Origin of the sequence: Herbaspirillum sp. alder98, assembly GCF_020179755.1 — a bacterium.
Classification (GTDB): domain Bacteria; phylum Pseudomonadota; class Gammaproteobacteria; order Burkholderiales; family Burkholderiaceae_D; genus Herbaspirillum.
This window is the reverse complement of record NZ_JAIUCY010000005.1, coordinates 401,314-458,630: the sequence shown is the minus strand read 5'-3', so window position 1 is coordinate 458,630 and position 57,317 is coordinate 401,314. Positions and strand designations below refer to the sequence as shown.

52 protein-coding genes (2 of these 52 only partly in view) are annotated in these 57,317 nt (G+C 60.8%); 22 read left to right on the top strand and 30 right to left on the bottom strand.

Going from position 1 to position 57,317, the window contains the following annotated elements; translation table 11 throughout:
- On the bottom strand, positions 1–137 hold the 5' portion of the coding sequence (locus tag LBW87_RS14815; RefSeq protein ID WP_225202254.1) for a hypothetical protein. The gene continues 31 nt to the left of window position 1, outside the view; only the first 137 of its 168 coding nucleotides appear in the window; it begins with the start codon at positions 135–137; its stop codon lies off the left edge, out of view.
- A gap of 109 nt (positions 138–246) precedes the next feature.
- Entirely contained in the window at positions 247–1,218 is a 972-nt protein-coding gene (locus LBW87_RS14810; RefSeq protein ID WP_225202253.1) for an AraC family transcriptional regulator, read from the bottom strand.
- Positions 1,219–1,310: 92 nt separating this feature from the next.
- On the opposite strand from LBW87_RS14810, the gene LBW87_RS14805 reads away from it, so the two are divergent.
- Positions 1,311–2,144, top strand: coding sequence for an oxidoreductase (locus LBW87_RS14805; protein WP_225202252.1), 834 nt, complete (start codon positions 1,311–1,313; stop codon positions 2,142–2,144).
- Between the two features lie 54 nt (positions 2,145–2,198).
- On the opposite strand, the gene LBW87_RS14800 is transcribed toward LBW87_RS14805, so the two are convergent.
- The gene (locus LBW87_RS14800; RefSeq protein ID WP_225202251.1) at positions 2,199–3,035 is read right to left on the bottom strand and encodes a transporter substrate-binding domain-containing protein; all 837 of its coding nucleotides are present in this window, start codon (positions 3,033–3,035) and stop codon (positions 2,199–2,201) included.
- Positions 3,036–3,143: 108 nt separating this feature from the next.
- Complete coding sequence (locus LBW87_RS14795) at positions 3,144–3,737, bottom strand: TetR/AcrR family transcriptional regulator (RefSeq protein ID WP_225202250.1); 594 nt, start codon at positions 3,735–3,737, stop codon at positions 3,144–3,146.
- 191 nt (positions 3,738–3,928) lie between these two features.
- Between LBW87_RS14795 and LBW87_RS14790 the strand changes: the two genes are divergently transcribed.
- The 6 genes from LBW87_RS14790 (at position 3,929) to LBW87_RS14765 (ending at position 9,460) form a co-directional block, all read left to right on the top strand.
- Positions 3,929–4,324 carry a RidA family protein gene (locus LBW87_RS14790; RefSeq protein ID WP_225202249.1) on the top strand — a complete coding sequence of 132 codons (396 nt, stop codon included), beginning with the start codon at positions 3,929–3,931 and terminating at the stop codon, positions 4,322–4,324.
- A 188-nt stretch (positions 4,325–4,512) separates the two neighbouring features.
- On the top strand, positions 4,513–5,121 hold the full coding sequence (locus LBW87_RS14785; protein ID WP_225202248.1) for a TetR/AcrR family transcriptional regulator: 609 nt from the start codon (positions 4,513–4,515) through the stop codon (positions 5,119–5,121).
- A 106-nt stretch (positions 5,122–5,227) separates the two neighbouring features.
- A complete protein-coding gene (locus LBW87_RS14780; RefSeq protein WP_225202247.1) occupies positions 5,228–5,908 on the top strand; it encodes a type 1 glutamine amidotransferase domain-containing protein in 681 nt (226 codons plus the stop codon).
- Positions 5,909–6,011: 103 nt separating this feature from the next.
- Entirely contained in the window at positions 6,012–7,469 is a 1,458-nt protein-coding gene (locus LBW87_RS14775) for an NAD-dependent succinate-semialdehyde dehydrogenase (protein WP_225202246.1), read from the top strand.
- 12 nt (positions 7,470–7,481) lie between these two features.
- On the top strand, positions 7,482–8,639 hold the full coding sequence (locus LBW87_RS14770; protein ID WP_225202279.1) for an alkene reductase: 1,158 nt from the start codon (positions 7,482–7,484) through the stop codon (positions 8,637–8,639).
- 59 nt (positions 8,640–8,698) lie between these two features.
- Positions 8,699–9,460 (top strand): alpha/beta fold hydrolase, encoded by a 762-nt coding sequence (locus LBW87_RS14765; protein WP_225202245.1) that lies wholly within the window; start codon positions 8,699–8,701, stop codon positions 9,458–9,460.
- A gap of 98 nt (positions 9,461–9,558) precedes the next feature.
- Here the strand turns inward: LBW87_RS14765 and LBW87_RS14760 are convergent, their stop codons facing one another.
- Complete coding sequence (locus tag LBW87_RS14760; RefSeq protein WP_225202244.1) at positions 9,559–9,984, bottom strand: VOC family protein; 426 nt, start codon at positions 9,982–9,984, stop codon at positions 9,559–9,561.
- Positions 9,985–10,068: 84 nt separating this feature from the next.
- Here LBW87_RS14760 and LBW87_RS14755 point away from each other — a divergent pair, with 84 nt between their 5' ends.
- Positions 10,069–10,806, top strand: a complete 738-nt coding sequence (locus LBW87_RS14755) for a helix-turn-helix transcriptional regulator (RefSeq protein WP_225202243.1) — start codon at positions 10,069–10,071, stop codon at positions 10,804–10,806.
- A 50-nt stretch (positions 10,807–10,856) separates the two neighbouring features.
- Here the strand turns inward: LBW87_RS14755 and LBW87_RS14750 are convergent, their stop codons facing one another.
- Positions 10,857–11,855, bottom strand: a complete 999-nt coding sequence (locus LBW87_RS14750; RefSeq protein ID WP_225202242.1) for an alpha/beta hydrolase — start codon at positions 11,853–11,855, stop codon at positions 10,857–10,859.
- A 246-nt stretch (positions 11,856–12,101) separates the two neighbouring features.
- On the opposite strand from LBW87_RS14750, the gene nhaA reads away from it, so the two are divergent.
- On the top strand, positions 12,102–13,451 hold the full coding sequence (gene nhaA / locus LBW87_RS14745; RefSeq protein ID WP_225202241.1) for a Na+/H+ antiporter NhaA: 1,350 nt from the start codon (positions 12,102–12,104) through the stop codon (positions 13,449–13,451).
- Positions 13,452–13,687: 236 nt separating this feature from the next.
- Here the strand turns inward: nhaA and LBW87_RS14740 are convergent, their stop codons facing one another.
- Together LBW87_RS14740 and LBW87_RS14735 are read right to left on the bottom strand one after the other, a co-directional pair.
- Complete coding sequence (locus LBW87_RS14740) at positions 13,688–14,767, bottom strand: ATP-binding protein (RefSeq protein WP_225202240.1); 1,080 nt, start codon at positions 14,765–14,767, stop codon at positions 13,688–13,690.
- Between the two features lie 10 nt (positions 14,768–14,777).
- The gene (locus LBW87_RS14735; protein ID WP_225202278.1) at positions 14,778–15,533 is read right to left on the bottom strand and encodes a response regulator; all 756 of its coding nucleotides are present in this window, start codon (positions 15,531–15,533) and stop codon (positions 14,778–14,780) included.
- Positions 15,534–15,699: 166 nt separating this feature from the next.
- Here LBW87_RS14735 and LBW87_RS14730 point away from each other — a divergent pair, with 166 nt between their 5' ends.
- The 6 genes from LBW87_RS14730 (at position 15,700) to LBW87_RS14705 (ending at position 24,172) form a co-directional block, all read left to right on the top strand.
- Positions 15,700–18,807 carry an efflux RND transporter permease subunit gene (locus tag LBW87_RS14730; RefSeq protein ID WP_225202239.1) on the top strand — a complete coding sequence of 1,036 codons (3,108 nt, stop codon included), beginning with the start codon at positions 15,700–15,702 and terminating at the stop codon, positions 18,805–18,807.
- Between the two features lie 215 nt (positions 18,808–19,022).
- Positions 19,023–20,006: a DUF1852 domain-containing protein gene (locus tag LBW87_RS14725; protein ID WP_225202238.1), complete on the top strand. Its 984-nt coding sequence runs from the start codon at positions 19,023–19,025 to the stop codon at positions 20,004–20,006.
- Positions 20,007–20,033: 27 nt separating this feature from the next.
- Positions 20,034–21,068 (top strand): methionine synthase, encoded by a 1,035-nt coding sequence (locus LBW87_RS14720; RefSeq protein ID WP_225202237.1) that lies wholly within the window; start codon positions 20,034–20,036, stop codon positions 21,066–21,068.
- Positions 21,069–21,323: 255 nt separating this feature from the next.
- The gene (gene gcvA, locus LBW87_RS14715) at positions 21,324–22,226 is read left to right on the top strand and encodes a transcriptional regulator GcvA (RefSeq protein WP_225202236.1); all 903 of its coding nucleotides are present in this window, start codon (positions 21,324–21,326) and stop codon (positions 22,224–22,226) included.
- A 293-nt stretch (positions 22,227–22,519) separates the two neighbouring features.
- The gene (locus LBW87_RS14710; protein WP_225202235.1) at positions 22,520–23,347 is read left to right on the top strand and encodes an EamA family transporter; all 828 of its coding nucleotides are present in this window, start codon (positions 22,520–22,522) and stop codon (positions 23,345–23,347) included.
- 63 nt (positions 23,348–23,410) lie between these two features.
- Entirely contained in the window at positions 23,411–24,172 is a 762-nt protein-coding gene (locus LBW87_RS14705; protein ID WP_225202234.1) for an SDR family oxidoreductase, read from the top strand.
- Positions 24,173–24,229: 57 nt separating this feature from the next.
- Here the strand turns inward: LBW87_RS14705 and LBW87_RS14700 are convergent, their stop codons facing one another.
- A complete protein-coding gene (locus tag LBW87_RS14700; RefSeq protein WP_225202233.1) occupies positions 24,230–24,973 on the bottom strand; it encodes an IclR family transcriptional regulator in 744 nt (247 codons plus the stop codon).
- Between LBW87_RS14700 and LBW87_RS14695 the strand changes: the two genes are divergently transcribed.
- Entirely contained in the window at positions 24,963–26,261 is a 1,299-nt protein-coding gene (locus LBW87_RS14695; protein ID WP_225202232.1) for a multidrug effflux MFS transporter, read from the top strand. The two genes, LBW87_RS14700 and LBW87_RS14695, sit on opposite strands and share 11 nt — an antisense overlap.
- A 57-nt stretch (positions 26,262–26,318) precedes the next feature.
- Here LBW87_RS14695 and LBW87_RS14690 read toward each other — a convergent pair whose 3' ends face one another.
- Positions 26,319–27,236 carry an oxidoreductase gene (locus tag LBW87_RS14690; protein WP_225202231.1) on the bottom strand — a complete coding sequence of 306 codons (918 nt, stop codon included), beginning with the start codon at positions 27,234–27,236 and terminating at the stop codon, positions 26,319–26,321.
- Between the two features lie 317 nt (positions 27,237–27,553).
- Here LBW87_RS14690 and LBW87_RS14685 point away from each other — a divergent pair, with 317 nt between their 5' ends.
- Complete coding sequence (locus LBW87_RS14685; protein WP_225202230.1) at positions 27,554–27,790, top strand: SDR family oxidoreductase; 237 nt, start codon at positions 27,554–27,556, stop codon at positions 27,788–27,790.
- Between the two features lie 66 nt (positions 27,791–27,856).
- Here LBW87_RS14685 and LBW87_RS14680 read toward each other — a convergent pair whose 3' ends face one another.
- The 3 genes from LBW87_RS14680 to LBW87_RS14670 form a co-directional block, all read right to left on the bottom strand.
- On the bottom strand, positions 27,857–29,830 hold the full coding sequence (locus LBW87_RS14680; protein WP_225202229.1) for an alpha/beta hydrolase domain-containing protein: 1,974 nt from the start codon (positions 29,828–29,830) through the stop codon (positions 27,857–27,859).
- A gap of 113 nt (positions 29,831–29,943) precedes the next feature.
- Positions 29,944–30,900, bottom strand: coding sequence for a 2-dehydropantoate 2-reductase (locus LBW87_RS14675; RefSeq protein ID WP_225202228.1), 957 nt, complete (start codon positions 30,898–30,900; stop codon positions 29,944–29,946).
- Between the two features lie 31 nt (positions 30,901–30,931).
- Positions 30,932–31,693, bottom strand: coding sequence for a class II aldolase/adducin family protein (locus tag LBW87_RS14670; protein ID WP_225202227.1), 762 nt, complete (start codon positions 31,691–31,693; stop codon positions 30,932–30,934).
- Positions 31,694–32,185: 492 nt separating this feature from the next.
- Between LBW87_RS14670 and LBW87_RS14665 the strand changes: the two genes are divergently transcribed.
- From LBW87_RS14665 to LBW87_RS14650, 4 genes are all read left to right on the top strand, one after another.
- Complete coding sequence (locus LBW87_RS14665) at positions 32,186–33,205, top strand: ABC transporter permease (protein WP_225202226.1); 1,020 nt, start codon at positions 32,186–32,188, stop codon at positions 33,203–33,205.
- 33 nt (positions 33,206–33,238) lie between these two features.
- Positions 33,239–34,168 (top strand): ABC transporter permease, encoded by a 930-nt coding sequence (locus tag LBW87_RS14660; protein WP_225202225.1) that lies wholly within the window; start codon positions 33,239–33,241, stop codon positions 34,166–34,168.
- A 1-nt stretch (position 34,169) separates the two neighbouring features.
- On the top strand, positions 34,170–36,053 hold the full coding sequence (locus LBW87_RS14655) for a dipeptide ABC transporter ATP-binding protein (protein ID WP_225202224.1): 1,884 nt from the start codon (positions 34,170–34,172) through the stop codon (positions 36,051–36,053).
- Between the two features lie 106 nt (positions 36,054–36,159).
- Positions 36,160–36,852: a GntR family transcriptional regulator gene (locus LBW87_RS14650; RefSeq protein WP_225202223.1), complete on the top strand. Its 693-nt coding sequence runs from the start codon at positions 36,160–36,162 to the stop codon at positions 36,850–36,852.
- Between the two features lie 74 nt (positions 36,853–36,926).
- Here the strand turns inward: LBW87_RS14650 and LBW87_RS14645 are convergent, their stop codons facing one another.
- The 6 genes from LBW87_RS14645 to LBW87_RS14620 all read right to left on the bottom strand — a co-directional run bounded on the left by LBW87_RS14645 (position 36,927) and on the right by LBW87_RS14620 (position 45,550).
- Positions 36,927–38,471, bottom strand: coding sequence for an ABC transporter substrate-binding protein (locus LBW87_RS14645; RefSeq protein WP_225202222.1), 1,545 nt, complete (start codon positions 38,469–38,471; stop codon positions 36,927–36,929).
- A 27-nt stretch (positions 38,472–38,498) separates the two neighbouring features.
- Positions 38,499–39,671 carry a porin gene (locus LBW87_RS14640; protein ID WP_225202221.1) on the bottom strand — a complete coding sequence of 391 codons (1,173 nt, stop codon included), beginning with the start codon at positions 39,669–39,671 and terminating at the stop codon, positions 38,499–38,501.
- An 877-nt stretch (positions 39,672–40,548) separates the two neighbouring features.
- Positions 40,549–41,298: a siderophore-interacting protein gene (locus LBW87_RS14635; RefSeq protein WP_225202220.1), complete on the bottom strand. Its 750-nt coding sequence runs from the start codon at positions 41,296–41,298 to the stop codon at positions 40,549–40,551.
- Between the two features lie 46 nt (positions 41,299–41,344).
- Positions 41,345–43,372: a TonB-dependent receptor domain-containing protein gene (locus tag LBW87_RS14630; protein WP_225202219.1), complete on the bottom strand. Its 2,028-nt coding sequence runs from the start codon at positions 43,370–43,372 to the stop codon at positions 41,345–41,347.
- 278 nt (positions 43,373–43,650) lie between these two features.
- Positions 43,651–44,490, bottom strand: coding sequence for an AraC family transcriptional regulator (locus LBW87_RS14625; protein WP_225202218.1), 840 nt, complete (start codon positions 44,488–44,490; stop codon positions 43,651–43,653).
- A 295-nt stretch (positions 44,491–44,785) separates the two neighbouring features.
- Positions 44,786–45,550: an alpha/beta fold hydrolase gene (locus tag LBW87_RS14620; RefSeq protein WP_225202217.1), complete on the bottom strand. Its 765-nt coding sequence runs from the start codon at positions 45,548–45,550 to the stop codon at positions 44,786–44,788.
- Positions 45,551–45,695: 145 nt separating this feature from the next.
- Here LBW87_RS14620 and LBW87_RS14615 point away from each other — a divergent pair, with 145 nt between their 5' ends.
- Positions 45,696–46,499, top strand: a complete 804-nt coding sequence (locus tag LBW87_RS14615; protein WP_225202216.1) for an AraC family transcriptional regulator — start codon at positions 45,696–45,698, stop codon at positions 46,497–46,499.
- Between the two features lie 329 nt (positions 46,500–46,828).
- On the opposite strand, the gene LBW87_RS14610 is transcribed toward LBW87_RS14615, so the two are convergent.
- The 11 genes from LBW87_RS14610 to LBW87_RS14560 all read right to left on the bottom strand — a co-directional run.
- Positions 46,829–48,031 (bottom strand): ammonium transporter, encoded by a 1,203-nt coding sequence (locus LBW87_RS14610; protein WP_225202215.1) that lies wholly within the window; start codon positions 48,029–48,031, stop codon positions 46,829–46,831.
- A 220-nt stretch (positions 48,032–48,251) separates the two neighbouring features.
- The gene (locus tag LBW87_RS14605; RefSeq protein ID WP_225202214.1) at positions 48,252–48,860 is read right to left on the bottom strand and encodes a hypothetical protein; all 609 of its coding nucleotides are present in this window, start codon (positions 48,858–48,860) and stop codon (positions 48,252–48,254) included.
- A 119-nt stretch (positions 48,861–48,979) separates the two neighbouring features.
- Complete coding sequence (locus tag LBW87_RS14600) at positions 48,980–49,777, bottom strand: IclR family transcriptional regulator (RefSeq protein ID WP_225202213.1); 798 nt, start codon at positions 49,775–49,777, stop codon at positions 48,980–48,982.
- Between the two features lie 205 nt (positions 49,778–49,982).
- Positions 49,983–50,711 (bottom strand): SDR family NAD(P)-dependent oxidoreductase, encoded by a 729-nt coding sequence (locus LBW87_RS14595; protein ID WP_225202212.1) that lies wholly within the window; start codon positions 50,709–50,711, stop codon positions 49,983–49,985.
- A gap of 111 nt (positions 50,712–50,822) precedes the next feature.
- The gene (locus LBW87_RS14590) at positions 50,823–52,109 is read right to left on the bottom strand and encodes an MFS transporter (RefSeq protein WP_225202211.1); all 1,287 of its coding nucleotides are present in this window, start codon (positions 52,107–52,109) and stop codon (positions 50,823–50,825) included.
- A gap of 242 nt (positions 52,110–52,351) precedes the next feature.
- Positions 52,352–53,086 carry an SDR family NAD(P)-dependent oxidoreductase gene (locus LBW87_RS14585; RefSeq protein ID WP_225202210.1) on the bottom strand — a complete coding sequence of 245 codons (735 nt, stop codon included), beginning with the start codon at positions 53,084–53,086 and terminating at the stop codon, positions 52,352–52,354.
- Between the two features lie 16 nt (positions 53,087–53,102).
- Positions 53,103–53,630, bottom strand: a complete 528-nt coding sequence (locus tag LBW87_RS14580; RefSeq protein ID WP_225202209.1) for a 2,4'-dihydroxyacetophenone dioxygenase family protein — start codon at positions 53,628–53,630, stop codon at positions 53,103–53,105.
- Positions 53,631–54,011: 381 nt separating this feature from the next.
- Entirely contained in the window at positions 54,012–54,911 is a 900-nt protein-coding gene (locus tag LBW87_RS14575; RefSeq protein ID WP_225202208.1) for a LysR family transcriptional regulator, read from the bottom strand.
- Positions 54,912–54,970: 59 nt separating this feature from the next.
- A complete protein-coding gene (locus LBW87_RS14570) occupies positions 54,971–55,798 on the bottom strand; it encodes a dioxygenase (RefSeq protein ID WP_225202207.1) in 828 nt (275 codons plus the stop codon).
- A gap of 150 nt (positions 55,799–55,948) precedes the next feature.
- Positions 55,949–57,202 carry a THUMP domain-containing class I SAM-dependent RNA methyltransferase gene (locus LBW87_RS14565; protein WP_225202206.1) on the bottom strand — a complete coding sequence of 418 codons (1,254 nt, stop codon included), beginning with the start codon at positions 57,200–57,202 and terminating at the stop codon, positions 55,949–55,951.
- A 59-nt stretch (positions 57,203–57,261) separates the two neighbouring features.
- Positions 57,262–57,317, bottom strand: partial view of a 2-hydroxychromene-2-carboxylate isomerase gene (locus LBW87_RS14560; RefSeq protein ID WP_225202205.1) — the 3' portion only. 550 nt of this gene lie beyond the right edge of the window; only the last 56 of its 606 coding nucleotides appear in the window; the start codon falls outside the window, past its right edge; it ends in the stop codon at positions 57,262–57,264.

Sequence of the window (57,317 nt, the reverse complement as noted above, 5' to 3'; positions counted from 1 at the left end):
TCTTCCCTTGCATCTTCCATTAAACGGCGGGTATCGACTTTGCCACGCAGAAGGGCCGCGTGGACTTCGGGGTTGATAGGAGCGACGGTCATCAGCTCCTTCAGGTTTGCCGTACTTTCGTTGTATCGCTGATGCATATAGCTACTCCAGATCGAAAGGGATACAGCTTTGTACCACGGATGAGCAACTTCCACTGGTATACAAGCGCGGACAACGCCGGATAACAGCGTCAGCGGATATCTCATTTTAGTGCGACGAAACATAGACGGCGTCGGCAAATGGCTCGGGAAGGGCGAAGCTATCGCGCATTCGCCGGGCTTCGGCCGCGGGCGTCAGGCCAAACAATCGCCTGAATTCCCTGCTGAACTGCGACGTGCTGGTATAGCCCACCGCGAGGCTTGCCGCCTGGGCCGTCAGGCTCTGGCGAACCATCAGCAGGCGCGCCTGATGCAGGCGGGTCGACTTCACATATTGCATGGGTGACATCTGTGTGATCGCCTTGAAGTTGCTGTAGAAACTCGGTTCACTCATGCCCGCTTCGCCAGCCAGACGCGACACGTCGAGCGCTTGCGTGTAGCCGGCATGAATCAGGCGCAAGGATCGGGCAATCTTGCCGAACTGGCCGCGCATCGCCAGCGCTTTACGCAAGGGCGCGCCTTGTTCACCTGTCAACACGCGAAAATAGATCTCTCGCAACAAGCCTCGCCCTAACACTGCGGCTTCGAGCGGGCGTTGCATTGCCTCCAGAAAGCGTAATACCGATGCTTGCATCGTTTCATCCATGCGGGTCGCCATCATGCTTCGCGGGGCGCTGACCTGGTCGGGCATGGCTTGCTGGTCTATCTGTTCGGAGAGCTCCGCGGCCAGCGTGAAATCGAGATGCAGGTACAAAGCAAGCAATGGTCGCTCGGCCGACGCTTCTGTTTCCATGCTGAAGGGAACCGGCACCGATACGGCCAGGTAGTGATGCTCGTCATAGACATAGAGCTCGTCGCCAAAGAAGCCGCGTTTGCGTCCCTGGCACACGATCACGACACCCGGATCGTACAGGACCGGCGTGCGCGACAGTGCCCGATCCGAACGCAGAATGCGAACGCTGGGGATGGCCGTCAAGTTATAGCCTTCCTCAGGCGCCAGCGTGCGTAACAGTGCCTGGATGCGCTTTTGGGTGGGATCGGATAATGAGGGCGGTGAATCCGAAGCGGATCTTTCTTGCATAGTTTTAGGCAATGATCAGAGGCTAACTGAGCTTATTTATTATATTGTGGCTGATTATTATGCATCTCCAGACTTAATTCAGGAGAGACAGCATGGCGGCCAGCAAGATTCTTTTCATTACCGGAGTCAGCAGCGGTTTTGGCCGCGCCCTCGCGCAGGAGGCATTGGCGGCCGGACATACGGTGGTCGGCACCGTCAGGGCTGAGCAGGCAAGACAAGACTTCGAGGCGTTGTCTGCCGATGCCGCCTATTGTCGCGTACTCGATGTGACCGATTTCGATGGCATCGACGGTGTCGTGGCTGAAGTCGAAGCCACGGTGGGGCCGATCGATGTGCTGGTCAACAATGCCGGATATGGTCATGAGGGTGTGCTGGAAGAATCCCCATTGGCAGAGCTGCGGCAGCAGTTCGATGTGAATGTCTTTGGCGCCGTTGCCGTCACCCGGGCAGTGTTGCCCTTCATGCGCAGCCGCCGTTGCGGCCACGTCATCAATATCACATCCATGGGTGGGCACACAACGATGCCCGGGATTGCCTACTACTGCGGCAGCAAATTCGCCCTGGAGGGTATTTCAGAAGCACTGGGCAAGGAACTCAAGCCCTTGGGCATCGCCGTCACCGCTGTAGCGCCCGGGTCGTTCCGTACCGACTGGGCCGGCCGATCGATGGTGCGAACACCCCGGTCGATCCCTGACTACGATGCAGTATTTGATTCGGTGCGTGCCGCGCGGATGGCCAAAAGCGGCAAGCAGCTGGGAGACCCGCTGAAGGCTGCGCGTGCGATCCTGGCGTTGATTGCCGCGCCATCTCCACCAGCGCATCTGTTGCTGGGGAGCGATGCGTTGAGGTTGGTTCGACAGAAGTTGGCGGAATTCGAGGATGAGATGCAAGCCTGGGAAGCGGTGACGATCTCGACCGATGGGTGAGCCAAATCGGGTCTGCTTTGGTGGTTGGCGGCTTTGATTAGTTTCGCGATGGAGTTATGGCGTCTTGAGAAACACCGTGTCGTAGATCTTGCGAATCTCGGCCACAGAGGCAGGGTCATGCCACTTTTCCACGATGCTTCTGTAATAGGGTTTGTCGCGATTTTCGTTCAGCACGATGTTGACCTGCGCTATCACTTTTCGGCCCCACTCGTTCTTTGGACACATCACCCGATTGAAGACGACTTCATCGGCTTCCTGGGTGGGGATGGCAACCAGCTCTCCGGGGTGGCCCATGAGGCGGGCCTGGTCAGATGCCAGCAGCGGTAATTCGATCATGTAATCCAGGCGTCCGGCCAATAACATGCTGATGGCTTCGGCCTGCTCCGAATAGAATTCTTTCGGCGGGTAGGCGGCTAGCAGCCTGTCCACCGTCGGACTATAGGATCGGTTGCGCATCACTGAAGTGACAAGCTGGCGGTTCCTTAACAGCGCCTGCAGCGATTGCGGCCCCTGGAATTGGGCCACGCGGTCGCGGCGCACGATGATGCGCAGCGGAAGAAAAATCGAAGTGGGTAACGAGAAATAACCATCGCCTTCGCGTTCCGGTGTCTTCAAGGTGCCGATATAGCACCAATGACTTCCTCGCTTGATTTCGCTGATCACGCGCGGGAACGGCGCGGCCAGTTCCATGTGTTCGTACTGGGGAAGATGATCCTTGAGAACATTGAGAGTCAGGTCGAAAATGCCTTGATTCGCCAGCGCGCCCTCCCGGATCATGTAGGGCGGCACGTGGTGTTTTCCCCAGATGATCTGGTCGGCGGCAAGAGCGGCCTGACTTAGTAAGCTGACGAGTAACAGTGGCAGAAAGTAATGCAGAACTCTGAACAGCATCGCCTACTCTCTTCAATAAGACGGGAGGGGAAATTGCGCTACCAAGTGCTGGCTGCGGCTGTCGATTCTTGCACAATAGCCGCCATCCTGCTGGCGAGAGGGCCGCTTTCAGGTCGGTGTCTGCAACAGGCCATTTGCCAGGTGCCTGAATGCCTCGACTGCCTTGCCGTACACCACTTTGGGATCGTCCGACGACGCGATCCACATCGCCGCGTTGAGCGCCGCGCCGTTGAGCAGGCGGGCGGTAGCCTCGGTATCCACCGGTTTGATGACACCGGCCTCGATCAGGCTATGCAGCCCCTCCATGGTTCTTCCCAGGCAAACGTTCTGGCTCGGCCATTGTGATGGATCGCCCAGAACGGCAGGACCGTCGCGCAGCATGATGCGCTGTATCTCTGGCTCCAGCGCCATTTCGATATAGGCAATGGCTTCGGCCAGCAGCCGCTTCCACATATTCTTTTCCTTGGCGCTGAGGGCGTGCGCCTTGTCTGCCATCTCGGTGTCGATCTGATCGACGACGGCCTGCAACAGCCCTTTCTTGTCGCCAAAATGATGATAGAGCGCGCCACGGGTCAATCCCGCTTCGGCCGTGAGCTCGTCCATCGACGCATTGGCATACCCGTGAATCGCGAACGACCTGCGTGCCGCCTGGATCAGCTTGGATCGGGTTTCTTCAACCATCTCTGAGCGGCTCTTCACCACGGGGTTCTCCTGAATTAAACATACGCGGCGTATTTTAATTGACATACGTAGCGTATGTTTGTTTAAATTGGCATACGCATCGTATGTAAAATACTAACGACGTGTGGCGTGTAAATCCCCCGCCGATACGGCAGCCCGGAAGTTGCCGTGCAGCTATCCATGCCGATTCAATACTATTCAGGAGCCACTTCATGTCCAAACGAGACGCCGTTTTTCCCGCGGGCCGCCAAGCCCTTTATGAAATCAACCGTTATTCGGCAGCGATCCGCTCCGGCGACCTGCTGTTCGTATCGGGGCAGGTGGGCAGTCGTGAAGACGGCAGCCCCGAACCCGTCTTCGAGAAACAGGTCCAGCTTGCGTTCGATAACTTGAAGGCGGTGCTGAAGGCGGCTGGATGCAGCCTGGACGATGTCATCGACGTCACCACCTTTCATACCGACCCGCAAGCCCAATGGGAAACGCTCAATGCGATTCGCCTCAAAGAGATCGGCCAGGCGCCTTATCCCAACTGGACCGCCGTCGGCGTGAACTGGTTGGCCGGTTTCGACTTTGAGATCAAGGTGATCGCACGTATTCCGGGCGCTTGAGCAGAGCGTTAAAAACTGCTTCCGCCGTTCTGACGATAATCAGTACGGCGGCGTGCAGGGAAAGGGGGCAGGACCTGGCCTTAGTCGGGCCGACGCAGGTATGGTGAAAAGCTTCCCACCGGTGAGGGCGCAAAAAATATTTTCAAAACTAACTAGACGACCGGTCTATTCATCGTTATAGTTCGTCCATGAACACAGCACACACATCTGCCAGCAATGATGTCCGAGACAATATCCTGTCCACCGGGCAACGCCTGATGGCGGGTAAAGGCTTCTCGGCCGTGGGGCTGAGCGAGATTCTGGCGGAGGCTGGCGTTCCCAAGGGCTCCTTCTATCATTATTTCGGTTCGAAGGATGCGTTTGGCGAGGCGCTTCTCGAAAGCTATTTTGAAGACTATCTGGCCGAGCTGGACAATACCCTGGCCCAACCAGGCTTCACCATGGCGCAGCGTTTGATGAATTATTGGCAGGTCTGGCAAGACACCCAGTCGTTCCTCGATTGCCAGGGCAAATGCCTGGCGGTCAAACTGGCAGCTGAGGTCGCAGACCTGTCGGAAGCGATGCGGCTGTCGATCAGGCGTGGCACCAACGGCATCGTTTCGCGGCTGGCAAAGGCCATCGAGGCCGGCGTGGCCGAAGGGTCCCTGGTCATCGATGGTGATGCCGAGGGTGTTGCCCAAAGCCTCTATCAGCTGTGGCTGGGCGCCAGCGTCATGGTCAAGATCGGCAGAAATACCGAGCCGTTCGACACCGCCATGACGACAACGCGACAAATTCTTCATCTGACCTCTCATTGAGGTGCGATGGACCGGCATTTCCAGTGAAATGCTTTTTTTTGCCATGTTTATAGACGACCGGTCTATTAGTGGTGTTGATTTTATAACTTTATCCAGGAGCAACAAAATGAAAAAGGTTCTGATCGTTCTTACTTCGCACAGCGTACTTGGCAATACCGGCCGCAAGACCGGTTTCTGGCTGGAAGAGCTGGCCGCCCCTTACTACGCGTTCAAGGATGCCGGCGTGCAGATGGTGCTGGCCTCGCCGCTCGGTGGGCAGCCTCCACTGGACCCCAAGAGCAACGAGCCATCCTTTCAAACCGAGCTGACCCGCCGTTTCGAAGCCGATCCAGAAGCGACCGCGCAATTGGCCAGCACCGTGCGTCTGGACTCCGTCAATCAGGCCGATTTCGACACCGTCTTCTATCCCGGTGGCCATGGTCCGCTGTGGGATCTGGCAGAAGACCCGCACTCGATCGCACTGATCGAATCCTTCATTGCGGCCAACAAGCCGGTCGCGCTGGTGTGCCACGCCCCGGGTGTGCTGCGTCACGTCAAGAATGCCGCTGGCCGACCGCTGGTCGAGGGCAAGAAGGTGACCGGTTTCACTAACACCGAAGAGGAAGGCGTCGGCCTGACCAATGTCGTGCCGTTCCTGGTGGAAGACGAGCTCAAGGCCAAGGGCGGTCTGTACTTCAAGGGCGAGGACTGGGCTTCGTACGTCATCAGCGACGGCCTGCTGATCACCGGTCAGAACCCGGCGTCGTCAGCGGCTGCCGCCGTCGAACTCCTGCAGCGCATTGCCTGAGCCTGCGGCTGACACAACAGCTGCGTCAATAGCGCGCTCGCCGGCTCGGCAATGCCGACCCGGCGAGCGCTGATAAACGATCTAATTCAAAAAGGTAAGTGCCATGCTGGAACGTATCAAGGCCACGGGTTGGCTGCAGGAGCGCAACTTCATCAACGGCGTATGGGAAGCTGCCGACGACCTTCGCACCCACGGCGTGGACGATCCCGCTACGGGCACACCGATCGGATCGATCGCTTGGTCCGCCGCCGCCGAGACCCGCCGCGCAATTGTCGCGGCGCAAGCCGCCTTTAACGACTGGTCGATGACCACCGCCGCAACCCGGGCAGACTTTCTGCTGAAGATGGCGGCCGTGGTGCGCGACAACCTGGAAGACCTGGCCAGCATGCTCACGCTGGAACAGGGAAAACCGCTGGCCGAAGCCCGCGCAGAAATGAAACTGGGCGCCGATTACATCCAGTGGTTTGCCGAAGAAGCCCGGCGCATCAACGGCGAAATCATTCCTTCGCCATGGAAGGGTCGGCAGATCCTGGTGTCGCGTGAGCCGGTCGGCGTCGTCGCCGCGATTTCACCGTGGAATTTCCCTTTCTCCATGCTGGCGCGCAAGATTGCGCCGGCTTTGGCCGCCGGTTGCACGGTGGTCGCCAAGCCATCCGAATTCACGCCGTATTGCGGCCTGATCTGGGGCGTACTGGCGGAGAAGACGGGTTTGCCTGCCGGGGTGATCAACATCGTCACGGGCGATGCCGTCGCCATCGGCGGCGAGCTGGTGGCGGATTCCCGCGTGCGCAAGCTGACCTTCACCGGTTCCACCCGCGTCGGCAAGCTGCTGTATGAACAATCCGCAGCGACGATGAAGAAGCTCTCGCTGGAACTGGGCGGCAATGCGCCATTCATCGTGTTCGATGATGCCGATATCGAGCAGGCAGTGGAGGGCGCCGTGGCTGCAAAATTCCGTAACAGCGGACAAACCTGCATCTGCGCCAATCGCTTCTATGTGCAGGAAGGCATCTACGACGAATTCGCCCGTCGCCTGGCCGAGCGCGTCTCGACGCTCAAGGTCGGTAACGGTTTCGAAACCGACGTCCAGCAGGGGCCGTTGATCAATGCCGCGGCCGTGGACAAGGTCGAGGCGCATGTGGTCGATGCACAGGCCAAGGGCGGCCGGATCCTGTCTGGCGGCCAACGCCACGCACTGGGCGGCACCTTCTTCGAGCCCACCGTCATCGCTGACGCCACATCCGACATGCTGATCGCACATGAAGAAACCTTCGGTCCGGTCGCCGCGCTGTTCCGCTTCAAGCATGAACAGGAAGCCATCGATGCCGCCAACGCAGAACCATTCGGCCTCGCCGCCTACTTCTACAGCCGCGATCTGGCCCGCGCGTTTCGCGTTTCACGGGCATTGCAGAGTGGCATGGTCGGCATCAATGAAGGGCTCGTGACGACCGAAGTCGCTCCATTCGGTGGCGTCAAGGACAGCGGCATCGGTCGTGAAGGATCGACCCATGGCATCGATGAATATCTCAGCCTCAAATACATGAGCCTGGGGGGCCTGTAAGGCATGACACGCATGAAAAACTCATCACTTTTTACACCGGTGGCGCTGGGGCGTCACACGCTGAATAACCGCATCGTTCTGCCGCCGCTCACCCGTCAGCGGGCCGCGCAACCGGGAGATGTTCCCACCGAGTTGATGGCCCTGTATTACCGCCAGCGCGCCACGGCAGGTTTCATGATCAGCGAAGGTGCGCAGATCGAACCACGCGGCCAGGGGTATGCATGGACGCCCGGCATCTACAGCGCGGCGCAGATCGACGGCTGGCGCAAGGTCACCGAGGCGGTGCATGCCGAGGGTGGCATCATCTTCGCGCAGTTGTGGCACGTCGGTCGTGTTTCACATACGGCCCTGCAGCCGGATGGTGGCGCGCCGCTCGCGCCGTCGGCGATCCAGGCGCAAAAGGTAAAAGCCTTCATCGAGACCGAACCCGGCAAAGGCATGCTGGTGGCGCCATCCATGCCGCGCGAATTGAGCACTGCCGACATCAGGCAACTGGTTGAGCTTTATGCACAGGCGGCGCAGAACGCGCTTGATGCCGGCTTCGACGGGGTGGAGATTCATGCCGCCAATGGCTACCTGATCAATCAGTTCATCTCGACCCATGCCAACAAGCGCACCGATGAATATGGTGGATCGCTGCAGAACCGGTTACGGCTCTTGCGCGAGGTCGTGCAGGCAGTCGCCGCCGTGGTCGGCCCGGACCGGATGGGGGTGCGCTTCACGCCCTTGTTTTCCAGCACCGATGAGGATCGTGTCTACATCGGCTTCGTCGAAGAAGATCCGCACCAGACGTACATCGAGGCCATCAGGGTGTTGGAGCAGGTCGGCCTCGCCTACCTGTCGATCGCCGAGGCCGACTGGGACAACGCCCCGGATCTGCCAGACGCGTTCCGGCGGGAGGTGCGCCAGACATTCAGTGGTCGCATCATCTACGCCGGTCGCTATAGCGCAGAGCGTGGCGCCCGACTGATCGAAGCGAAGCTGGCGGACCTGATTGCCTTTGGCCGTCCCTTCATCGCCAATCCGGACCTGCCTCGCCGGCTTGCCAATGGCTGGCCTTTGAATCCCCTTGACGCCGCCACGCTCTATGGCGGGGGCGAGGACGGCTTCACGGATTATCCGCGGCATGATGAAACAGAGTTTTCTGCTGCCACACATTGCCAAGCGTAATTTTTTGTCTCTTTATTATTTTCTATCAATCAGTATCCACTAACTTCTGGAGTATCACCATGCGCACATTCAATCGTATCGCTTCCACACTCGCCGTGGCATTCGCCGCGACCTTCTCTCACGTGGCCATGGCAGCGCCGGTCAACAATATCGTTTTGGTCCATGGCTTTTTCGCCGATGGATCCGGCTGGCAGGGCGTGGCCAATATTCTCACACGCGACGGCTTCAATGTGTCGGTGGTGCAGCAGCCCGAGACTTCGCTCGCCGACGATGTGCAAGCCACCAATCGCGCCGTTGATGCAGTCAACGGCAACAGCATCCTGGTCGGTCACAGTTATGGCGGGATGGTGATCACTGCTGCCGGCAATCATCCCAAGGTAGCTGGCCTGGTCTACGTTGCCGCGTTCCAGCCGGAAGCGGGAGAAAGCCTGTCGGATCTGGTCAAGAAGATACCGCCCGCAAGCAACGCGATCAAGGCGACGCCCGACGGTCATCTGTATTTCGATCAGGCGTTCTTCCATGCCGACTTTGCCGCAGACCTGCCGGCAGCCGACGCGAAATTCATGGCGATGTCGCAAGTGATGCCAGCGGTCCAGGCCGCAACCAGCCCGGTCACGCAGGCCGCGTGGAAGAGCAAGCCGAGCTGGGCGATCGTGTCCGCCGATGACCGCACCGTCAATCCGGAACTGGAACGCTTCATGGCCAAGCGTGCCGGTAGCAAGACGGTAGAAATCAAGGGAAGCCACGTCGCCTTCATTGCACACCCGGAAGAAGTCGCGAAGGTGATCGAGCAGGCTGCGCGGATGTCGTCCAAGGAATAAACCGCGGTTATAAAACCAGGTGGAGCGGGGCGCGTTCGCAGGTAATGATTCGGTTTATTGAAGGATTGAATCACGCCGGCGAAGCGCCCCGCTGCGTTTCAGGTTGGCGAGTACGGAACCATCACGTCCACCACCCAGGTCACGCCGAAGCGGTCTCGCAACATGCCGTAGAGCGGCGACCATTGGCTAGGCGCCGGTACATGCAGGATGTCAGCGCCATCCGCCAATTCTTTCCACAACGCGCGAATCACGTCCGCATCGTCGCCGCGCAGCGAGACGAAGAACGCCTGCTGGCCCGGGTTCCAGTCAAGACCAGCTGGTACGTCGTAGGCCATCAGGGCAATGCCATCGTCGCCTGTGACCTGGCCCCAGATAATGTGCTCTGGGTCCGCCGCTTCGTGCGCTCGCCCTGCCTGCGCATAAGTGACCAGTGTCTGCTGGCCCTTGAACACGTTGTGATAGAACGCCAGCGCGGCACGGGCGTTGCCGCGGAAATTCAAGTGGGTGACGGTGCGAATGGACATCTGAAAACTCCTTGATCGGGTTGGAATGTTAGTTTGACGCGGTGCTAATATAGCGCTCCATCCTGTCAATTTCTGTCAGTAGAAATGTCCCGCTCCGAACGACTTTTTGCATTGCTGCAGGCGCTCCGAACGCTGGCCCCACCCGTGACTGGCCAGGCGCTGGCGCGCGAGACGGGCGTCTCGCTGCGTTCGGTCTACCGGGATATAGAAACCCTGCGCGCCGGCGGCGCCGACATTGCCGGTGAAGCGGGCGCTGGCTATACGTTGCTCGACGATGGCACGCTACGCCCGCGTACCTTCAGCCGCATCGAGATTGAGGCGCTGACCCTGGGGTTGGCGCAGGTCCGGCAGATGGGTGACCCGGCGCTGGCCGCGGCTGCCGATGCAGTGCTGGGCAAGGTGGCGGCGACGCTGCCTTCGCTTGGGCAGCAGCACATGCTGCACGCGGTGTCGCGCGTGCATCAGTTCGGCGACCTGGATAGGCGAGCCGCAATGGCCGAGGTCGACATGGACTTGATCCGCCTGGCCTGCTGGCGCGAAGAAGCGCTGGACATCCGCTACACCGCACGCGATGGCGTAGCCACCCGCCGTGCGATCTGGCCACTCGCCATCGTCTACCTTGATGGGATGCTGGTGGTGCTGGCGCGTTGTTGCCTGCGCGATGATTTTCGTATGTTCCGGGTAGATCGGATCGCTTCGGTCGCAACAACCGGAGTCAGTTTTCGGCCACGCCGGGCCGAGTTGTTGCGGAATTATCTGGTCAGGTTGGATCAGGAGTCAGAAGCGGGTACTGTCGTAGCCAGAGGCGGCGCTCAAGTTTAACTATTGGCGCAGCAGAAACTTAGGATGCGCTGATTGCCCATTGTCCCGTTCTATCGGTCGCCGGTGTCACTCGCACCAGGGCTCGACTTACCCAGACCGGCGAGAAATCCAAGTGCCTGGACTTCCAATTGCCCGAAACCTGGCTCTTCAATCGGGAAGTGACCACAGTTGTCCAGCATGACGAGTTTCTTGGGCCCAGCCACGCGGTCCAGGAACTGCCGGCTGGAAGCGATGCCGGTCCATCGGTCAGCCCCCGGATGCAGCAGCAGGATAGGGCAATGGTCGAACAGCTCGGGCTCCTTGTCCGGGCGCACGGAAAAGATGGATTGCATGAAATGAATCGGCACTCGTCTTCCGCCGCCAAACGGGTCGGCCGCCACCACGCGGTTCAGTTCGGGGTGATTGGACATCGCATGCATCCGGGTGAACCACTTAATCGGGAGTTTCAACCTGCCCAGCAACGCGCTCATCAGGGGCAGCACCGGCATCATTCCCAGCACGGCACCGTTACGTGCGAACTGACGCCTGACCAACGACGTGCGAGGGTCGGCCAGCGTCGTCGCGATGACGCCGGCCACCATGCCTTTATCCAGCCGCGCTGCAACCAGATAAGCCAGATAGCCGCCCAGGCTGGCGCCGCACAGAACCACTGGCCGCGCCGTTTCGGCATGCAGCTTCGCCACCAGTGCACATAGCAACTCTACCCACGCTTCATAACGTATTAACGCTGCCGGGGTAAGGCTTAATCCATATCCGGGAAGATCCGGTGCGACAACGTCAAATCCAGCGCGGTGCAGAAGCGCGCCGATGGGCGCAAGCATGCGGCCGTAGCCGCCGGCGCCATGGATCATGAGGACCGTCAGCGGCGACGTATTGGAAGGAAAACGATCAAGATGGATCTCTGCATCGCGCCAGGAAAAATAGGATTCGACGGGGGCATTGTCGGCGCTTATGCGGGCGTGCTCAGGGAAGAATTCCTGATATCGCTGCCAGTAGGCTTCATTGCTGTAGCTGGGTGGATGCATGGATGTGGCGCGCTTGCGCATCATGTGGCTTGCTGATCGACTGTCGGAAAGACGGCGAATATAGCATCCGATCCGCAAGGGCGCGCTCGGTTTGGAAACGTCTGCTCCTTTTCAGAAGTCTGTTCCTGGTGGCGGGAGCCGTCATTGGAAGGCACTGACTGGGCCTTCTTTTAAAGATACGTCGCACGTTATAATTTAGTCCGGGTGTCGCACATTCAGTGCGGCAGGGAATCGCGTTGGTCGGGCCGCCACGCGGTTTAACCACGTCCCATGAAAAAAAATACCTCTTCCCGTGCCTTGCCGCGTGCGCAGACCGTAGCTCAGAACACCCTAGATACGATCGAACGTTTCATGCATATCGAGACCGTCAGCGGGATCGTTCTTCTACTGGCTGCGCTGATGGCACTAATCTGGGCCAATTCTCCTTTCTCAGAAAGCTATCAGGCTCTTTGGCATGCCCCGCTGATGATCGGTATCGGCAACTTCCAATTCAGCCAGTCGCTGCATTTCTGGGTCAACGATGCACTGATGACGGTGTTTTTCCTGGTGGTGGGCATGGAAATCCGCCATGAGGCACATGGCGGCTCATTAAGTGACATACGGCAGGCCGCTCTCCCGATAGCGGCGGCTCTCGGCGGGGTAATGGTCCCGGCGCTGATCTACCTGATACTCAACCATGGCTCATCCGGCCAGCACGGCTGGGCCGTCCCGACAGCCACCGATATTGCTTTCGCGGTGGGCGTGCTGGCGTTGCTGGGTAAATCGGTGCCTGCCAATGTGCGCGTATTCCTGTTGGCGCTGGCGATCATCGATGACATCATCGCCGTCCTGATCATTGCGGTGTTCTATTCCGGCGGGCTCAACTTCCTCGGTTTTGCCTTGGCGGGCGTGGGTCTCTTGCTGGTGCTGGGCCTGCAACGTATCGGCGTGGGCAGTGCGCTGGCCTATGTGCTGCCAGGCGCAGTCGTCTGGGCAGGCCTGCTCATCGCAGGCATACATCCGACCCTGGCGGGCGTGGTTTTGGGGTTAATGACGCCGGTGGCGCCGATACTCACTCGCGAGCGACCGACCGAGATGCTGGCACGCGCCGCGTCCGAACTGCTGGGCAAGAAAGATAACGACGGCGCGTTCACAACTGCCGCCTTCAAGCGCCCGCTCAAGGAATTGCACGTGGCCAAGCGCGAGCTGCTGGCGCCAGTGGCACGGGTGCAGATGACCTTGCACCCCTGGGTGGCCTTCCTGATCATGCCGTTGTTCGCCCTGGCCAATGCCGGCGTTGACCTCGGTGGCATCGACTTCGCCTCCGAAAGCGCCATGCACGTAATGGCGGGGGTAATCGCCGCACTGGTGCTGGGCAAGCCACTGGGCGTGATCGCCGTGAGCTGGTTGATGGTCCGCCTGGGGTGGTGCCAACTGCCGCCTGGCGTAACCTGGCATGGCATATGTCTAATTGGTTTGCTGGCAGGGATCGGTTTCACCATGTCGATTTTCATCGCCATGCTGGCATTCGAGGATGCGTCACTCCTGGCCGCCGCCAAGTGCGGCGTACTGATCGCCTCTTCGCTGGCCGCCGTCCTGGGATTGGCGTGGGGGCGTTTTAAATACCACTCGAACGAATGATGTCCGCTCCCGGCGGCGGACATTCCATGTCTTGGCTGGAAGGGCGCTGGTCTTTCTCAAATGCCACCAGCGCCCGCTTGTTGCGAGGGATCAAGGGCTGCGGCGATGACGGCTTACCCCCAACTGGCCGGCAGCAGTTCCTTGGCGATGCGGCAGGCTCAAAAAGAACGTGACACACTCGCCCGGATACTGAATGCGCTGGTCACATCCTGGGCGTAACGTCTGCCGCCCGATTGCTATCCAGGCCAGCGCATCAGGAAGCATGCGCCCCCCGCCGCAGATGGCTTGCAGATGACCGTTCCCCGATGGGCGCCGACGATGGCCTTTACCACTGCAAGCCCGAGTCCGCTTCCTTTCGGGTGGGTGCCATGCGCCAGTGCGCCGCGCTGGAAGGCATTAAAGATGGTCTGGGTGTCGGCCACCTCGATGCCCGGGCCGCTATCCTCGACGCTGAGTTCAACCATGTCGCCGGCCGTTGCGGTCCGGATCGTCAACGTACCCGGTGTCGCGTGGCGCAGGGCATTTTCCAACAGGGCCAGCAGCGCTTGACGGATTCGTACCGGGTCGCACAGCGCCGGTCGTGCGTCCAGCGCCAGCAGCAGGACAAAGCCCTTTTCCAGCAGGGCTGATTCGCAGGCCTTCACCACCGTCATCACCTCTTGCCGCAGCTCGGCCTGTTGCAGCTGAATCTGCAGGTGCCCGCTCTCGGCCAGGCCGACCACGCGCAGGTCCTCGATCAGCCGCCCCAGGCCCTCGACCTGGCTCAGCAGGCTGGCGAACAACGCCGGGTCGGGCTGGAAGATGCCTTCGGTCAGTCCCTGCAAGCGGCCGCGCAGGATGGTGACGGGGGTGCGCAACTCATGGGCGATGGCGGCGTTCCAGAAGATGCGTTCCTGCTCCGCGCGTTCCAGCCGTTCGGCCATGGTGTTGAAGTCGTTGACCAGCTGGGTCGCCTCGCCCAGCGAATGATCGGCGGTGCTTGCGCGCGCCGCCAGGTCGCCTTGCGCCACCTGGCGCAGGCTGGTCGCCACCGAGTTCAATGGCGCCAGGATACGGCGCGCGAGACGGATCGCGACCCACACCGCAATCGTCAGCCCGGTCAGCGTGGTGCCGATGATCCAGCCCCATTCCGCCAGCGAGGGCAGCCAGCTGTCCGGTGCCGACAGCCAGGCCGGATACACCATCCACAGCGTGGCGTAGAAAGCGTAGGAGCCCAGCAGCACCATCAGCATGACGGCCAGCACCAGGATGGCGACCGAGCTGACGATCTGGCGGCCCAGGCCCTTGGAGCGGACGATGACGGACAGGAGATTCATGGCGAATGGGTCAGAGGCCCTGATGGAAGCGATAGCCGACGCCGCGGATGCTGACCGGCACGCCAGCGATGCCGAGATCTTCCAGCTTCTTGCGCAGCTTGCTGACGTGGCTGTCGACAGTGCGCTCCAGCGTGTCGCCTTCCGGCAGGCAGGCCGCCAGCAGCTCGGCGCGGCTGAACACGCGACGTGGCGCGCGCGCCAGTTGCGCCAGCAGCCTGAACTCGGTCAGCGTCAGTGCCAGCGTGTGCGAATGGCCGTCGATCTCGGCCACGACCTCGTGATGCTCGAAGTCGATGATGAACGGCGCCACCCGCAGGATGCGACGCTCGTCGCCTGGTTGGCGCGGCAGGCTGCGGCGCAGCACCGCCTCCACCCGCGCCACAACTTCGGCCGGATTGAACGGCTTGACCACGTAGTCATCGGCGCCGATGCGCAGGCCGGTGAGCTTGTCGACGTCCTGGTCCAGCGCGGTCAGCATGATGACCGGGGTGTCGCCGCGTTGGCGAATCTGCGACAGCACCTGCCAGCCGTTGACCTGCGGCATCTGGATGTCGAGCAGCACCAGATCGGGCTTGAGCGCCTGGTGCAGTTCAAGGGCGCGGGCGCCGTCGCTGGCGTGCACGCTGCGCATGCCGCTGCGGGCCAGGTAAGCGGCCAGGATCTCGGCGATCTCCGGCGCGTCCTCGGCGATCAGCACCAGCACGTTGGCGTCCTGCACGGTTCCTGCGGGCCTGGTCTCGCCTGGCGCCGCCGCATTCTCGGACATTGTTTCCGTCTCCATCAAAACTCCACAATTGCTCAGCGCAATCCTCATCGTTGCCGGGCAGACTCCGCCTTCCCTTGCGATTGTACTGTCGAGTCGCTGCGCGCAGCAAAGCGATCTCGCCGGCATTGGCGTGGCGTCAACGCAAGGCTGAATCCAGGAGTCTTGCATGCCTCAGTTCTTCATCAACCGGCCCATTTTTGCGTGGGTGGTTGCCTTGTTTATCATCCTGCTCGGCGCGATCGCCATTCCGCAGTTGCCGATTGCGCGCTATCCCTCGGTGGCGCCACCCACTGTCTCCATCAACGCCAGCTATCCCGGCGCCACACCGCAAGCGATGAACGACGGCGTGATCGGCCTGATCGAGCGTGAGCTCTCCAGCGTCAAGAACCTGCTGTACTTCGAATCGTCGGCCGACACCTCGGGCTCGGCCCAGATCACCGTGACCTTCAAGCCCGGAACCGATCCCGAGCTGGCCCAGGTGGACGTGCAGAACCGTCTCAAGGCAATCGAGGCGCGTCTGCCCCAGACGGTGCGGCAGAACGGCGTGACCGTGGAGTCCGCAGCCTCGGGCTTCCTGCTGATGGTCAGCCTTATCTCTACCGATGGTCGCCTGGATGAGGTCGCGCTGAGCGACACCATGGCGCGCAGCATCGTCGAGGAGCTGCGCCGCATTGACGGCGTGGGTCGGGTGCAACTGTTCGGCGCCGAGCAAGCGATGCGCATCTGGGTGGACCCGTTCCGGTTGAGCGCCTACAAGCTGTCGATGAGCGACATCAGTACCGCGATCGCGCAGCAGAACGTGCAGATCGCGCCCGGTCGCCTGGGCGATATGCCGGCGCTGCCAGGGCAGCAGATCGCGGTGCCGCTCACCGTACAGGGGCAACTGCAATCGCCGGAGCAGTTCGGCGCCATCGTGCTCAAGGCCCGGGAAGATGGGTCTCGGGTCACGCTGGCCGATGTCGCGCGCGTCGAGCTGGGGGCCCAATCCTACAGTTTCTCCAACCGCGAAGACGGAAAGCCTGCCGCAGTGGCGGCGGTGCAGTTGTCTCCCGGCGCCAACGCAGTACGCACGGCCGAGGCGGTGCAGGCGCGGATGAGCGAACTGCGCGGCAGCCTGCCGGCTGGCGTGCATTATTCATTACCGTACAACACCGCCCCTTTCGTGAAGATATCCATCCAAAAGGTGGTGCAAACGCTGATCGAGGCCATGGTGCTGGTGTTCATCGTGATGTACCTGTTCCTGCAGAACATCCGTTACACCCTGATTCCGGCCATCGTGGCGCCGATCGCCTTGCTCGGCACGCTGGCGGTGATGCTGGCGGCGGGTTTTTCGGTCAATGTGCTGACCATGTTCGGCATGGTGCTGGCGATCGGTATCATCGTCGACGATGCCATCGTGGTGGTCGAGAACGTCGAGCGCATCATGGCGCACGAAGGACTGGGTCCGCGCGAGGCCACGCTCAAGGCGATGAAGGAAATCACGGGCGCCATCGTCGGTATCACGCTGGTGCTGACAGCGGTATTCATCCCCATGGCTTTCGCTGGCGGTTCGGTCGGTGTGATCTATCGCCAGTTCACGCTATCGATGGTGGTGTCCATCCTGTTTTCAGCCTTCCTCGCATTGAGCCTGACGCCGGCGCTGTGCGCCACGCTGCTCAAGCCGGTGGCGCCTGGCGGTCACGAGAAGCGCGGCTTCTTCGGCTGGTTCAACCGCGCGTTCGCGCGCATGACGGCGCGCTACGAGTCGCGCCTGGTTGGCCTGGTGGCGCGTGGCGCACGCATGATGCTGGTGTTCGCGGGACTCTCGGCGATCCTGCTGTTCGCGCTGCGCTCGTTGCCGTCGGCCTTCCTGCCGGAAGAAGACCAGGGTTACTTCATGACCTCATTCCAGCTGCCCTCCGACGCTACCGCCGAACGCACCTCAAAAGTGGTCGCGCAGTATGAGCGCTACCTGAAGACGCGCCCCGACATCGCCGCCAACATGTCGGTGCTGGGCTTCGGTTTCTCGGGCTCCGGCCCGAATGCCGCGATGGCCTTCACCGAACTGAAAGACTGGAAGTTGCGTCAGGGTTCCACTGCGGCCACGGAGGTGGCGCACGCCCAGGCCGCCATGGAGAGCAGCGCGGATGGCGTCGTCATGAGCCTGATGCCTCCCGCCATCGAAGAGTTGGGCAATTCTTCCGGTTTCGCGATGCGCCTGCAAGACCGCGCCAACCAGGGCTATGCCGCGCTCAAGGATGCCGAAGCCAGATTGCTGGAGCTGGCCGCCCACAGCAGCAAGGTGAGTGGGGTCTACCCGGACGGCCTGCCGGCCGGCGCCAGCGTCCAGCTGGAAATCGACCGCCAGAAAGCGGCGGCGCTGGGCGTGTCTTTCGGCAGTATCAGCGACACCCTGTCGGCTGCGATGGGTTCGCTCTATGTGAACGACTTCCCTAACGCCGGCCGCATGCAGCAGGTCATCGTGCAGGCCACTGCCGCCTCGCGCATGCAGATCGAGGACGTGATGAAGCTCTACGTGCGCAACGCCAGCGGCGGCATGGTGCCGCTGGCCGAATTGGTCAAGGCCTCCTGGGGCAGTTCGCCCACGCAAATGGTGCGCTACCAGGGCTTGCCGTCGGTGCGCATCGCCGGCACTGCCGCGCCCGGCGTTTCCAGCGGCGAGGCCATGGCCGAGATGGAGCGGCTGGCGCAGCAGCTGCCGCCAGGATTCGCTGTGGCCTGGACCGGCCAGTCGTTGCAGGAAAGACTGTCCGCCGCGCAGGCGCCGATGCTGATGCTCTTGTCCATGCTGGTGGTGTTCCTGGTGCTGGCGGCCCTCTACGAGAGCTGGTCGATCCCGCTGTCGGTGATGCTGGTGGTGCCGCTGGGCCTGATCGGCGCGGTCGCTGCGGTGCTGTTGCGCGGCATGCCCAACGACGTGTTCTTCAAGGTCGGTTTGATCACCGTCATCGGTCTGTCGGCCAAGAACGCCATCCTGATCGTGGAATTCGCCAAGCAGCTGCGCGAAGAAGGCATGAGCCTGGCACAGGCTGCGGTCAAGGCATCGGCCTTGCGTCTGCGTCCGATCCTGATGACGTCCATGGCATTCGCCCTGGGGGTGGTGCCGCTGATGCTGGCCGGCGGCGCCAGCGCCGAGACCCAGCAGGCGATCGGTACCGGCGTGTTCGGTGGCATGGTCAGTGCGACGGTGTTGGCGATATTTTTTGTGCCGGTGTTCTTCGTCTTCGTGCTGGGCCGGGCGGAACGTTGGGGTAGTGCCAAGACCAAGCGCTGATGCGCGCGCACGGCCACACCGTTAATCATGAGCTGATCTAATGGTTTTATGAAATCAAATCATTTTTATTCATGGATGGATGGACATAAAATCCGTCTCGAGTATCGCCAATATCAAGACTTCACAAGAAAAAGCCCACCACGAAAATTGGGCGGATCTGAATAGGCGAGAAACAGACGCAGGTTCCATTCAAGCAATCGGGGCACCGGATCACCATGAGTAAAGAATTCACATTTGCCATCAAGAGCATTTGTTTTGATGAAGACTATCGTCCTTCGGAAACCACGCGCATCACCACCAACTTTGCCAATCTGGCCAGGGGAGCGAGTCGCCAGGAGAATCTGCGCAACACCTTCAGGATGATTGACAACCGTTTCAATGCCCTGGCGCATTGGGACAACCCCGAAGGCGATCGCTATAGCGTCAAGCTTGAAATCATTTCGGTCGAGATGAACATCGATGGTGAGGGCAGCGGCAAGGGCCTGCCGTTGATTGAGATATTGAAGACGAATATCGTCGACCGAAAAACCAACGAGCGCATCGAGGGAGTCGTCGGAAATAATTTCTCCTCCTATGTGCGTGATTACGATTTCAGCGTGTTGCTGCTGGAGCACGCCAGGAATCTGCCCGAATTCAGCGCTCCGGATAATTTCGGAGATCTGCATGGGAAGCTGTTCAAGACATTCGTCAATTCAAGCGCGTACAAGGAACATTTCAACAAGCCGCCCGTGATATGCCTGAGCGTGTCGAGCAGCAAGACCTATCGGCGCACCGAAAATCAGCACCCCGTATTGGGTGTTGAATACCAGCAGGACGCATATTCCCTGACGGACGAGTACTTCAAGAAAATGGGCTTGAAGGTCCGCTACTTCATGCCGCCGAACAGTGCTGCGCCGCTGGCTTTCTATTTCGCCGGCGACCTGCTTGGTGACTACACCAATCTTGAGCTGATCAGCACCATCAGCACGATGGACACCTTCCAGAAGATTTACCGGCCCGAGATCTACAACGCGAATTCTGCCGCAGGGAAATCCTATCAACCGAGTCTGAAGAACCAGGATTATTCGTTAACCCGGATTGTCTACGATCGCGAAGAGCGCAGCCGGCTGGCGATTGAGCAGGGGCGGTTTGTCGAGGAGCATTTCATCAAACCGTACCAGACGATTCTTGAGCAGTGGTCCGCCAATACCCCTCTTTGACTAATCAACAACACCAGGTCATTTACCGTGAAAAAATTGCTACCCACTTCAACCGCCGGCAGCTTGCCTAAACCCTCCTGGTTGGCGCAACCCGAGACACTATGGTCGCCCTGGAAATTGCAGGATGAGGGATTGATCGAGGGCAAGCAGGACGCCTTGCGTTTGGCTCTGCAGGAACAGCAACATGCAGGAATCGACATCGTTAGCGATGGCGAACAGACGCGCCAGCATTTCGTGACGACGTTCATCGAGCACCTGGATGGCGTTGATTTCGAGAACCGCAAGACGGTCCGTATTCGTGATCGCTATGACGCGAGCGTGCCGACAGTGGTGGGAGCGGTGGCGCGCCGCAAGCCGGTGTTTGTCGACGATGCCAGGTTCTTGCGCCAGCAGACCGGGCAGCCGATCAAATGGGCGCTGCCAGGTCCCATGACGATGATCGATACCTTGTACGACAGCCATTACAAGAGCCGCGAAAAGCTGGCCTGGGAATTTGCCAAGATCCTCAATCAGGAAGCCCGCGAATTGGAGGCTGCCGGCGTCGATATCATCCAGTTTGATGAGCCCGCATTCAATGTGTTCTTCGATGAGGTCAATGAATGGGGTGTCGCCACATTGGAAAAAGCCATTGAAGGGCTGAAGTGCGAAACGGCAGTCCATATCTGCTATGGCTATGGCATCAAGGCCAATACCGACTGGAAAAAGACACTGGGATCCGAGTGGCGGCAATACGAAGAAGCGTTTCCCAAGCTGCAGAAATCCAGTATCGATATCGTTTCACTGGAATGCCACAACTCTCATGTCCCCATGGACCTGATTGAACTCATTCGTGGCAAGAAAGTGATGGTCGGGGCCATCGACGTGGCAAGCAACACCATCGAAACTCCCGAAGAGGTCGCCAATACCTTGCGCCAGGCACTGCAGTTTGTCGATGCCGACAAACTCTATCCTTGCACCAACTGCGGCATGGCTCCCTTGCCTCGCAGCGTGGCAAGAGGCAAGTTGAATGCCTTGAGTGCCGGCGCAGAAATCGTCCGCAGGGAACTCGCGAAACAGGTCTGACGGGGGATGTCGCCGGTAGCCTGCACGGCGTGATGACAGAAATCATGCCGAACGCGCCGCAGGCGATCATCCGAGGCAAGCCTTCAGTCATCAGCTGCGCGCGATGTTATTTTCGACGCCAGCATGCCGGTTCTGGTGAAATCGGCGAGATAAGCGCAGGAGCATTCTTGGCTGTCATTTCTCGCCGATGACGCGGGATTGTTATCATGGGCATTCATAAGACGCATCCGATCCCGCCTGCTCCGAGATAGCCCCATGAGAGACCTGCCGCCCACCGCCACGCTGCGTGCCTTCGAAGTCGCCACCAGGCATGCCACGTTCACTTCTGCGGCGGACGAACTGCACGTCACCCAGAGCGCGGTCAGTCATCAGCTCAGGCATCTCGAGGAGCTATGGGGAATGCAACTGTTCCAGCGCGGCAAGTCGCTGACACTGACGCCCGCCGGGGCGGCGCTGGCCCCGGTGGTGCGCGAATTCTTCATGAAGCTTGAGGCCACGCTGACCGACTTGCGCGATCAGAAGGGGCGGGTGCGGCTCAAGGTCAGCACCACGTATTCCTTCGCGCTGAAGTGGCTGTTGCCGCGGCTGCCAGGCCTGGCCAGACAGCATCCGGAAATCCTGGTCACGCTGGAGACCACCGACACCGCGATCAACTTTACGTCGGCGGAACCCGATGTGGCGATCCGCTTCGGCACCGGGAATTACCCCAACCTGTATTCCGAGTTCCTGTTCCGGGAGCAGATCTTCCCGGTGGCCAGCCCGCCATTGCTGGAACGCCTGGGCATGCCGCGCAAGCCGGCCGACCTGCTGCGCTATCCATTGCTGACGCGCGCCGGCGCCGACATGGTGCCGAAATGGGACTTGTGGTTCCAGCAGGCCGGCGTAGCCGTATCCGCCTTCAGGGAGAGCGTGCGCTTCGCCGACACCAACATGACCATCGAGGCAGCGCTGCTGGGGCAGGGCGTGGCACTGGCGCGTAGCGGGCATGTAGACAATGAGCTGGCCGACGGCAGCCTGGTCAGGCTGTTCGACATTCCTCTGTCATCGCCGCTGGCCTACTACTTCGTCTGCCCCAAGGGAACCGAGGCCCAGCCGCACGTTGTCTCCTTCCGTGAGTGGATCATGGCCGAGTCCATCCTGAGCGGAGAGCGTTACTGAATGTTAGGGCCTGTTCACATTAAATCTGCGAGATGCGTTGCCCCCAGGCAGCCAGCGCGCCGCCTGGGGGCAACCCTTCGGGAGAGGCCGGCAAGCGTCGCCTGCCGTTGTTGCAGCTCCTTGCCGTAGCACCACTACGGCGCGTCGCTACGCCTAGCCAGACAACGCTTGCCGACCTCTCGCACTCGCAGATTTAATGTGAACAGGCCCTAGTGCCATCGCTTGAGTATTTGCTCATGCCGCGATGAGGAGACTTTGCTTTAGTCCCGGCGCGAGGATGCTTACCATGGCGCATGCCTGTTCACATCGTTCTACTGATCCTTTTCGCAGCGGCGCTGCATGCCGGCTGGAACGCGTTGCTGCGGGCCGGTGAAGATCGCCTGTGGTCGATGACCGTCATGTGCCTGGCGGTCGCCATCGCCAGTGTCATCGCTGCCATGTTCCTTGCGCCGCCAGCCAGCGCCAGCTGGCCCTATGCCGTGCTGTCGGCCGTGCTGCACGTTGGCTATAACCTTTTTCTGGTGCGCAGCTACCGCGCCGGCGATCTCGGTCAGACCTATCCGATTGCGCGCGGTTGTTCTCCCATGCTGGTCAGCATCGGCGCATGCCTGTTTGCTGGCGAGAAATTGGGGACGGCCGCCATGCTGGGAATCGCGTTGGTGTCGGGCGGGATCATTTCGCTTGCGTTCAAGGGGCGCAGATTACAGGTTCCCAGTCTTCCCTATGCGCTGGGCACCGGCTGCTTCATCGCCGCCTACAGCGTGGCGGACGGCATCGGCGTACGCCTTTCAGGCGCGCCGATGGCTTATACCGCGTGGATGTCGGCGCTGTGGGGAATCATGATGCCGGCGCTCTATGTCGGCCTGCGCGGAACGCGCAGCCTGTTGTCGGTCCGCCCTGGCTTCGGCACGGCCTTCGCCGGCGGCCTGGTGTCGCTGCTGGCCTATGGCATTGTCATCTACGCCATGTCCGAGGCGCCCATGGGGGCGGTATCGGCACTGCGCGAAACCAGTGTGCTGTTCGCGGCGCTGATCGGCTCCTTGTTCCTGGGCGAATCGATGAGCAGTTCACGGTTGCTGGCCTGCGCGGCCATCGCCGCCGGCGCAGTCATGATCGGTTAGTCATTTGGCCGACAGCTCCGGATACGGCATACGATTTTATCTAACTGAATGGAGGTCCTTGCCATGAATACCGAACCCCAAGCGCCGTTGATTCTGATCACCGGCGGCAGTCGCGGCATGGGCGCGGCCACCGCGCGGCTGGCGGCCACCCGGGGCTACGACGTGGCGCTGAGCTATGTCGCCAACGAGTCTGCGGCCCAGGCGGTCGTGGCCGATGTGCGCAAGCTGGGGCGACGTGCCCTGGCCATGCAGGCCGACAGTGCCGATCCGGCGCAGGTGGCACGGCTGTTCGACGCGATCGATAACGAATTCGGCCGCATCGATGTGCTCGTCAACAACGCGGCCATCCTCCAGCGGCAGTCGCGACTGGAAGACCTGGACTTTGCGCGGATGCAGCGTGTCTTCGCGGTCAATGCGATCGGACCCATGCTGTGTGCGCAGCAGGCTGTCAGGCGCATGGCCTATCGCCACAAGGGACGGGGCGGCGTGGTGATCAACATCTCGTCGGCTTCTGCCCGGCTCGGCAGTCCTAACGAATATGTCGACTATGCAGCGTCGAAGGGCGCACTGGAGACTTTCACGATGGGGTTTTCCAAGGAGGTGGCGCGCGAAGGGATACGCGTGAACTGCGTCCGCCCGGGACACATCTACACCGAGATGCACGCCAGCGGCGGCGAGCCGGGCAGGGTGGATCGCGTCAAGGAGTCAATCCCGATGGGACGCGGCGGCCAGCCCGAAGAGGTGGCGCGCGCGGTGCTGTGGCTGGCAAGCGAGGAGGCCTCTTTCATCACTGGCACTTTTCTCGATGTCACCGGTGGCAAGTGATCAATTTGGGTAGCTGGCAGGGAGAACGTTTTCCATGGTCAGATCGAGGCGCAGGGCTCATTGCGCAATTTCATCAAGACGGCGTTGACAGCGCTTCACGCATTCCGCGAGCGCCTTCTCCGCCTCTTTGCGTCTTGACGCGAAGCGCGCGGCAGGCAGCACCACCGAAATCGCCAGCTTCACTCCCCGGAAGTGTCCCACCGGCAGGCCAACGGCGCACACGCCCACCGCATGCTCTTCAAGATCGCAGGCGATGGCACCTTGGCGGATGTCGCCGACCTGCTTGAGCAATGCCGCCAGCGAACCCAGGGTGTTCGGCGTAAGCCGCTGCAGTTCGCCATTGCCGTAGAGCGCACGGATCTCGGCATCGGTGCACAGAGAGAGTAATGCCTTGCCATTCGACATCGAGTAGGCGGGGTAGTCCGCCCCCAGTGTCGGCACTGCGCGCACCGGCTGGTCGGAGAGGAACCGATCCATGAACAGGACTTCGCCGTTGACCAGGGTCGACACGTCGATGGTTTCGTGGGTCGCTTCAAACAACGCATACATCTCGCCGCGCAACTCGCGCGCGATGCCGGGTCCGGGTAGCTCGGCCAGGCGCCGCAATCCCCAACCCGGTCGAACGCCCCCGGCGCCCGCTTGCACCAGGTGTTCCGACTCCAGCGCATTGACGATGCGCTGCACGGTCGAGCGCGCCAGGCCGGTGGCCGCCGCGAGCTGGCCCAGGCTCAGACCGTCCGGGTTGGCCGAGACCTCGCGCAGGAGTGCCGCTGCACGCGAAATTACCTGTATGCCTTCCATTCATGCTCCCATCAGATTTACATGCATTGTATCGTATTGTGGTACAGTGACTGTATCGCATCACGGTACACTTACTATGAAACGTCTTGTTATTTCTCCTACATCCTCCTTGTTCATCGTCATGCTTGGGCTGCTATCGGCGCTGCCGCCATTGGCGACCGATATCGGCTTGCCTGCGATTCCCAATCTGCAGGCAGGCTTTGGCATCAGCATTGGCCAGGCCACCCAGACGCTGACGGTCTTCCTGTTGGGTTTCTCGATCGGGCCGGTCCTGTTTGGTCCGCTCTCTGATCGCTACGGCCGCAGGCCGGTGATGTTGTTTGGCGTCGGGCTGTTCGCGCTTGCCGCATTCGCCTGTGTGTTTGCGTCGCAGATCGGTGAATTGCTGGCGGTGCGCTTCGTTCAGGGCATCGCCGCAGGCGCGGCTGCCGCGCTTCCTGCCGCGATTGTTCGGGATGTATTTTCCGGCCGTGAAGCGCTGTCGCGCCAGTCCTATGTGGCGCTGGTCATGGGCGTCGCGCCCCTGGTGGCGCCGCTGCTGGGCGCCGCCTTGCTGCAGGTCGGCGACTGGATGCTGATTTATGAATCCATTGGCATCCTGGGTGCCGGATTGTTCTTTCTGGCCTTCTTTGGTTATGTTGAAACCAAAGACCTGACGGCAAAGGCTGCGCAATCCAACAATGTGCTCAAGGCCGCGATGGAGGCTTATTCGAGTCTTCTCAAGAATCCCCATTATCTGCTCAATGCCGGCCTGCTCGCCACCACGTTCGGCACCATGTTCGCCTACATTACCGGATCGTCGGCGGTGTTCATTGACATGCTCGGATTGCCTAATACGATCTATGGCGTGATCTTTGCCGTGACCGCCGCCGGCACCATCTGTGGCGCCGCCTCCAATGGACGCCTGGTCAAGGCGTTGGGGGAAGACAAGCTGCTGCGGGCCGGCGTATGCGGCAGCTTTGCCGTCAACCTGGTACTGCTTGGTTGTGCGTTTGCCGATGTCAGGTCGCCGCTGCTCATTACTGCATGTGTCTTCGGAAGTAACTTCTGCAGCGGTATCGTGATGCCGAACGCGACGCATCAGGCGCTGCACTCGGTCGGCCACATCGCCGGTAGTGCATCGGCGCTGCAGCGGTCGCTGCAATTCCTTTCCGGCGCCGGCGCTGGTGCGCTGGTCGGGTTCATTGCCGGCAATCAGTTGCGGGGAATGGCGATCACGATGACCTTGTTTGCAGCGGCAGGCATCGTGCTGCTGCTCCTGCGCTCGGAGCGGCAACTGGCGCATTGACGGGGCATGAACGCGCCGACCAGTCCTGCGTGCTCTAGAGGGTGAGAGCTCACGCAGTCACGCTGGTGGCAGGCCGGGATCGATGTGGGTCATGGAGATGGAGGCATCCCATAGCCGCTCAGCGAGCTCGGGGTCCTGGGCCTGCGGAGCACGTTTTGCAGCACCTGCGACCCCTCTGATACCGCCGAATCCGGTCGGCCCGTAGTACCCTCCCGGCTCGACAACACCTGTCGCAGCCAGCAGTGCAGGCCAGGCGCCTTGGTCGGCACTGTTGAGAAGCAGTCCAACAATGGGCCTTGCCCACTGCAGCAGACCCATGTGCCGTCCCAGGTTCGTGTTTGCGACGCCGGGGTGGACGCCAATGGCCTTGACAGGTGATCGGCTTGCCCGCAAGCGGCGGTCCAATTCGAAGAAAAACAGCGCATTCGCGAGTTTGCTGGCGCCATAGCGACTCCCTCTGGAATAGCCGCGCTCGGCATTGAGGTCGTCCCAGTCGATCTTTGCCTTCAGGTGCACAATGCTGGACGTGACGACGATACGCGAACCCGGTGTCTGGGCCAGCTTGGGCAACAGTAGCGAAGTCAGCGCGAACACGCCCAGATGGTTGACGCCGAACTGCAATTCAAAGCCTTGCCTGGTCCGCGTCAGCGGCGGGTTCATGACGCCGGCATTGTTGACGAGCGCATCGATGCGTGATTCCTTCGATGCCGTTGCAGCGGCCAAACGCACGCTTTCGATATCCCCCAGGTCCAGCGGCAACCATGCGAGGTTGGCATTCGGCGTTAACTGTTTGATGCGGGCGATGGCATCCTCAGCCCTTTTCTGCTCACGGCAACCCAGCAGCACCCGCGCGCCACGAGCGGCGAGCACTCTCGACACCTCAAAACCTACCCCGGCATTGGCGCCTGTAACGATGAATGTCTTGCCCGACTGGTTCGGGACGTCCGCCTCGGTGAAACCTTTGTGATCTGACATACCGACCCCTTCATATGAGTCATTGCTTACTCAATTAATAGACAAAAACTCAAGCTGCTGATCCCTTCCAAAACAGATCTGCCGCCCGAGCGTCATCCATCAAGGAACCGCTACACCTTCTTTGCCGGTCGTCCTCTTGAGGGCGGCTTGGGCGGAACGCTCTCGCCATACGCTTCCCACCAGGCAGCAAGCGCCTGCATCGTCGGTCCCAGACCTCGTGTCTTCTTTTTCATACTAGACACCATTATTTCATCCAACTTGTCGAACTTCATCTTGGACAACATCATTGCACCAAGACGAACAAATGGGAAATCACCGTGACGGAAATCTACGTTTACTGGATCAGCATGTCGCTGCTCTTGCTGCGCTACCTGGCGTCAGCATTGCTTTATATTTTCAAGACGGAGTGGGTGAAGAAAACCCTGGCCCGCTTCGGATCGCCGGAAGAAGATATTGCGCCAGTCGTTCTGTTCCTGGCCAGCAAGGATGCGCAATTCATCACCGGCTACAATCTGTCACCCGACGGTGGGACCATTATCGACAGTGGGCGGTAGCAGTCCAGTGCCGTGCTGCTGTGTCCCCCCGGCACCGGTCTCGCGGGCAGGCGCCAACTTTGCTGGCTACTTGAGATCAAGCGCATCTACCGATGCCTTGCGCAAGATTTTTTCGCCGTCCTCCTGAAGCAATAGTTTTTCGGCTTGCAGTTGGTGCACAGCGGCTGATACCGCATCGATGTAGGCATCTGGCGTCGGATAGCGCTCTTCCAGGGAAAGGCGTTCATCCCCGTTCTTCAATCGTTGCGCCTTAGTGCGTGCGAACGCGATCGTGGTCCCAGTGATGCCGCACAATTCTCCTTCTGCATAGCCCTGTTTCCGTAGGTTCCAGCCCAGATAAGTGGCGACAGGCGCAGCGATGCTTGGCGTGTGAACGCCTGCCAGGGCGATGCCATCGGCATCGACCTTGGCAACGAACACCGGATACTCCAAACCAGCGCCATGTTTTTTAGCGTGGACGGCCGCTACCGCCAGTCGATTGAATTTTCCTTCATAGTCAAGTCCGGGAATGCCCCGATACCCGGCGTCCATGGCGGGTACAAAAGTGCCGTCGGCTACGCTGGGGTACTTGCTGTCAGGCGGATTCACGCCGTCGACCACCCAACGATCCAGGGCCGCGAACAAGGCGCGCTCGACAATGCCTGGATGCAGGGGGTTGGATAGAAACCGGCATGTTGCGGTCGGTTGCGCGACGGCATCGATCAACGCGGCATGAGGATACCCGGCGAGATAGAAGAGCCGCACATTCGGCGGAACCGGGAGGGGGCGTCCATCGGTCGTGGTGACCAGCAACGATATTCGGCCCTGCATGTTTTCGGTATCCGTATCGGTCTGTATCACTTTGGGGCAAGTGTCGGACTGCGTGCAGCGACGCAAGATCCCGTCGGTCAAGCCAGTGAGCGTATCCGTTGAGGTAGCGTACGAAAACGGGAACTGGTCGCCGCCGAAATCGTGATCTTCGTGTTGCCTGGAGAAGCGTCCGGGCTGCGCGAACCGCGTGTTGACAAGGGTTTTTCGTGAGCCAGCGACGTAGGGAAGAATGCCATCGAATATTATTCGCCCCTGTTCATCCTGGTTCTGTCCCCAATAGACCATATCGCGCAAGAAGCGGGCGCTCTGAGATACGCCGACGCCATAGACCGCCTTGATCTGCGGAAAGCCGGGGGAGGCGAGGGGATTCTGCGCGCCGCCAGTTGTGGCGGGTGGGTAACGCAAGAATGACACCAGATCTCTGACGGCCGCAAAACCTAATCCGCTCACGGCGGGGGACTTGCCCGTATAGGAAAACGTATAGATAGCCCCGGCATCAAAACCCGCCGGCCGCGCGATCGAGATCGATCTGTCATCGACGAAGCGAAATGCCAGTCCCTTGGGCTGTGTCTCCGGATCGCCGATCTTCTCCTTGATGTGCAAGCTTGCATTGCCGGTATCCAGGGATGCGGCGGGATAGCTCAGGTGGGCGACGGCCGGATTGACACTGTTGTCGAAGATGAATTCGTCAGTGACCCGTCCCTTCACATTGTCCAGCGTGGGGGCATTCAGGCCCAGCAGGTTGTTCTTGTTCAGGATGTCGGCTTGCCAGCCGCTGAATACGATCGTATAGCCCTGGGCCATCAGATATCCGTTTCCGGCGTCTGCGACCACATCGGGATCATCCTTCAGCGGCGCGTCGTTGAGCAGGTAGAGTCCAGCTTTTCTGCCGCGATTGACCACGTCATAGACGATCTTCCCGTTTGCCTTTGCGGGTTCGCTTGGCGTCAGGATGTAAAAGGGAGAGGAGTATTCGACCATCCCATTCTGATTGCGCTTTGCAAGATGAATATCGGTGATGTCTTCATTGGGTTTGCGGCCAGGATCGACACGCATTGTCGCCATGCCGACGATGCGTTTATACGATCCCACCTTTCCGAACATGGCCCCCCCGAAAATCGCATCGTCCACGCGAATCACGTCGATGTTGGTAACGCCTGCGTGCGACGGCAGAGTCAGGCATGACGAAAAAGCAGCGAGAGAGAGTGAGATGCGCAGGATGCGGTTCATGCTTTTCCTTCTTTTTTGATCGGGCTGATAGCGTCTAGGGGAGGGGCGAACAAATATTCGTCCGGCACGGTAACGCGGCGGATGTAATGGTGAAATCGAATGGGCGCGCAGGCTTAGGCTTTTGCCTGAGAAGAGCGCCGGATCTGGTAAGTGTTGAAATGCAACCAGGCCATGTCCAGCAATGCGCTGTCGCCGCGGCTTTCCTTGCGCCTCTGCAGCAGATCGCCGATCAGATGCTCCGCTTCGATTTGGGTCCCGGCTTCCATGTCCTTGTACATCGAGGCTGTCACCGGTGAATCGGCATCCAGCAAGATGCCGCGCAGGTAGGCAACCGCGTCGTGTGGCAGGTGAAAACCGTTCTGGCCGGCGATGGCCAGGCATTCGTCGAGGATTCCGCTGGCGAACTGACTTCCGCCTGCCCGCATGACCACGCCCAGGGGCGCCCGCATCAGACAGGTAATGCTGGCGGCGCTGGCGATGAGCATCCACTTTTGCCACATCTCGGCGACGATGCGCGTGCTGGCGACACCTTCGCAACGCGCTTCGGAAAACGCCGCCGTCAAGGCATCCACCCGCGCCGAAGGCTGGCCGTCGAGTTCGCCGAATGCCAGCTTATGCATGTCGTTGTAATGCTGGATCTGGCCATGGCGATCCATGGCCGCTGAAATCATGCAATACGCCCCCAGCAGCTTCTGGCGGCCGAAGCGTGCGGCAATGCGCTCAAGATGGGCGATGCCGTTGAGCAGCGGCACGATGGTGGTGTGCGCGCCGACGGCGGGGGCGATGGCTTCCATGGCGTCGTCCAGGTCGTAGGCCTTGCAGCCGAGGATCACCACGTCGAAATGACTGGCCGGCGACGTCAGCTCGGCCAGTTGCTCGCGGCTGAGACAGTTTGGCGAGGCCAGCGCCATGTCGCCATGGAATGGACTGACGATCTTTAGTCCGTCACGCGCCAACTGCCGCGCGCGCCGCTCCCGCACCAGGAAACTCACGTCCTGGCCCGCCTGCGCCAAGCGCCCGCCAAAATATCCGCCGAGCCCGCCGGCACCCAGGATCAGGAAACGCATCATGTTCTCCTTTGCGTGTTGCACATCGCTCGGTTTATTGCTGATAGCTGGTATCGAGGCGATCGACGCGTCGGATCATGGCGTCGAGCACCTGGTCGCCGGCGCCAAAGCGTGGATCGTATTGCAGGGCGTCGGCGGTGCTTCGCGCACTGATTGCCGGGTCTAACAGCAAGGTCTTGCCGCCCATCGAATGGGCTGCCTGCTGGATCTCGCAGGCGCGGTTGAGCGTCCAGATCATGACAAAAGCGTGGCCCAGCGAGGTGCCGTGGGCCAGCAGGCCATGATTTCGCAACACCAGCAGGCGCTTCTCACCCATTGAGGCGATCATCCGTGATTTCTCGTCGTCATGCACGGTCGTGCCTTCGAAGGTGTGGTACGCAATCATGTCGTGCAGTTGCGACGAGTAGATGTTGCTATCTTCCACGCCGCCTTCCATGCAAGCCACGGCCACGCTGGCAGTGGTGTGGATATGCATGACGCAGTGGGCGTCCGGGCGCGCCGCATGCACTGCGCTGTGGATCACCAGTCCGGCCGGATTGACCGGATAGCGGCTCTGCCCCAGCACCTTGCCCTGGAAATCGATCTTCACCAGGTTCGATGCGGTGATCTCGTCGTAGGCCAGGCCAAACGGGTTGATCAGCAATTGGTCGTGCGCATCCGGCACCCGCAGGGTGATGTGATTGAAGATCAGTTCGTGCCAGCCCAGCATGTAGAACACGCGATAGGTAGCGGCCAGTTTCAGCCGGGCCTGCCATTCGGCGTCGCTGCAATCGATGGGACGGGTGACGGTATTCATAGCATTCCTGAAAAGTAATTTGATCAAGGGAGATGTTGATGAATTCAATAATTATAAGATTCTGAATTCACTTTTATAACTCTAGCCGACTTTTCTTTACCCGTCCACCGTGTTGCTGAAGATGCTGTTGTCAGTGCCACCGTCACAAATCAAGGCTATCCAAAAATGTGCAGGATGCTTATTTGGTGCGATATGTAGCCGTGTTGCACAGTGATGGCGCACGCGTTGGGCGTTCACGAAGCATGCACATTCGCCCTTTGCTTTATCTGCTTGACTCGCACAGATAATTTCAATAATCTGAATTCAGAATGTTTTCATCGGCAAGTGATTTGCCAAGTAACGAGTCCGCGCGCTTCCCGGCGGGCCTGACGTGCGCCCGGCCGGCTCCCCCGTGACGGCGCGGCGGGGCCAACCCCTTTTCCAAGGGGGCCGGGAAGTGAAGGCGGACTGCCTCCGTGAAGTTGAACCTGTTGTCTCCGGCTGGAGTTGTCGATGTCCCGTCTGATTATTACGATCCTGTTGCGGCGCCTGGCGGCGGCCGTCCCGACCTTGCTGATGCTGTCGCTCATCGTCTTCCTGGTGTTGCGACTGATCCCTGCCGATCCGCTGGCAATGATGCTGCCACCCAACGCGACACCGGCCGACGCCGCCGTGCTGCGCCACCAACTGGGGCTGGACCAGCCCTTGCCGACGCAATTCCTGATCTGGCTCGCCCACGCTGTGCGGGGCGACCTGGGCAACTCGATCTCGTTCCAGCAACCCGTGTTGAGCCTGATCGGCGCGACCCTGCCTGCCACCCTGGAGCTGTGTCTCACCGCGCTGGTGATGTCGCTGGCCATCAGCATCCCTGGCGGCGTGTTCGCCTATGCCGTCACGCACCGTCGCGCCGAATTCCCGGTCAGCCTGGGCGTGGTGGTGATGCAGTCGATCCCGTCCTTTCTTTGGGCGCTGATGTTCATTGCGATCCTCGGTGTGTACCTGCCTTTGCTGCCCTTCTCGGGGCGTCTCGGCGAAGGCATGCTCATGCCCCGGATTACCGGTTTCCTGCTGTTCGATTTCGCCATCAAGGGGCAATTGCGTGAACTGGCCAGCACCCTGTCGCACCTGGTCTTGCCGGCACTGGCGCTGGCCTTCGGCTTTGCGCCGCTGGTGGTAAGGGTGATGCGTTCGAGCCTGCTGGACCAGCGCAACGAATCCTATGTTGCCGTGGCGCGCCTGCGCGGGGTGTCCGAACAGCGCATCCTCTGGCGCCACATGCTCAAGAACGCGGCGCTGCCGGCGCTGACGATGATCGGCGTGCAATTTGGCTTCCTGTTCGGTTCGGCCTTGCTGGTTGAAATGATCTTTTCGTTTCCCGGCATCGGCAACCTGATGATTCAGGCCGTGCGCAGCAATGACCTGGTCCTGATCCAGGGCATCGCCGTGGTGTTCTGCGTGCTGATGCTGCTCATCACCGCTGGTATCGATACCTTGTGCGTGGTTCTCAACCCACGCCTGCGCAAGTCCGCCTGATCCTTCTTCCCTCTCTTTCTCATCGTGAGCCCCATGTTGAATCACATCTCCTCATCCCCGGTGGCGAGCGCCGCCGCTTCCGGCGGTGCCAGTCCGGCGCCGGCCCCCGCGCGCCGCCAATGGCGTCACCTGCGCGTGGCCAATCTGTGGCTGGGCGCGGCCATCGTCACCGTCGTCGTGCTGTGTGCGCTGTTCGCCCCGTACCTGGCACCGCACGATCCGCATGAACAAGACCTGCTCCACATGCTGACGCCACCGATGTGGGTGGCGGGCGGCGATGCCGCTTTCCCGCTCGGTACCGACAACCTCGGGCGCGACGTCTTCTCGCGACTGCTCTACGGCAGCCGTGTGGCGCTGACGGTGGCGGTGATCGCCGCCTTCGGTGCCGGTATCGTCGGCAGCGCCCTGGCGATCCTCGCAGGGTACTTCGGCGGCTGGGTTGATCGCCTGGTGAGTTATTGCGTCGACCTGTGGATGTCGTTTCCGCCAGTGGTGCTGTCGCTGGTGCTGATGGTCAGCCTGGGCGTGGGCATCGAAAATGTCATCCTGTCGATCGTGCTGGTGGATTGGACCCGCTTCTGCCGCGTGGTACGGGCAGAGGTCATGGTGGTGCGCCAGCGCGACTACATCCTCGCCGCGCAACTGTTGAACCTGTCGCACCTGCGCATCATGGTGCGCGAGATCCTACCGGCGGCGTTGCCACTGGTGATCACGCTGTTCTCGCTGGAGATGGGGGTTGCCATCGCGGTCGAGGCGCTGCTGAGTTTCGTCGGCATGAGCGTGCCTGCCGACGTGGCGTCGTGGGGCGTGATGATCGCCGACGCCCGGCTATCGATGCATGATTCGCTATCGGGGCTGCTGCTGCCGGTGCTGGCGATCATCGTCACAGTGCTGGGCTGCAATCTGTTGGGCGACGGCCTGCGGGTAGCGCTTGATCCGCGCATGCGCCCCCGGGGAGAGTGAGATGAATACACCTGACCAACACCCGGCCGTCCTCGCCATCCGCGACCTGGACCTGAGCGCCCGTTTCAACGGCAGGCCGGTGGCCGCGCTGCGCCAATTGGAGTTGTCCCTGGCGCGCGGCAAGGTACTGGGCATCGTCGGTGAATCCGGTGCCGGCAAGAGCATGCTGGCGCGCCTGATTTCGGGATTGCTGCCGACCGGTTTTGCGGTGAGCCGCGGCGAGATGCAGTTCCAGGGGCGTGACATGCTGGCGATGAGCCCGGCCCAGCGGCGTGCCTTGCTCGGTCGCGAGATCGCCTTCATCCCCCAGGAACCATTGACCGCCCTGAACCCGCTGTGGACCATCTTTGATAGTTTCTCCGAACACCTGGCGCGTGTCGCAATCCCGGTGGCGCAGCGTCGTCGGGTCGCGCTGGAGGCTCTGGCCTCGGTCGAATTGCCGGTTCCCGAGCAGATGCTGCTGCGCTATCCGCACCAGCTTTCCGGCGGCCAGTGCCAGCGCGTGCTGATCGCCATGGCATTTGCCAGCAAACCGGCGCTGCTGATTGCCGACGAGCCCACGACGGCACTGGACGTCGTGACGCAAACGCGCGTCATGGCACTACTGGCCGAGCAGCAGCGCGAACATGCCACGGCAGTGGTCCTGATTACCCATGACTTGCGCCTGGCCGCGCATGTCTGCGACGAAGTGGCTGTGATGTATGCCGGCGACTTGGTCGAGGTCGGTCCCGCCCGCGCTGTGTTGGAGTCTCCGCGCCACCCCTACACACGCGCGCTCAAATATGCCACGCCCGACCTGGTCGGTCCGCGCCGGCGACTGCCGGTATTGAAGAAGCAGATGCCAGGGCTGTCGGCGCTGGCGGATATCAGCGGTTGTCGTTTTGCCGCGCGCTGCCCGGTGGCCGATGGCGGGTGTGCCACCCAGCTGGTCGCACGCACTGACGCCGTGGGGCATCGGGTAGCGTGCAGCGAGACATGCGAGACGGCGTCGCTGGCCATGCAGGAGGATATCGCGCCACCGGCGCCGGCGGCAGTCGCCGACAGTCGCCCCATCGCAGAGCTGCAACAGGCCTCGCTCACCTACGTCAGTCGCAGCGGATTCTTCGGGCGCCACAAGACCTCGTTTACCGCCGTGCAACCACTCGACCTGCAAGTCTATCCGGGCGAATTCGTCGGTATCGTCGGCGAGAGCGGCAGCGGCAAGTCGTCGGTGGCCCGGCTGTTGATGGGTATCGAACAGCCTACCGACGGCCGGGTAAGGATCGCCGGTGAAGACCTTAGTCACGGCACGGCGAGCGCACTGCGACATGCACGCCAGCAGGTGCAACTGATCTTCCAGGATCCGCAATCGGCGCTCAATCCGCGTCGCGACGTCGCCAGCCTGCTGACCCAGGCGCTGGAAGCGGCCGGACTGCCACCACTGGCGGCGGCCGAGCGCGTCGCGCGCGCGGTCGCGGTGCGTGATGATGTCGGCTTGCCGGCCGATACCCTGTCGCGCTTCCCTTCGCAACTCTCGGGTGGCCAGAAGCAGCGCGTCAACATCGGTCGTGCCTTGTGCGCGGCGCCGCAACTGATCGTGGCCGACGAGATCGTCTCGGGGCTGGACGTGTCGGTACAGGCCCAGGTCATGAACCTGCTGCTGGACCTGCGCCAGGAACGCCGCATCGCACTCTTGCTGATCTCGCATGACCTGGCCGTGGTGCGTTACCTGTGCAGTCGCGTGCTGGTGATGCAAAAGGGCGTGGTGGTCGAGCAAGGCCCGACCGAGGAAGTCTTCACCCATCCCCGTCATTCCTATACCCGCACATTACTCGCGTCGGTGCCTGCCGAGAGCGCAGGCGCCACCTGGCCACCGGCGCAGGAAGGGGCGCGCCAGGCCGCCTGAAAGCGCGCCGGGCGCGCTGTGCATGCTTTACAATATCGCTCGCACCGGCCGCCCGCCGTGCACCGACAGTGCGGGCGGACAGGACCTTCGACGATGGGAGATGAACATGAAAAGCGCTGAACCGCCGGTGGTGAAGCAGCCGCGGCGCACAGCACTCCGGGCCACCACACTGATGGAATCGATCTATCAGGATATCCTCAGCCGGCTGCAGCACGACCAGATCGGTGATGACGAGCGGCTGCTCGATTACGAGATCGCCAAGGAATTCGAATGCACCCGCATGCCGGTACGGCAGGCGCTGCTGCGGCTCGTCAACGAAGGTTATCTGGTGGCCACGACGCGTGGCTTCGTGATCCCGGTGCTGTCGGCGGTGGACGTGCGCGAGATCTTTGCGATGCGGCGGCTGCTGGAGCCGGCTGCGGCAGTTGCCGCGGCGATGTCGATGGATGAACAGCAACTCATCGCGCTGCAGGCTGCCACGCGCAAGTGCAAGCGCGGCCACGAGCGGCATGACATGGCGCTGCTCATGCAAGGCAATATCGAATTCCGCCAGACCTGGCTCGGCGCGGTGCAGAATAGCCGGCTGCGCAACAGCATCCTGCGATTCTCGGACCATTCGCGCCAGGTCCGCACCACCACGCGCGACAAGGCCGATACCGCCCGCATGATCAGTCACGATCTGCAGGCCATCATGGCGGGTTTCCAGGAACGTGATGCGGCGCAGATCCATGCTGCCGTGATCGGGTTCATCGATGATGCCGAACACCAGTATTTTCTTGGCCAGGATGTCGCCGCCTGATTGCTGACCGATTCGTTCAATGGGCAAGGGGCACGGATGATTCCGTGCCCCTTGCCATTTTCCTTCCCTGATCCTTAACTGCGCTTGTATTCCACCGGGAGGATGTAGCCGCTATCGAAGGTGGTGACCTGCACATCGGAGCGATAGGCAATCGTCGACACCGCCTGCAGCAACGGGATCACCCATGATTTCTCGGATGCCTCCCGCCCCAGCGCCTGATACCCTGCCAGGCGCTTGGCTTCATCGACCTCGGTCATCAATGCTTCCACGCGCGGCGCCAGCGCATCGTCTTTCCAGGCCGAGAAGCGCAGCCTCGGATCGAGGATGCGGCCGGTGTAATTTTCCGGGTCGCCCGTGGAGTTGGCCCAGCTGAACAGCAACGCCCCCGGCATCTTGCCTGCCTGGACTTCGCTGGTGACCTTGGCCGGCGTGGTCTGTTGCAGGTCTGCCTGGATGCCCACCCGTTGCCACATGCCGACGATGGCGCGTGCCATATCGTAGTCGCTGGGGAAGGTGCCATTGGTGGTCAGGAACGGTAATTTCACCGGCTTGTTGGGGCCGTAGCCCGACTTGGCCAGCGCAGCGATAGCGCGCTGCGGATCGAACGGCACGGTGAAGCCGGGCACATCGGCCGGGCCGCCAGGAATCGCCGTGACCGACAGCGGGCGCGCCTGGCCGCCGTAGAAGGCCTTGGACAGCGCTGCGGTGTCGATCGCGTAATGCATTGCCGCGCGCACGTTCTCGTCGTCGAACGGCTTGACGTAATTGGGCAGGCGCAGCAGGTAGATCTCGCTATACGGATAGATCTTGGTCGTGATGCCGGGGACCTTGGCCAGGCGCTGCGCCTCACGCAATGGGATCTGCACCGCCACGGCGGCCCGTCCCGACTCCACCGCCGCCACCCGCGCCGATGGTTCGGTGGTGATTTCAAAGGTCACCTGGCGCAGCGCCGGCTTGCCGCCCCAATACTTGTCGAACGCCTCCAGCACGATGCGCGAGCCACGCTGGTAATCGACCACCTTATAGGGGCCGGCGCCGACCGGCTTGTCCTGAAAGCCGGCCGCGCCGACTTTTTCCATGTAGGCCTTGGGGATGATGTAGCCCGCCAGGAACGCCAGCGACGTCGGCGCCGCTGGCGTCGGCTTGCTGAACACCATGACCGCACGCGTGGGCGAGATGATTTCTACATTGGTCAGGGTGGGGAGCATGCCGCCGATCGCCAGTTTCTTGTCGGCCGCCGGGCGGTCGTAGAGGCTGTACTTGAGATCGGTCGTGGTCAGGCGCGAGCCGTCGTGGAAATGGATATCGTCGCGCAGTGTCACTTCGAGACGCCGTGCTTCTTTATCCTGCCATTTCCATTCCTTGATCTGGCGCCCCTCAAGCTTCAATTGCGGCGAATAGCGCAATGGCGAATCGAACACGGTCTGGAAGATCGACTGCGCTTGCGGCACGGTGACCGCTGTCGGGTCCCAGGTCGGTACGTCGGCGATATAGGAAATGGTCAGGCTGTCGCCACTCGCTCCCTGTGCCAGCGCCGGTATCCAGGGTGCCGCCAGGCCGGCGGCGAGGCTGCCCAGGATGAACTGGCGCCGCTTCGATTCGATGTCATTGTGATCCATGTGCATTCCTTTTGTTGATGTGATGCCTCAGAACGTGTGACGCACGCCGGCCATGATGAACGCCTGGCGGTTGGTCGACGACGGCGACAGGGTCAGCACGGTCGCGACCGCTGCCTTGCCGGTGGAATCCTGGCCGCTGGCCATCTGGTAAGAGCCGAGCACGTAGACGTCGGTGCGCTTGGACAGGAAGTAGTCCCATACCAGCGACAGCATGTGATAGTCCGACTTTCCCACCGCGCCGACGCCGGTGCCGTGAGTCCAGTTGTAGACCGCACCCAGCACCGTGGCGGGGCTGACCACGTATTTCAGGTTCAACTCGGCAGTGTTGAAGTTGGCAGTGCCTCTTAAACCCAGTGGATTCGGGCCGCTATTGGTATCTCCCAGTGCCTTGAACTGTACGTTGGTGTAGTTGAGCCCGATGGTGGTCTTGCCGATGGTGTAGTCGACGATCGCAGCGATGGTCTGATAGCTCTTGGCCGACGCGTAGCCGCTATAGACCGGACTGGACGTCATGTTGTTGGTGGTGCCGGTGGTCAGCGTTGGTGCGCTGGCAAAGAACGACTGGTTGGGATTGCGTGCGTTGAGGTACGCCGCGCCTATCTGCAGTGGGCCACCGTCGTAGCGCAGGCCGGTCGACCATATCTGGTTGCGGCCCATCGATCCGGCGCTCTCGCCAAAACCGTAGACCACATCTGCGGTAATCCCGTTCAGGGAGGGCGTGCGGTACTTGACCGAGTTGGAGACGCGCTTGGTGTTGTTGAGGTTGTCCAGGTCACCGACGTGCGCGGTATTGCCGCCGCCGATCACCGGCGAGGTCAGCAGGAACGCAACGTTGCTGACGACCGAATCGTATTGGCGACCCATCGTGACGGTGCCATAGCCGGTATTGGCCAGCCCGACCCAGGCCTGTCGGCCGAACAGCAATCCACCTTGCTGGGCGGCGCCGGTGCCGACGTTGAAGCCGTTTTCCAGCAGGAACACCGCCGATGAGCCGGCCCCCAGATCTTCGACGCCCTTGAACCCGAGGCGACTGCCTTGCTTGACCCCGCTGACGCCGCCGAGCATCGAGCCGCCGCCATTGTTGGTTACGTATTCGACGCCGTAGTCGACGATGCCGTAGATGGTCACGCTCGATTGCGCGTGTGCGGTGCCGATGGCAGCGAAGCCTGCCAGCAATGGTGCGATGAATTTTTTCTTCACAAGATTCCCCGATGGGTGGAGTGGGTCATGGACTGGATGCCATCGCGCGACCTGCCCGGATCGCGGCGGCATGTGCCTGCCAGGCGCTGTTGCGTTTTCTTCCTCTGTCTTGCGATACATCAAATACTAGATTCTGAATTCAATTTAATTTAAGCAAAAAACAGGCCATATCCAGAATTGGTAACGCGAAGAAAGCGGGAAGGAAAGAAGCGGAGTCGGGGGAATCACCCAAGACCGAAGTGCGCGGCAAGGTCGGCGACAGAAGGCGCGACCGTGTAGCTGCTCTCCCTGTTCATAATGTTTCGTTGAACAGGAACAGGCACGGCAATGTTACGGGCCGCCAGAAAAGGCCGTCAAATGTGATCGCTTTATGCGATGCATCAGTACGGCCTATTTTTCTTTAGTCCGGCTTGGGCTCAAGATCGGGAGTTTTCCAGTTAATCTCGGCGCTCATCGAAGGTGCAATTTATTTGCAAAATACCGCCGGTTTTATTGTTTCGCACTTGCCATGTGCGAAGCTTCCCCAAAGTCGCGCGAATCCAACAATGGAAGCAGCGTGGTAGTAAATCCACAATATAAATAAATACTGAATCCACTTTATTGGGATTTGAAGAGTCCTGGATCAGGCCGGTTGGCCAAGGAACGTCCGAGTGTCATGCCTCTGCCTAGAGCCAGGTGCATGTTCTGTCGAGCGCGAAAGGAAACGTGTGCGCCGTATCGGGCTATCAGTCTGCGAACGGCGTGGCCAATCATTGGTGATTGCATATTTCAGGTTTTTTGATGACCGCTCCTGGCCGGTCGCGGTCCTTCGATCCTCGCAGAGTTAGTAGCGGCTAGGCTTAGGCATACAGCGATTGATGGCGTAAATCTCCGGCAACTATGCATTCTCGTCACGATGATCAGCTTCGCCGCGCTTCCAATAGCCTGCTGCATGGATGAGGCTACGGTCGATGCCGCGCAGATTTAAAGACTTGCGGATCGCCTGCACTTCCGACGATTCCGCCGCCACCATGATCCTGGCCAGCGGCGCAATCGCTATCGTTTCCAGCGCCGCTTCCAATGACAGGCCCGCCGCCACGGGATGGCCATCCCTATGGAGCCAGTGCAGCGTGAGTTCGGCTTTACTGTGCAAATAGACTTGCTCAATGAAACTGCCGACCCTGGCCAGGACGTGCACCCTGGCATGTTCAGGCAATGCTTCGAGAATGGCGCCGATTGCCGGCAGGGCCGTCTCGTCGCCGATCAAGAGGTAGTCATGTGTCTGCGGATCGATTTGAAAGCCGCTGCGCGGGTGCACGTCGCTTATCTCGAATTGATCTCCCTCCCGCACACGCTCAGCCCAAGCGGATACCGGCCCGGTGTCGCCGTGAAGAAATATATCGATATCAAGCTCGCGCGTCGACCAATCGAAATGGCGGACGGTATACGCCCGACCACTGCTGCGTTGCCGGCCTCCGTCAGGCGAGTCTATCGAGACGAAGAGCTTGAACCACTGGGCCGGTAGCTCAGGCTTCAGGCTAGAGAGGCAACTGCCGTCGACGGTCAGTCTCTTCATGTGCGGCGTGACGAGCTTGCTGCGTTTTACGGTGACGGTGTGCAGCTGATACGGGGGGCGTTCAGATGACATGGTGTTTCCTTTTGTGCGAAGTGAAAAAGATGGCAAGGGGTATGGCTCAGAATGTGGCGGTCATGCCGAGCCACAGGCGACGGCCGTCTTCGACATAGCCGTAGTCGGCATAGCGGATTTTCTTGTCGCCGATGTTGTAGATGGCGGCGCGCACGCCCAATGAACGGTTGATCTGATAAGACGTGCCCAGATCGAACATCGTGTACGAAGGCGCCTCCACCGGCGACAAGATGGCGTAGATTCCGCCGACGTTGTCGCTGTCCTTGCCACGGTAGGTCATGCGTACCCACCCGGAGAGCGCGTCAGACGGCCGATAGGTCAGCGTGCTGGCCAGCAGGTGGCGCGGCAGTTTGTTGAGGGGCTTGCCGGCATACGCGCCGGAGTCCTGACGCGAGTAGGTATAGGTATAGCTGGCATCCAGGGTGATGGCGCGGGTCAATGGAACTCCAAGCGTTGCTTCCACTCCGCGTGTGGTTGCCCGGTCGACATTGGCGTAGGTTTGGGGAGAGAGCGGTCCGTAGAAGCCGGCGCCGCCCGGTAGCGTATAGCAGGCATCCCCAGAAGCGCAGGCCAGTGTGGTGATCTTGTCCTTGAACTTGTTGTTGAACAGCGTCAGGCTGGCGCTGAGTCGGTCCTGTCCCAGATAGGACAGGCCGATTTCTTCATTCAGGGATTTTTCGGGTTTCAGGCCGGCATTGCCGTAGATATTGCCGACCCCGCTCAATGAAGCGTAGCCGGGCGCGACCTGCGTCAGTTCGGGAGATTTGAAGCCGGACGTCACGCCGCCTTTGAGCGTCCATGCCGGTGCCATCGTCCAGACGCCATAGACGCGCGGACTCCAGTGTTTGCCGAACCGGTCGTCGTCGTCGACCCGCACGCCGGTGGTCAACGCGAAACTTTCGGCCATCTGCCATACCTCCTCGGCAAACAAGGCCCTTTGAGTGCGCTTGACGTCATACAGATTGGTGATCGTGTTCGAATAGCGATCGTGCAGATCGTTTTCATCGTAACTGATGCCGACGGTGAGGATATGCTCGTCCTTCGGGATCGTCCATGAAGTCCGGAATGCGGTGTTCTTGAGACGGACGTCTTGCGGCGAGACGTCAAAGACTTCTTGCTGCACATAAGTTTCCGAGGTGCCGAACGACCAGCGCCCTGTGTGCGACAGCGAGAAGCGGTTGGTCTCCACACTTTTGTCGTAAGGATCTGCACAGCCCAGATAGGTGTAGGCGGCACAAGCCGGATCGATCGATTTGCCCGGTTCCTGGCGGATGCGTTGTGAGGTGTGATTGGCTTCGAACACGATATCGTGATCCCGTGTCGGCGACAGCGCCAGTTTGACGCTGACGTTGTCGCGCTGGCTGTTGCGATAGCCGAAGTAAATCTTGTCTTCATCGCGCGTGGAGTGCTGCCCATAGATTTGCAGGCCGAGCAGGTCGTTCCTGATCGGGCCGGTCAGGAAGAAACTGCCTTGATAGGCATCACCCGATGCGGAATGCTGTTGCAAGAGAAGATCACCGCTGATTTCTCCGCTCCACGTCTTGGCGACCTTGCGCGTGATGATATTGATCACGCCGCCCATTGCGTCAGCGCCATACAGCGCGGACATAGGTCCGCGCACCACTTCCACCCGCTCGATTGCAGAGATCGGCGGCGTCCATGCGTTCATCTGGCCATAGCCGTCTGACAGCCGGCCGGTCTCGCGCGAGTCGACCCGCTTGCCGTCGATCAGCATGAGTGTATAGGCCGAGCCCATGCCTCTGATGCTGATTTCTTTGCGGTCGTTGCCGCCTGTAGTGATTACACCGGGAACCGAAGAGAGCGCGTCGGCCAGATCCCGGTACGGTCTGTCTTCGAGCTCCTGGCGAGTAATGACGCTGATGGATGCCGGCGCCTGGACAAGCCCCTGAGCGACGCCTCCGGCGGATGCGCTGACGACGACCGTGGGCAGGGCGGCTGAGGCGCCAGATGAGTCGCTTGCCGCTGACTGATCAGATTCGGCGGCCGAAACGTACGGTGCGCCCGCCAGCATTGCCGCTGAAAGCGCTACCTGGCTGACTGCTCGCGAGAGCATGAGCCTGCGCGGAGACGCCACGGGACAATCGGCGATTGGAGAAAAAACGGTATTCACGATAAATAGAAATCATTGTTGTTTGAGGTCTCTATTTAACTATGTGACTTCGATAGGTGAATGGCGAAATTTGGACAAAATATTATTCAATTCAGCCAAATGAAAAAATGAAAAATTCGCAGTGGCAAGTGCTAGCCCGCTTGCTATGGCGCCAGCGCCTGGGAACAGAACTTGAAGCGGGATGGCATTGCTGAAATGACGTTCTCAAACAGCGAGCGGCATCAGCCTGGAAGTACGATGCTCGGCACCGAGAGCGTGTGCTTGCCTGTCACTCGTTCCGACAGATAGCGCGCCGGTGGCTTGCCCAGCGCCTTGCGAAACATGGTGACAAAGCCGCTGGCGTTCTCATAGCCGAGTTCCAGGGCGACCGTCTGCACGCTCTCGCCTTCCGCCAGGCGCTGAAGTGCCAGGATGACGTGCAACTGCCGGCGCCAACGCCCGAAGCTCATGCCGATCTGCTGCTGAAGCAAACGGCTCATGCTTCGTTCGCTCATGGCGATGCGAGCAGCCCATTCCTCCCTGCTGGTCTTGTCCGCAGGATCGGCCAGAAGCAAATTCACCAGGCGGCGCAGTCGCTTGTCCCGCGGCATCGGCAAATGCAGGTCTTCGACGGGTGCCGCCACAAGCTCATCAAGCAGAGTCGCAATCAGCCGTTCTTCACGGCCACCCGGTTTGCCGAGTGTGGAGAACCCCGCTGCCGTCAGCAGAAGCTCGCGCAGCAACGGTGAAACGGAAATGGTGCAGCATTCGTTCGCCAGGTTGGGGGTGGCATCGGGTTCCACAAACAGGCAATAGCATTCGGTGATACCGGAGCCTCGGGCGGAATGTTCGACGTCGCCGGGAATCCACACGGCACATTGAGGCGGCACGATCCAGACGCCATTCTCGATTTCACAGTTGAGCACGCCTCTTACTGAATAAAGCAGTTGCGCCTTGCGATGGCGATGCTTTGCATGCTCCCAGTCCTTCGCGATGCTGGTAGCGCTGAGCGCATATACCGAGCGTGGAACGCTGTCCACGTCCTGGGCAACGACAATGTCTTTGGTAGTGGCTCTTGCCAAGGTATGTGGAGAGAAGAAAGGGATGAAGTTGGCCGATTTGAAATATATTGTCGTCTTATTTTTAATTATTCGCTCGTTCGAATCAGTTACTTTTCTGCAGCGTCTTCTTCGAGCATCGATTTTGCAGTAGAAGAAATCTTAAGTCGGACGGCTTCCGTATGGTTCTGATCGGTTAAATATGCCGACATCTTTTCTCTACGCTTGTTGTCTGTTTCTGGCTGCAAGCATCCAGCATCGTGAGATAGCGGATGCCTCTACAAGCCGGGACTCGCAGCCATGCGTGATAGCTTTCAGCTCATACGGTGGCGTTATCAATTAAGAAGGATTCCATCGCTGCTACCAATGCAAGCGGGGTTTCATTCATCGGATAATGTCCCGCCTCCTCCAGGATATCGACAGTAGAATGCGCGTATCGGCGCAGATAGGTCTGCGCCATTAATTCTGCGTTGAAAGTAGGATCGAGCCTTCCTACCACCACCTTGACCGTATGCTGGCCGCGAATTTCGTTTGTGAAGTCGGTATCTGCCCAAGTCCGAAAGTAGGCCGAAAATGCATCGGGCGAGGACTGCCTGAGCGAATAGGCCGCTTTCCACTCGATCCAGGATCGGGGCAACCGGCCACCGGTGCTGCGATCGATGATGGTTTCCCGATGCGCGATATTTTCAGCCGCATCTTCCAGCAGGCGGCGCGTGGAGGCCTCGTAAGAAATTCCCCCGCAAGGCACTGGCGAAATTCCAAACAGCGCACGTACCCGGCGAGGAGCAAGAATCGCAATGCGTTCCATAGCCATGCCTCCCATCGAATGGCCTACCAGGCTAAACGTATCAAATCCAAGTGTGTCTGCAAGTGCCAAAGCATCGCTGGCGATTTCCTCTATCGTGTACTGTCCCGGCACATCTTTCATACCGCCGTAACCGCGGTAATCCATAAAAATGTAACTGAACGCTTGACCGGATAGCCAAGGCTCGATGGGCTGGAACGAATGTGCGTCGCCAAACCAGCCATGCAAAACGATGACGGGATGCGGGCCATTCCCCACTCGATGGAAGGTATTGATCATGGTGACTCCAACGATGATGCGGTTTTCGGGATGCCAGATACCGGCACGGCCAAGGTATGCCGAGCAGCATGAAGCGAAGTGAATCGTAATTGAGTCAGCGATGGCCTGCATTCATAAATAGGTCATTAGCTGTAGAATTCGGGCCATGCGAAATACGTCCGTAGATCTCTATGAAGAGCTGCCCCGAAGCGTGGTGGTAACCGCGAACGATTTCGCGGCCGGATTGATGTTCCCGCAGCATTCCCATCAACGAGGCCAGTTCGCGTTTGCGTCACGCGGCACCATTAGTGTGTCCACATGTTCCGGTCAATGGCTTGTTCCGCCGCAACGTGCCTGCTGGATACCCGCAGGCATGGCGCACACGATGACGATGGGCGGGCCGGTCACCATGCTCAATGCATTCATCTCATCCGAGGCGTCCATGGCCGCGCAAATGCCTATGGATTGCTGCGTCTACGGCGTCTCGATGTTGCTGAGGAATCTGCTGGAGGAAGCGATTGATTTGCCAGTGATGTATGAAATAGAGGCGCGTGCAGGCAAGCTGATGGCATTGCTTGTTGCTGAGATCGCATCAATGCCTCGTCTTTCACTTCATGCACCACTGCCGCGTGATCCTCGCTTGGCCGAGGCATGCCGACGCCTGTTTCATACGCCGTCGGTTGCGACCGGACTCGATCACATGGCGGCGGAAGTTAGCATGAGTCGACGAACATTTACCCGCTTCTTCCGCGAACAGACTGGCATGAGCTTTGCTGATTGGCGCCAGCAGGTCTGCCTGCTCAGTGCCATAGCCCGTTTGAATGACGGCGAATCCGTGACGCGTGTCGCACTGGATCTTGGCTATGCAAGTCCCAGCGCGTTCTCTTCCGCATTTAGACGCGTGCTTGGGGTCGCGCCGAGCCAGTACATTGAGGCACAGCAAAACGCTGTAAAGATGCCCATTTCATGACGGCTTGCGGTTTCAAGGTCGAGCACCATCCACTGAGCGAGACCAAGAGAACTCAGTCTGCTTTTGGGCGAGGCAGTGTAAAAACGTAAAACCTCAGAGAAAAAGTGGGAAAGGAGACGCTTCCAGATGTCCAAAAAATTGAATAGCGGCCGATCTGAAAGGCCGATTTTTCAATGGGTCAAAATTTTCTACGTTTTTACACCGCCTCGGCCGATAGTCGACCTTGGCTAGCATGATCATTGATGCTTTTGCGGCGTTTGTCTGGTGACCAACCTATTGGCACGATATCAGATCATTTTTACAGACTTTATTGTTAGTGATCATCATCACTACCAACTGCTATCCCGCTCCGCCGTCGAAGAAATCTTATGAATCGACAGGTCGGCGCCCTCGAATTCCTGCTCGGGATCCAGCCGAATCCCCAGCGTCGCCTTGAGTACGCCATAGACCACCCATCCGCCGATCAGCGCGATGGCAATGCCCAGCAAGCTGCCGGCCAGTTGCGAGATGAACGATACACCGCCGCGTCCGCCCAGCGCGGTCGCGCCGAAGATGCCGGCGGCCAGGCCACCCCATAATCCGCACAGGCCGTGCAGCGGCCAGACACCCAGCACGTCGTCGATCTTCCAGCGGTTCTGGGTCCAGGTGAACATCCATACGAAAATGGCGCCGGCCATGCCGCCGGTGACCAGCGCGCCCAGCGGGTGCATCAGGTCGGAGCCGGCGCAGATGGCGACCAGGCCCGCCAGCGGGCCGTTATAGACGAAACCGGGGTCGTTGCGGCCCAGGATCAACGCCACCAGCGTGCCGCCGGCCATCGCCATCAGCGAATTCATGGCGACCAGGCCATTCATCTTGTCCAGCGTCTGCGCGCTCATCACGTTGAAGCCGAACCAGCCAACCGTCAGGATCCACGCGCCCAGCGCCAGGAAGGGAATGTTGGACGGCGGGTGCGCGGCGATCGCGCCTTCCTTGCTGTAGCGCCCGCGCCGCGCACCCAATAACAGTACCGCGGGCAGTGCGATCCAGCCGCCGACGGCGTGGACCACGATGGAGCCGGCGAAGTCGTGGAAGGGCGCGCCGAAGTGGCTGGTCAGCCAGTCCTGCAGGCCCAGGTGACCGTTCCAGGCGATGCCTTCGAAGAATGGATAGACCAGCCCCACCAGGACGGCGGTGGCAATCAGCTGCGGGTTGAATTTGGAACGCTCGGCAATGCCGCCGGAGATGATCGCGGGAATGGCGGCTGCAAAGGTCAGCAGGAAGAAGAATTTCACTAACTCGAAGCCGCTCTTTTGCGCCAGCGTCTCGGCGCCGGCGAAGAAGCTCACGCCGTAGGCGATGTAATACCCGATCAGGAAGTAGACGATGGTCGAGACCGCAAAGTCAGCCAGGATCTTGACCAGCGCATTGACCTGGTTCTTCCTGCGCACAGTGCCCAGTTCAAGGAACGCGAAGCCGGCGTGCATCGCCAGGATCATGATGGCGCCCAGCAGGATGAACAACGCATCGGCGCCGTTTTTGTGATCTTCCACCGCAAAATCTCCCAAAAAGTGTGCAAGGAATCGTTTAGAGATCGCCTTTAAAGCAATAACCGTTCCATTTTGGTGCTTTTGGTGTAAGTCGTTGATTGTAAATAAATTTAATTCTTATATTTCTTTGTGGAATCGCGTTATTGCACGTCAATTGTGCAAGATTTGAAGGAGAATGTAACCGGTCGCAAGTTTTTGGTGCGTCGCCTTCGCAATCAGAAAATCAGAAGCCGCTGTCGCTGCCAAAGCTGCCACTGCTGCTGCGTCCACTTGAGCCACCCATGCCACTCATCCCACCCATTGCGCCGCCGCCCATGCCGCCGGATGGACGCGCACCACGCCCGCTGCCATGGCTGCCATCACTTTTGCCGGGGCCGTCGGCCACCCTTTGCATACGGTCGAGGATGTAGTCCTGCACTTGCTTGCGCTGGCGGTCATCCAGGGCATCGGCCATCGAAAACCATATTTCTCTCAGCTGACGTCCTTCCTGTTCGGCGGCGGCGCCATCGTCGTCATAGCCGCGGGCAAGATCGCGCAGTTCGGCCTGGGGCGTGCGCAATACCTTGTCGGTGTCTTCCTGCAGGTGGGTGCGGCGTTGCTGTCGCTGGTTCAGCACGGCGCGGGTCTTCTGTTCGGTCTGCTGCCACAGGATTTGCTGGTTGGGCGTGAGCTGCAGGTCTTTCTTGAGCTGCTCGGTCATCGGCAGGATGTCGGACGCGATCAGGTCAACCAGCGGCGTGGCCGCTGCCGAAATACTGACGATCAACGCCACGCTGGCAGCACCGGCTTGCAGCGCACGGCGCAGCGAGTTGGAAAACAGGAACTTGTGCATCATCGCCTCAGGTGAATGCGGCCAGGTGGCCGGGGAGGCGATGATTTAATCAGGAGTACGACCGCAGAGGAGCCGGCGAAGCATTCGGTAACACTTCATTGATGCTCGACTAACGCCATTCAACCTGGGCCGGCCAGCTTGCGCGAGATCGCCGCGCAGGTTTCAAGCAGCGGGTCGATGTAGGAAGCGCGGCAATCTTCATGGCGGCGAAACAGCGGAATGCTGATGCTGATGCAAGCCACCGGTACGCCATCGGCACCAGCGATGGCGGCGCCGTAGCAGAAGATCTGCGGTTCGTTCTCTTCGCGATCCTCGGCGTAGCCTTGCGCGCGGGTCTGTTCGATCTCGGCACGCAAGGTGGCGAGGTCGGTGATGGTGTGTTCGGTGAAGCGCTCCATGCGAATCGCCGACATCAGGTGTTCGCGGCGCTCGTGCTCCAGTCCAGCCAGGTAGGACTTGCCGACCGAGCTGGAGTAGAGCGTCACGCGGGTGCCGATGCGCGAACTCATGCGCACCGCCTGCGGGCTTTCGAGCTTTTCGATATAGACCATACCGGCGTCGGAGGGCACCGCAAGGTGCACCGTTTCGCGGGTGGCATCGCGCAGCGCGCGCAGATGATCGATGGCGGTCATGCGGATGTCGCTGCGGTCCCAGGCGCGGCTGGCCAGGTTGATCAGGCGCGGGCCGACTTCGAATTGGCGCGTGCGCGGGTTTTCGACCACCATGCCCTCGGCCATCAACGCCGCCAGGATGCGATAGACGGTCGGCCGCGGGTAGCCTGACAGCGCCGCCAGCTGCGCAATTGTCAGCGGGTCGTTCTGGTCGGCGATCAATTGCAGCACGGCCACGAACTTGGAAAAGGCGGCTGTGCCGGCGATCTTGGTCTGGTCTTCCGTGGCGTGGTCGTTGGCGGGCATGGGCGTTGGGTGAAGGATGGGTGCCGTGGCGCGGCGATTATAACGGACGAAAAATACCGGACGAAAAATAACCGGCGCAAAAACGGCGCACTCAAAAAAGCCCGCGCCAGCTTGGAGGCCGACGCAGGCAATGGCATGCAATCTTCGATTTATCCACAGCCTGTTCGCGCGGCGAGGGTGTGGATAATTTTTCTCCTGGCGCCGGTCAGGCGATCAGGTAGCCACCGTCTACCGGCACGATGGCGCCGGTCATGAAGGATGCAGCTGGCGTACACAGGAAGGCCACCACGTTGCCGATGTCTTCCGGTGTGCCCCAGCGGTTCAATGGGGTGCGTTGCAGGATCGGGCCGGCGCGCGCCGGGTCGTCCTGCAGCGCCTGCGTCAGTGGCGTGGCGATCCAGCCGGGGGCGACCGCATTGACGCGAATGCCGTCGGCCGCATAGGCAATCGCCAGCGACTTGGTCAGTTGCGCCACGCCGCCCTTGCTGGCGCTGTAGCCCGGTACCAGGCCGCCGCCGAAGAAGCTCAGCATCGATGCGGTGTTGACGATGCTGCCGCCGCCGCTCTTCTTGAGCAGTTCGCGGGCAGCGGCGCAGACGCGCATGGTGCCGGTGAGGTTGACCGCGATCACCTGCTCGAAGACTTCCGTCTCCAGCTCGGCGCCGCGCTTGATGATGCCGGCGCAGTTGACCACGATATCGAGCCGGTCGATGCCGGCCAGGGCACGGCGTACGCTGTCCTCGGAGGCGACGTTCATCTCGATGAGCGAGATGCCGGTGCCGGCGAATTCCTCGGTGGCAAACGGCGGCAGGCCGGCGGCAATGACGCGCGCGCCCAATGCGGCCAGCTGGCGTGCGATGCCGCCGCCGATGCCCTGCGTGCCGCCGGTGACCAGCGCGGTCTTGCCCTTGAAGATATCGGGAGTAAAGCTCATGTCTTTTCCTTTTTCGATTGAGTCTCGATTGCAGTCGGGGGACTGGCTGGATGGCGCCGGCTATCGAGCCGGCTTGCGTGCCGGCGCCATCGGGTCAGGCTCCCGCAGGGATCAAGCGTGCGAGTCGATCGGTTTGTCCACCACGAACATGTACACCAGCGCTGCGGCGAAGGCCACCACGGCGCTGATCAACAGCGCATTGATGAACGAATGGGTCTGGTCGACCACGATGCCGGTCACCAGCGGCGCCAGCGAGCCGCCGAGGTAGCCGCCGAAGTTCTGCATGCTGCCCAGCGACGCCACCAGGCGCCGCGGAATAGCCACCGACACCAGCGCCCAGGCGCCGCCCGAGGCCATGTTGACGAACGCCATGGCCAGCGAGATGTAGACGATCGCCATGGTGGTGCTGGGCGTGTAGGCAGCCGGGATGGTGAACGCACCGGCGCCGATCAGGCCTGCGCAGATGGGCCACTTGCGGCTGCGGATCGGGGCCATGCCGCGCTTCATGAGGCCATCGGCGATGTAGCCCGAGGACAGCATGCCGAGGGTGCCGAAGATGTACGGGATCACCACCACCCAGCCGGTGCGCGCAATCGACAGGTGACGTTCGTGCTCGAGGTAGGCGGGCAGCCAGGTCAGGTACAGCCAGACCATGTAGATCACGCCCATGAAGCCGAACAGCATGCCCCAGGTAGTGCGGTACTTGAACAGGCCCTTCCACTCGTTCCAGGTCAGCTTGGCGTTGGCATTGGGGTCGTTCTCGTCCCCTTCGGCCAGATACAGGATCTCGGACGGGGTGAGTTCGACTTCATTACGGTTGCGATAGAACAGGTACCAGCCGACCGACACGGCGATGCCGGCAATCCCCATGATGACGAACATCATGCGCCAGCCGAACGACAGCATCAGGATGGTCAGGATCGGGGGCGCGAGCGCCGGGCCGATGGTCGAGGAGGCCACGAAGATACCGGTCGGCCCGCCGCGCTCACGCACGGCAAACCATTCCGAGACCACCTTGGCGCCAGCCGGAAACTGCGGCGCCTCGCCCAGGCCCAGGAACACGCGGGCCACCAGGAACTGCTGCAACGTGGTCACGAAACCACCTGCCAGCTGGGCCACCGACCAGACCATCATGCCCGCGCCCAGCATCACGCGCGCACCGAACTTGTCGAGCATGGCGCCGATGGGCAATTGCGAAAATGCGTAGGCCAGCGAGAAGGCCGACAGCAGCAAGCCCATCTGTGACGCCGACAGGTTCAGCTCCTGGCTCACGGAGTGGTTGGCGATGGATAGCGTGCTGCGGTCGAGGTAGTTGACGATGCCGGCCAGCATCAAAAACGTTAGCCCGACCACCTGGATGCGTTTGAGCCGCGGGCTCTTTTCTTTCTGGACTTCCATGAAGTGTGTCTCCAAGTGTATGAGTAAATGCCATTTGGCTGCCTCCGTGCCATCGCCTTTTTGCGGCGCTTGATGCCGGAAGCAAAGTTTTAGTTTCTAGTTATATGGGCAACGCTTTTCGTCGCCGGCGTTGTGGATGCCGCCGGCGCTGTGGGGTCGGCTGTCACCAGCCGGTCCGGTACCGGACGCGCCCTCGGTGGTGGCGCATCCGGTTGCTGCCCTCGCCCGGATCATTCTTGACATCAATAAGTCGCGCGACCGCCCGACAGGTCGAACACGGCACCGGTGTTGAAGGTGCAGGAGCCTGAACACAGCCAGGCCACCATCTCGGCCACTTCATCGACCGTGCCCAGGCGCGCCATCGGGCTCTTGTCGATCATGGTCTGTACATGGGCCGGATTCATTTGCTGCAGTAGTGCGGTATCGACTGCCGCCGGCGCCAGCGCATTGACCAGCACCCCGGCCTTGGCCAGTTCCTTGCCGAGCGACTTGGTCAGCGCCAGCACGCCCGCCTTGGAGGCACTGTAGGCCGATGCGTTGGGTGTGCCTTCCTTGCCGGCCAGCGACGCGATGTTGACGATGCGTCCGCGCCCGGCTGCGCGCATGGCTGGCACTACACTGCGACAGGCGTGAAATACGCCCAGCAGGTTGACGTTGACGATGCGGTGCCATTCGGCCACGTCGTATTCGTCCAGCGGCACGGTCGAACCGGCATAGCCGGCGTTGTTGACCAGGAAGTCGATGCGCCCGGTGTCGGCCAGCAGACGCTGTGCGGCGGCATCGGTGGAGGCCGCGTCGGTGATGTCGACTTCATCCTGCTGGAACGGCGACGCCGGATTGGCCTTCAGGTCCCAGCACACCACCTGCGCGCCGGCGCGCGCCAGGCGTTCGCCGATAGCCGCGCCGATGCCTCCATTGCCACCGGTGACGACCGCCACGCAGTCGGTGAAATCGTAGTCGGCGTTGTGATAGGTCATGGAGCCGCTCCTGCCATCAGCGCACGAACTGGTTGACGTAGTCGCCGCCCAGGCCGACCGCTTCGTAGTGCTTGCGGCACATGTCGAGCTTGGTATAGACGTCTTCGTAACCTTCGAACTTGCCCCAGGGGTCGCAGTAGAACATGACGCCGGTGATGTGGAAGTAGGTGATCATTTCTTCCACGTCCTCGGGCACGAAGAGGGTGTGGGTTTCGCCTGGCGGCTCGAAGACGTAGCTGCCCTGTTCGGCGATCCAGTTGTGTTCGAGATAATGCCAGCGGCCCTTCAGTACCATGCCGTGCACCGGCGCCGGATGGCGATGACGCGACAGCACGCCCGACTTGCGCACACGCAGCAGGTTGGTCCAATAGCCTTGCGAGACGTTGAGGCAGAGCGGGCGGAACCAGACGTTCTCGGCCTGCGGAACCCAGATGCGCTCGTCCTCGGGGATGGCCGGGTTGACCACGATTTCCAGCGGCGCTTCCTTCGGATTAGGGAATTGATAAGGCATCAGCTTGGCTGCAGCCGGCGTGACTTCGCTCATTGGGTTCTCCTCATTGGTTTATTCTTCAGACTCAATGTTCACTATATGGACATGTGGTCTGCAATGTGGTCACTTTGAGTGAAGGGCCTGAGGATGTCAAGCGGGCTGCCGGTGGCCGTTCGCGCCAGAAAGCGAGTGCGCGCGGCGCTGAAAGCTGCGGTTTCCGGGAGTGCGAGAGTGTATGCAGGGATGCAGGCAATGCGACCCCGGCTTCGATGAAAATTCTGGTGGAGCTTTTTCATGCATGGCGCACGCCGGATCCGAGACGCTAGCGCTCGGTCCGTAGTTTAGCCAAGGGGGGAGGAGAAGGAGTTCAAGGGGAGTCGGGAGCAAGGGGAATAGCCGACTGGGCCACACGATGAGTGCGGCCCTTTTGATGGGTCATTCGTCCCAATGCACCTGGGCAAACGCTTCGCTCAGGAAGTCGAGCATGGCGCGCACTTTGGCCGGCAGATGCGCGCGGCTCGGATAGACCGCATAGATGCCCAGCTCGGAGGAGGTGTAGCCGTCCAGCAGTGATACCAGTTGCCCGCTGCGCAGGTACTGGTCGATCATGAAGGTGGGCTGGCGGGTTATCCCGATGCCGCCCAGCGCGGCTGCCACGCAGCTGTCGCCGTTGTTGACGTGCATGCGCGAATTGACCTTGACGCTGACCGCACCCTCGGGGCCGGTGAAGTGCCAGTCGTCCTTGCTGGCGTGGTAGCTGTACGAGATCGCCTGATGGTGACCCAGTTCGTGCGGGTGCTGTGGGGTTCCGTGCTGCTCGAGATAGGCGGGCGAGGCGCATACATGCAAGCTGGTGCTGGTGAGCTTGCGGTGCACCAGGGTCGAGTCGGACAGGCGGGCAATGCGGATGGCCAGGTCGTAACCTTCGTCGATGATGTCGACGATGCGGTCCGAGAGGGTGATGTCCAGACTGACGCCTGGATTGCGCTCGAGAAAGATCGGCCACAACGGCGCCAGGTGCAACACGCCAAAAGTCTGCGGCGCATTGATGCGCAGCAGCCCGGAGGGTTTGGAGGCGCCGGCGCTCAGGAGATCGTCGGCGGCGTCGAGGGCGGCCACGATCTGCTTGCAGCGTTCCAGGTACAGGATGCCGGCCTCGGTCAGCGACAGGCGGCGGGTGGTTCGCTGCATCAGGCGTGAGCCCAGTCGTGCTTCCAGTTCGAGTACGGTGCGCGACACCGCCGCCTTGGAAATGCCCAGCGCATCAGCGGCCTTGACGAAGCTGCCCAGGTCGGCCACAGCGATGAAGCATTCGATTTCCCGCAGTTTGTTCAAATCATTATCCCCGAGACGGCGCCGCGCGGCGGCGTGGTCCGGGGTTGCGGGCACGCCGATCAGGCGGCTGCCGGTAGTTGTTCAAGCAGCCCGGCATGGCTGCCAAAGGCGAAGGCGTCCATGCGGAGGCTATGATACGTCGAACCCGTATCCAGATGCACGAATTGGGTCCAGTCGTCGGCCGCGCCCATGGCGAAGAACAGGGTCAGCAGGTGTTCGTCGGAAGGGTGGGTGCGGATCGCGTGGGGGGCTGTGGTGCGATAGCCAAACAGCGCCTCCAGGTCGCCGGCGCGCATGCGCTCCAGGAACCACTGCAGAAACTCCACCGTGTGCGGCGCCTCGGGGGCGGCCGGGTCATTGCGTCGCAGCTCGCGCAGGTTGTGCGTGAAGCTGCCGGAACCGACTAACAGAATGCCTTCCCTGGCCAGCGGCGCGAGCAACTGTCCGACCCGAAAATGATAGTCCGGTGGCATGTGCGACTGCAGCGACAACTGGATGGTCGGCACGTCGGCCTGTGGATAAAGATAACGCATCGGCACCCAGGCGCCATGGTCCAGCCCCCAACTGCCGTCGGTGTTGGTATCGATGCCACCATCGCGCAGCAGTCGGGCAACGTGCTCGGCCAGGGCCGGCGCGCCGGGCGCCGGGTAGTCCAGTTCGTAGAGCGCCGGCGGAAAACCGCCGAAATCGTGAATGACCTTGGGTTGCAGCTGGTTGCTCACGCGTGCGGACATGGTCTCCCAGTGCGGCGACAGCATCACCACCGCCTTGGGACGCGGCAAGGTGGCGCCGATCTCGGTCAGCAAGGGGCCGGTGCGTCCAGGCTCGACCGCCATCATGGGGGAGCCGTGCGAGACGAACAGGGAAGGAAGTGCGACGGTGGACATGTTATCTCCGGGCAAGTGTCTGGATGAAGCCCCGCCATCGACCACAGGCAGCAGCGCTTGATGACACTTTAAAGGAGACGGGGCCCGGGATAAATCGGTGTGGGCGGGAAGGATTGTCTTGCGAAGATTGACAATCCCGCCCGCATTGACTTAGTCGTTGCTCTCGGCCTGGGGTTTGGCTTCTTCGCGACGGTTGGAACCGGCCACCATGTCGAAGCGGAACAGACGGCATTCGAGCGCGCCGTTGAAGAAGGGCGTCTTGCGCGATTCTTTCAGGCGCATCAGCTTGGGCAGCCCGAGGTCGGCCGAGAACAGGAACACCTTCCAGCCGGCAAAGCGCTGCTTGAGCGTGCTCGAGAAGTCGGCAAAGAATTGCATGAACAACTCTTCGGTCGGCAGCGCGCGGTCGCCGCGCACGCCGATACGCTCGCCGTAGGGCGGGTTGGTGAGGATGATGCCGGCCAGCGGCGCGCCGTCGGGACCCAGCGGTGGCTTGACCTCTTGCGCTTCGATCTGCTTGAGCGGGATCTCGAACTGGATGCCGGCCCGACGCAGGTTTTCGCGGGTCAGTTCGACCATGTCGCCGGAGATGTCGCTACCGAAGATGGTAGGTGTGGTGGGCAGCGGATTGGGCTTGAAATCGCCCTTGATCGACAGCCATGCGCCGGCGTCGAAATTGCTGAATTTCTCGAACGCGAAGCGGCGTCGGGCGCCGGCCGGCACACCGGCGACCATCTGCGCCGCCTCGGCCAGGATCGTGCCCGAACCGCACATCGGATCGAACAGCGGCACGCCCGGCTTCCAGCCGCTGGTGCGCAACAGGCCGGCGGCGAGGTTTTCGCGCAGCGGCGCGTCGCCGGTTTCTTCACGCCAGCCACGCTTGAACAGCGCCTCGCCGGAGGTGTCGAGATAGACCGTGAAATTGTGGGCGTCGACGAAGCCGGCGATGCGCATGTCGGGGGTGCGGGTGTTGACCGACGGACGCAGCTTCATCAGGTCGAGGAAGCGGTCGCAGATGGCGTCCTTGATCTTCAGCGTCGAGAATTCGATGCTCTTCAGGGGCGACTTCACGGCGGTCAGGTCGACGCGAATGGTGTGCGAGACCTTGAACCAGTCTTCCCAGGCCTGCGCCAGGGTCAGGTCGTAGATGTCGTTTTCATTCTTGTAGGAGCCGTGCGCCATGCGCAGCAACACCCGGCTGGCGATGCGCGAATGCAGATTGAGCTGGTAGGCCGCCAGCAGCGTGCCCGAGCAGTGCACGCCGCCCGGCACCTGGTTGTGCACCTTGAGCGCGGCATCCGGCCCGGCGTGGATCGCGATCTCGCCGAGTTCTTCGGCCAGCGCTGCTTCGAGGCCGCGCGGGCACGGGCAGAAGTAAGAGTAATTGGTTGATGTCGATTGCATGGGGGACCTTTTATCCGTGGTGGTACAAAAATAACTAACTTATATAACTAACTAATCAATCAGCTGCGGGCGAAGGCGCGTTCGACAAAGTCGAGCCGGTCCTGGCCCCAGTAAC

Excerpts from the sequence above, each read along its gene's own strand:
- LBW87_RS14755 (WP_225202243.1), top strand. The coding sequence starts at position 10,069 with ATGTCCCGCTCCGAACGACTTTTTGCATTGCTGCAGGCGCTCCGAACG.
- LBW87_RS14580 (WP_225202209.1), bottom strand. The coding sequence starts at position 53,630 with ATGAGCGAAGTCACGCCGGCTGCAGCCAAGCTGATGCCTTATCAATTC.
- LBW87_RS14675 (WP_225202228.1), bottom strand. The coding sequence starts at position 30,900 with ATGATGCGTTTCCTGATCCTGGGTGCCGGCGGGCTCGGCGGATATTTT.
- LBW87_RS14595 (WP_225202212.1), bottom strand. The coding sequence starts at position 50,711 with ATGAGCTTTACTCCCGATATCTTCAAGGGCAAGACCGCGCTGGTCACC.
- LBW87_RS14695 (WP_225202232.1), top strand. The coding sequence starts at position 24,963 with ATGCCTTCCATTCATGCTCCCATCAGATTTACATGCATTGTATCGTAT.
- LBW87_RS14630 (WP_225202219.1), bottom strand. The coding sequence starts at position 43,372 with ATGCTCTCGCGAGCAGTCAGCCAGGTAGCGCTTTCAGCGGCAATGCTG.
- LBW87_RS14805 (WP_225202252.1), top strand. The coding sequence starts at position 1,311 with ATGGCGGCCAGCAAGATTCTTTTCATTACCGGAGTCAGCAGCGGTTTT.
- LBW87_RS14620 (WP_225202217.1), bottom strand. The coding sequence starts at position 45,550 with ATGATCAATACCTTCCATCGAGTGGGGAATGGCCCGCATCCCGTCATC.
- LBW87_RS14565 (WP_225202206.1), bottom strand. The coding sequence starts at position 57,202 with ATGCAATCGACATCAACCAATTACTCTTACTTCTGCCCGTGCCCGCGC.
- LBW87_RS14635 (WP_225202220.1), bottom strand. The coding sequence starts at position 41,298 with ATGTCATCTGAACGCCCCCCGTATCAGCTGCACACCGTCACCGTAAAA.
- LBW87_RS14710 (WP_225202235.1), top strand. The coding sequence starts at position 22,520 with ATGCCTGTTCACATCGTTCTACTGATCCTTTTCGCAGCGGCGCTGCAT.
- LBW87_RS14645 (WP_225202222.1), bottom strand. The coding sequence starts at position 38,471 with ATGGATCACAATGACATCGAATCGAAGCGGCGCCAGTTCATCCTGGGC.
- LBW87_RS14780 (WP_225202247.1), top strand. The coding sequence starts at position 5,228 with ATGAAAAAGGTTCTGATCGTTCTTACTTCGCACAGCGTACTTGGCAAT.
- LBW87_RS14665 (WP_225202226.1), top strand. The coding sequence starts at position 32,186 with ATGTCCCGTCTGATTATTACGATCCTGTTGCGGCGCCTGGCGGCGGCC.
- LBW87_RS14615 (WP_225202216.1), top strand. The coding sequence starts at position 45,696 with ATGCGAAATACGTCCGTAGATCTCTATGAAGAGCTGCCCCGAAGCGTG.
- LBW87_RS14800 (WP_225202251.1), bottom strand. The coding sequence starts at position 3,035 with ATGCTGTTCAGAGTTCTGCATTACTTTCTGCCACTGTTACTCGTCAGC.
- LBW87_RS14680 (WP_225202229.1), bottom strand. The coding sequence starts at position 29,830 with ATGAACCGCATCCTGCGCATCTCACTCTCTCTCGCTGCTTTTTCGTCA.
- LBW87_RS14655 (WP_225202224.1), top strand. The coding sequence starts at position 34,170 with ATGAATACACCTGACCAACACCCGGCCGTCCTCGCCATCCGCGACCTG.
- nhaA (WP_225202241.1), top strand. The coding sequence starts at position 12,102 with ATGAAAAAAAATACCTCTTCCCGTGCCTTGCCGCGTGCGCAGACCGTA.
- LBW87_RS14735 (WP_225202278.1), bottom strand. The coding sequence starts at position 15,533 with ATGTCCGAGAATGCGGCGGCGCCAGGCGAGACCAGGCCCGCAGGAACC.
- LBW87_RS14765 (WP_225202245.1), top strand. The coding sequence starts at position 8,699 with ATGCGCACATTCAATCGTATCGCTTCCACACTCGCCGTGGCATTCGCC.
- LBW87_RS14590 (WP_225202211.1), bottom strand. The coding sequence starts at position 52,109 with ATGGAAGTCCAGAAAGAAAAGAGCCCGCGGCTCAAACGCATCCAGGTG.
- LBW87_RS14770 (WP_225202279.1), top strand. The coding sequence starts at position 7,482 with ATGAAAAACTCATCACTTTTTACACCGGTGGCGCTGGGGCGTCACACG.
- LBW87_RS14690 (WP_225202231.1), bottom strand. The coding sequence starts at position 27,236 with ATGTCAGATCACAAAGGTTTCACCGAGGCGGACGTCCCGAACCAGTCG.
- LBW87_RS14790 (WP_225202249.1), top strand. The coding sequence starts at position 3,929 with ATGTCCAAACGAGACGCCGTTTTTCCCGCGGGCCGCCAAGCCCTTTAT.
- LBW87_RS14605 (WP_225202214.1), bottom strand. The coding sequence starts at position 48,860 with ATGCACAAGTTCCTGTTTTCCAACTCGCTGCGCCGTGCGCTGCAAGCC.
- LBW87_RS14785 (WP_225202248.1), top strand. The coding sequence starts at position 4,513 with ATGAACACAGCACACACATCTGCCAGCAATGATGTCCGAGACAATATC.
- LBW87_RS14725 (WP_225202238.1), top strand. The coding sequence starts at position 19,023 with ATGAGTAAAGAATTCACATTTGCCATCAAGAGCATTTGTTTTGATGAA.
- LBW87_RS14705 (WP_225202234.1), top strand. The coding sequence starts at position 23,411 with ATGAATACCGAACCCCAAGCGCCGTTGATTCTGATCACCGGCGGCAGT.
- gcvA (WP_225202236.1), top strand. The coding sequence starts at position 21,324 with ATGAGAGACCTGCCGCCCACCGCCACGCTGCGTGCCTTCGAAGTCGCC.
- LBW87_RS14750 (WP_225202242.1), bottom strand. The coding sequence starts at position 11,855 with ATGATGCGCAAGCGCGCCACATCCATGCATCCACCCAGCTACAGCAAT.
- LBW87_RS14760 (WP_225202244.1), bottom strand. The coding sequence starts at position 9,984 with ATGTCCATTCGCACCGTCACCCACTTGAATTTCCGCGGCAACGCCCGT.
- LBW87_RS14650 (WP_225202223.1), top strand. The coding sequence starts at position 36,160 with ATGAAAAGCGCTGAACCGCCGGTGGTGAAGCAGCCGCGGCGCACAGCA.
- LBW87_RS14660 (WP_225202225.1), top strand. The coding sequence starts at position 33,239 with ATGTTGAATCACATCTCCTCATCCCCGGTGGCGAGCGCCGCCGCTTCC.
- LBW87_RS14775 (WP_225202246.1), top strand. The coding sequence starts at position 6,012 with ATGCTGGAACGTATCAAGGCCACGGGTTGGCTGCAGGAGCGCAACTTC.
- LBW87_RS14585 (WP_225202210.1), bottom strand. The coding sequence starts at position 53,086 with ATGACCTATCACAACGCCGACTACGATTTCACCGACTGCGTGGCGGTC.
- LBW87_RS14730 (WP_225202239.1), top strand. The coding sequence starts at position 15,700 with ATGCCTCAGTTCTTCATCAACCGGCCCATTTTTGCGTGGGTGGTTGCC.
- LBW87_RS14700 (WP_225202233.1), bottom strand. The coding sequence starts at position 24,973 with ATGGAAGGCATACAGGTAATTTCGCGTGCAGCGGCACTCCTGCGCGAG.
- LBW87_RS14810 (WP_225202253.1), bottom strand. The coding sequence starts at position 1,218 with ATGCAAGAAAGATCCGCTTCGGATTCACCGCCCTCATTATCCGATCCC.
- LBW87_RS14740 (WP_225202240.1), bottom strand. The coding sequence starts at position 14,767 with ATGAATCTCCTGTCCGTCATCGTCCGCTCCAAGGGCCTGGGCCGCCAG.
- LBW87_RS14600 (WP_225202213.1), bottom strand. The coding sequence starts at position 49,777 with ATGCCCGCCAACGACCACGCCACGGAAGACCAGACCAAGATCGCCGGC.
- LBW87_RS14570 (WP_225202207.1), bottom strand. The coding sequence starts at position 55,798 with ATGTCCACCGTCGCACTTCCTTCCCTGTTCGTCTCGCACGGCTCCCCC.
- LBW87_RS14670 (WP_225202227.1), bottom strand. The coding sequence starts at position 31,693 with ATGAATACCGTCACCCGTCCCATCGATTGCAGCGACGCCGAATGGCAG.